50 protein-coding genes, 3 tRNA genes and 1 riboswitch (2 of these 54 only partly in view) are annotated in these 57,671 nt (G+C 63.0%); of the genes, 38 read left to right on the top strand and 15 right to left on the bottom strand.

The annotated features are described in order from the left end of the window. The 5 genes from M1D51_RS14840 to M1D51_RS14820 form a co-directional block, all read left to right on the top strand. Positions 1–361: the end of a CitMHS family transporter gene (locus M1D51_RS14840; protein ID WP_458107025.1), read on the top strand. It extends 1,142 nt beyond the left edge of the window; the window shows 361 of its 1,503 coding nt (coding positions 1,143–1,503); its start codon lies beyond the left edge, outside the window; it ends in the stop codon at positions 359–361. 228 nt (positions 362–589) lie between these two features. Beyond that, positions 590–886 carry an Asp-tRNA(Asn)/Glu-tRNA(Gln) amidotransferase subunit GatC gene (gene gatC, locus M1D51_RS14835; RefSeq protein WP_017199363.1) on the top strand — a complete coding sequence of 99 codons (297 nt, stop codon included), beginning with the start codon at positions 590–592 and terminating at the stop codon, positions 884–886. 5 nt (positions 887–891) lie between these two features. Beyond that, entirely contained in the window at positions 892–2,469 is a 1,578-nt protein-coding gene (gene gatA / locus M1D51_RS14830) for an Asp-tRNA(Asn)/Glu-tRNA(Gln) amidotransferase subunit GatA (protein WP_458107024.1), read from the top strand. After that, positions 2,469–3,977: an Asp-tRNA(Asn)/Glu-tRNA(Gln) amidotransferase subunit GatB gene (gene gatB / locus M1D51_RS14825; protein WP_089594286.1), complete on the top strand. Its 1,509-nt coding sequence runs from the start codon at positions 2,469–2,471 to the stop codon at positions 3,975–3,977. The genes gatA and gatB overlap by 1 nt, the downstream gene beginning before the upstream one ends. A 73-nt stretch (positions 3,978–4,050) precedes the next feature. Continuing rightward, entirely contained in the window at positions 4,051–4,608 is a 558-nt protein-coding gene (locus tag M1D51_RS14820) for a DUF5666 domain-containing protein (RefSeq protein ID WP_458107023.1), read from the top strand. A 21-nt stretch (positions 4,609–4,629) separates the two neighbouring features. Here the strand turns inward: M1D51_RS14820 and M1D51_RS14815 are convergent, their stop codons facing one another. Beyond that, entirely contained in the window at positions 4,630–5,637 is a 1,008-nt protein-coding gene (locus tag M1D51_RS14815) for a formylglycine-generating enzyme family protein (RefSeq protein WP_458107022.1), read from the bottom strand. Between the two features lie 1,098 nt (positions 5,638–6,735). On the opposite strand from M1D51_RS14815, the gene M1D51_RS14810 reads away from it, so the two are divergent. The 5 genes from M1D51_RS14810 (at position 6,736) to M1D51_RS14790 (ending at position 12,793) form a co-directional block, all read left to right on the top strand. Continuing rightward, positions 6,736–7,770, top strand: a complete 1,035-nt coding sequence (locus M1D51_RS14810) for an ABC transporter permease (protein WP_172324580.1) — start codon at positions 6,736–6,738, stop codon at positions 7,768–7,770. Positions 7,771–7,814: 44 nt separating this feature from the next. Next, on the top strand, positions 7,815–8,738 hold the full coding sequence (locus M1D51_RS14805) for a carbohydrate ABC transporter permease (RefSeq protein WP_172324581.1): 924 nt from the start codon (positions 7,815–7,817) through the stop codon (positions 8,736–8,738). A gap of 77 nt (positions 8,739–8,815) precedes the next feature. Then, on the top strand, positions 8,816–10,474 hold the full coding sequence (locus M1D51_RS14800) for a sugar ABC transporter substrate-binding protein (protein ID WP_458107021.1): 1,659 nt from the start codon (positions 8,816–8,818) through the stop codon (positions 10,472–10,474). Positions 10,475–10,529: 55 nt separating this feature from the next. Then, positions 10,530–11,582, top strand: coding sequence for a LacI family DNA-binding transcriptional regulator (locus tag M1D51_RS14795; protein WP_458107020.1), 1,053 nt, complete (start codon positions 10,530–10,532; stop codon positions 11,580–11,582). A 17-nt stretch (positions 11,583–11,599) separates the two neighbouring features. Continuing rightward, positions 11,600–12,793: a Gfo/Idh/MocA family protein gene (locus M1D51_RS14790; RefSeq protein WP_458109596.1), complete on the top strand. Its 1,194-nt coding sequence runs from the start codon at positions 11,600–11,602 to the stop codon at positions 12,791–12,793. Positions 12,794–12,803: 10 nt separating this feature from the next. Here M1D51_RS14790 and M1D51_RS14785 read toward each other — a convergent pair whose 3' ends face one another. After that, a complete protein-coding gene (locus M1D51_RS14785) occupies positions 12,804–13,742 on the bottom strand; it encodes a LysR family transcriptional regulator (protein ID WP_458107019.1) in 939 nt (312 codons plus the stop codon). Positions 13,743–13,849: 107 nt separating this feature from the next. Between M1D51_RS14785 and tdh the strand changes: the two genes are divergently transcribed. Together tdh and M1D51_RS14775 are read left to right on the top strand one after the other, a co-directional pair. Beyond that, positions 13,850–14,896: an L-threonine 3-dehydrogenase gene (gene tdh, locus M1D51_RS14780; RefSeq protein WP_458107018.1), complete on the top strand. Its 1,047-nt coding sequence runs from the start codon at positions 13,850–13,852 to the stop codon at positions 14,894–14,896. 63 nt (positions 14,897–14,959) lie between these two features. Further along, positions 14,960–16,153, top strand: coding sequence for a glycine C-acetyltransferase (locus tag M1D51_RS14775; RefSeq protein WP_458107017.1), 1,194 nt, complete (start codon positions 14,960–14,962; stop codon positions 16,151–16,153). Between the two features lie 86 nt (positions 16,154–16,239). Here the strand turns inward: M1D51_RS14775 and M1D51_RS14770 are convergent, their stop codons facing one another. Next, positions 16,240–16,956: an AAA family ATPase gene (locus M1D51_RS14770; RefSeq protein WP_458107016.1), complete on the bottom strand. Its 717-nt coding sequence runs from the start codon at positions 16,954–16,956 to the stop codon at positions 16,240–16,242. Positions 16,957–17,119: 163 nt separating this feature from the next. Here M1D51_RS14770 and M1D51_RS14765 point away from each other — a divergent pair, with 163 nt between their 5' ends. Both M1D51_RS14765 and hutI read left to right on the top strand, forming a co-directional pair. Then, positions 17,120–18,217: an NAD(P)/FAD-dependent oxidoreductase gene (locus M1D51_RS14765; RefSeq protein WP_458107015.1), complete on the top strand. Its 1,098-nt coding sequence runs from the start codon at positions 17,120–17,122 to the stop codon at positions 18,215–18,217. A gap of 11 nt (positions 18,218–18,228) precedes the next feature. After that, a complete protein-coding gene (hutI, locus tag M1D51_RS14760) occupies positions 18,229–19,467 on the top strand; it encodes an imidazolonepropionase (protein ID WP_458107014.1) in 1,239 nt (412 codons plus the stop codon). Positions 19,468–19,532: 65 nt separating this feature from the next. On the opposite strand, the gene M1D51_RS14755 is transcribed toward hutI, so the two are convergent. After that, positions 19,533–23,933 carry an endo-alpha-N-acetylgalactosaminidase family protein gene (locus M1D51_RS14755; protein WP_458107013.1) on the bottom strand — a complete coding sequence of 1,467 codons (4,401 nt, stop codon included), beginning with the start codon at positions 23,931–23,933 and terminating at the stop codon, positions 19,533–19,535. 275 nt (positions 23,934–24,208) lie between these two features. Here M1D51_RS14755 and M1D51_RS14750 point away from each other — a divergent pair, with 275 nt between their 5' ends. Genes M1D51_RS14750 through M1D51_RS14730 form a run of 5 tightly spaced genes read left to right on the top strand, consistent with a single transcriptional unit; the run spans position 24,209 to position 28,688 of the window. Then, entirely contained in the window at positions 24,209–25,126 is a 918-nt protein-coding gene (locus M1D51_RS14750) for an SIS domain-containing protein (protein WP_458107012.1), read from the top strand. 9 nt (positions 25,127–25,135) lie between these two features. Further along, positions 25,136–26,071 (top strand): ROK family protein, encoded by a 936-nt coding sequence (locus tag M1D51_RS14745; RefSeq protein ID WP_172325807.1) that lies wholly within the window; start codon positions 25,136–25,138, stop codon positions 26,069–26,071. After that, entirely contained in the window at positions 26,068–27,036 is a 969-nt protein-coding gene (locus M1D51_RS14740) for a 1-phosphofructokinase family hexose kinase (RefSeq protein ID WP_458107011.1), read from the top strand. Before M1D51_RS14745 ends, M1D51_RS14740 begins: the two co-directional genes overlap by 4 nt. Further along, positions 27,018–27,872 (top strand): class II fructose-bisphosphate aldolase, encoded by an 855-nt coding sequence (locus M1D51_RS14735; protein ID WP_172325809.1) that lies wholly within the window; start codon positions 27,018–27,020, stop codon positions 27,870–27,872. The genes M1D51_RS14740 and M1D51_RS14735 overlap by 19 nt, the downstream gene beginning before the upstream one ends. Before the next feature lie 24 nt (positions 27,873–27,896). After that, complete coding sequence (locus tag M1D51_RS14730; RefSeq protein WP_458107010.1) at positions 27,897–28,688, top strand: DeoR/GlpR family DNA-binding transcription regulator; 792 nt, start codon at positions 27,897–27,899, stop codon at positions 28,686–28,688. Between the two features lie 19 nt (positions 28,689–28,707). Here M1D51_RS14730 and M1D51_RS14725 read toward each other — a convergent pair whose 3' ends face one another. Then, positions 28,708–29,388, bottom strand: coding sequence for a histidine phosphatase family protein (locus M1D51_RS14725; RefSeq protein WP_458107009.1), 681 nt, complete (start codon positions 29,386–29,388; stop codon positions 28,708–28,710). A gap of 23 nt (positions 29,389–29,411) precedes the next feature. On the opposite strand from M1D51_RS14725, the gene M1D51_RS14720 reads away from it, so the two are divergent. After that, the gene (locus M1D51_RS14720) at positions 29,412–30,185 is read left to right on the top strand and encodes a CPBP family intramembrane glutamic endopeptidase (protein WP_458107008.1); all 774 of its coding nucleotides are present in this window, start codon (positions 29,412–29,414) and stop codon (positions 30,183–30,185) included. Between the two features lie 117 nt (positions 30,186–30,302). On the opposite strand, the gene M1D51_RS14715 is transcribed toward M1D51_RS14720, so the two are convergent. Continuing rightward, positions 30,303–30,941 (bottom strand): VOC family protein, encoded by a 639-nt coding sequence (locus M1D51_RS14715; protein ID WP_089594306.1) that lies wholly within the window; start codon positions 30,939–30,941, stop codon positions 30,303–30,305. 225 nt (positions 30,942–31,166) lie between these two features. Between M1D51_RS14715 and M1D51_RS14710 the strand changes: the two genes are divergently transcribed. Both M1D51_RS14710 and metX read left to right on the top strand, forming a co-directional pair. Then, the gene (locus M1D51_RS14710; RefSeq protein WP_172324120.1) at positions 31,167–32,483 is read left to right on the top strand and encodes a bifunctional o-acetylhomoserine/o-acetylserine sulfhydrylase; all 1,317 of its coding nucleotides are present in this window, start codon (positions 31,167–31,169) and stop codon (positions 32,481–32,483) included. Between the two features lie 152 nt (positions 32,484–32,635). Continuing rightward, a riboswitch (SAM riboswitch) is annotated at positions 32,636–32,752 on the top strand. Positions 32,753–32,767: 15 nt separating this feature from the next. After that, positions 32,768–33,889: a homoserine O-acetyltransferase MetX gene (metX, locus tag M1D51_RS14705; protein ID WP_458107007.1), complete on the top strand. Its 1,122-nt coding sequence runs from the start codon at positions 32,768–32,770 to the stop codon at positions 33,887–33,889. 29 nt (positions 33,890–33,918) lie between these two features. Here the strand turns inward: metX and M1D51_RS14700 are convergent, their stop codons facing one another. The 3 genes from M1D51_RS14700 to M1D51_RS14690 form a co-directional block, all read right to left on the bottom strand. Next, on the bottom strand, positions 33,919–34,353 hold the full coding sequence (locus M1D51_RS14700) for a hypothetical protein (RefSeq protein WP_458107006.1): 435 nt from the start codon (positions 34,351–34,353) through the stop codon (positions 33,919–33,921). Positions 34,354–34,443: 90 nt separating this feature from the next. Next, a complete protein-coding gene (locus M1D51_RS14695) occupies positions 34,444–35,586 on the bottom strand; it encodes a winged helix DNA-binding domain-containing protein (RefSeq protein ID WP_458109595.1) in 1,143 nt (380 codons plus the stop codon). 28 nt (positions 35,587–35,614) lie between these two features. Further along, on the bottom strand, positions 35,615–36,457 hold the full coding sequence (locus tag M1D51_RS14690; protein WP_458107005.1) for an SGNH/GDSL hydrolase family protein: 843 nt from the start codon (positions 36,455–36,457) through the stop codon (positions 35,615–35,617). A gap of 70 nt (positions 36,458–36,527) precedes the next feature. Here M1D51_RS14690 and M1D51_RS14685 point away from each other — a divergent pair, with 70 nt between their 5' ends. Next, positions 36,528–37,178 (top strand): alpha/beta hydrolase, encoded by a 651-nt coding sequence (locus tag M1D51_RS14685; protein WP_458107004.1) that lies wholly within the window; start codon positions 36,528–36,530, stop codon positions 37,176–37,178. A 70-nt stretch (positions 37,179–37,248) separates the two neighbouring features. Here M1D51_RS14685 and M1D51_RS14680 read toward each other — a convergent pair whose 3' ends face one another. After that, complete coding sequence (locus M1D51_RS14680) at positions 37,249–37,476, bottom strand: RNA-binding S4 domain-containing protein (RefSeq protein ID WP_458107003.1); 228 nt, start codon at positions 37,474–37,476, stop codon at positions 37,249–37,251. A 23-nt stretch (positions 37,477–37,499) separates the two neighbouring features. Here M1D51_RS14680 and M1D51_RS14675 point away from each other — a divergent pair, with 23 nt between their 5' ends. The 9 genes from M1D51_RS14675 (at position 37,500) to M1D51_RS14635 (ending at position 47,556) form a co-directional block, all read left to right on the top strand. Then, positions 37,500–38,504, top strand: a complete 1,005-nt coding sequence (locus M1D51_RS14675) for a DMT family transporter (RefSeq protein ID WP_458107002.1) — start codon at positions 37,500–37,502, stop codon at positions 38,502–38,504. A gap of 113 nt (positions 38,505–38,617) precedes the next feature. After that, positions 38,618–40,003: a glycine--tRNA ligase gene (locus tag M1D51_RS14670; RefSeq protein ID WP_458107001.1), complete on the top strand. Its 1,386-nt coding sequence runs from the start codon at positions 38,618–38,620 to the stop codon at positions 40,001–40,003. Between the two features lie 2 nt (positions 40,004–40,005). After that, a complete protein-coding gene (locus M1D51_RS14665) occupies positions 40,006–40,968 on the top strand; it encodes a GNAT family N-acetyltransferase (protein WP_172324117.1) in 963 nt (320 codons plus the stop codon). 148 nt (positions 40,969–41,116) lie between these two features. Further along, positions 41,117–42,619 (top strand): YibE/F family protein, encoded by a 1,503-nt coding sequence (locus M1D51_RS14660; RefSeq protein WP_458107000.1) that lies wholly within the window; start codon positions 41,117–41,119, stop codon positions 42,617–42,619. Between the two features lie 114 nt (positions 42,620–42,733). Further along, positions 42,734–43,915 carry a tRNA dihydrouridine synthase DusB gene (dusB, locus tag M1D51_RS14655; RefSeq protein WP_458106999.1) on the top strand — a complete coding sequence of 394 codons (1,182 nt, stop codon included), beginning with the start codon at positions 42,734–42,736 and terminating at the stop codon, positions 43,913–43,915. Between the two features lie 64 nt (positions 43,916–43,979). Further along, positions 43,980–45,296: a deoxyguanosinetriphosphate triphosphohydrolase gene (locus M1D51_RS14650; RefSeq protein ID WP_458106998.1), complete on the top strand. Its 1,317-nt coding sequence runs from the start codon at positions 43,980–43,982 to the stop codon at positions 45,294–45,296. Positions 45,297–45,355: 59 nt separating this feature from the next. Continuing rightward, a complete protein-coding gene (dnaG, locus tag M1D51_RS14645; RefSeq protein ID WP_458106997.1) occupies positions 45,356–47,242 on the top strand; it encodes a DNA primase in 1,887 nt (628 codons plus the stop codon). A gap of 53 nt (positions 47,243–47,295) precedes the next feature. Next, positions 47,296–47,368: transfer RNA gene (locus M1D51_RS14640), tRNA-Asn, on the top strand. 115 nt (positions 47,369–47,483) lie between these two features. Further along, a tRNA-Asn gene (locus tag M1D51_RS14635) sits at positions 47,484–47,556 on the top strand. A gap of 48 nt (positions 47,557–47,604) precedes the next feature. Here M1D51_RS14635 and M1D51_RS14630 read toward each other — a convergent pair. From M1D51_RS14630 to M1D51_RS14610, 5 genes are all read right to left on the bottom strand, one after another. Next, positions 47,605–48,012, bottom strand: coding sequence for a hypothetical protein (locus tag M1D51_RS14630; protein ID WP_172326086.1), 408 nt, complete (start codon positions 48,010–48,012; stop codon positions 47,605–47,607). A gap of 44 nt (positions 48,013–48,056) precedes the next feature. Continuing rightward, entirely contained in the window at positions 48,057–49,340 is a 1,284-nt protein-coding gene (locus tag M1D51_RS14625; RefSeq protein ID WP_458106996.1) for an alpha/beta hydrolase, read from the bottom strand. Positions 49,341–49,359: 19 nt separating this feature from the next. Continuing rightward, entirely contained in the window at positions 49,360–51,858 is a 2,499-nt protein-coding gene (locus M1D51_RS14620) for a bifunctional lysylphosphatidylglycerol flippase/synthetase MprF (RefSeq protein ID WP_458106995.1), read from the bottom strand. Between the two features lie 124 nt (positions 51,859–51,982). Next, complete coding sequence (locus M1D51_RS14615) at positions 51,983–52,162, bottom strand: glycine zipper domain-containing protein (RefSeq protein ID WP_172325779.1); 180 nt, start codon at positions 52,160–52,162, stop codon at positions 51,983–51,985. A gap of 23 nt (positions 52,163–52,185) precedes the next feature. After that, positions 52,186–53,415 carry a multidrug effflux MFS transporter gene (locus M1D51_RS14610; protein ID WP_172325778.1) on the bottom strand — a complete coding sequence of 410 codons (1,230 nt, stop codon included), beginning with the start codon at positions 53,413–53,415 and terminating at the stop codon, positions 52,186–52,188. A gap of 174 nt (positions 53,416–53,589) precedes the next feature. Here M1D51_RS14610 and M1D51_RS14605 point away from each other — a divergent pair, with 174 nt between their 5' ends. From M1D51_RS14605 to M1D51_RS14580, 6 genes are all read left to right on the top strand, one after another. Beyond that, on the top strand, positions 53,590–54,438 hold the full coding sequence (locus tag M1D51_RS14605; protein ID WP_172325777.1) for a phage holin family protein: 849 nt from the start codon (positions 53,590–53,592) through the stop codon (positions 54,436–54,438). 48 nt (positions 54,439–54,486) lie between these two features. Further along, positions 54,487–55,110, top strand: coding sequence for a CDP-alcohol phosphatidyltransferase family protein (locus M1D51_RS14600; protein ID WP_172325776.1), 624 nt, complete (start codon positions 54,487–54,489; stop codon positions 55,108–55,110). Beyond that, entirely contained in the window at positions 55,110–56,015 is a 906-nt protein-coding gene (locus M1D51_RS14595) for a DMT family transporter (protein ID WP_458106994.1), read from the top strand. The genes M1D51_RS14600 and M1D51_RS14595 overlap by 1 nt, the downstream gene beginning before the upstream one ends. Before the next feature lie 109 nt (positions 56,016–56,124). Beyond that, positions 56,125–57,321 carry a glycosyltransferase gene (locus M1D51_RS14590; RefSeq protein ID WP_458106993.1) on the top strand — a complete coding sequence of 399 codons (1,197 nt, stop codon included), beginning with the start codon at positions 56,125–56,127 and terminating at the stop codon, positions 57,319–57,321. 85 nt (positions 57,322–57,406) lie between these two features. Then, positions 57,407–57,480: transfer RNA gene (locus M1D51_RS14585), tRNA-Ile, on the top strand. Positions 57,481–57,613: 133 nt separating this feature from the next. Next, positions 57,614–57,671, top strand: the start of a protein-coding gene (locus M1D51_RS14580) for an acyl-CoA dehydrogenase family protein (protein WP_458106992.1). Its footprint extends 1,133 nt past the window's final position; 58 of the gene's 1,191 nt are visible here — the first part of the coding sequence; its start codon is at positions 57,614–57,616; the stop codon falls past the right edge of the window.

Here is a 57,671-nt window from a genome sequence, read left to right as displayed (position 1 = left end):
CGAGTGGCTGGTCCAGATCATCCCGGCAGACATGGGCCCGTTCATGGCCATCATCACCGGCCTGCTCAGCATCCCCATGACCTTCTTCATGAGCAACGACGCCTTCTACTTCGGTGTCCTTCCGGTCCTCTCCGAAACCGCCGCGCACTACGGCGTCGATGCAGTGGATATGGCCCGTGCCTCCATCACCGGGCAGCCATTCCACCTGCAGAGCCCCTTGGTTCCTGCCATCCTCCTGCTGGTCTCCCTGGCCAAGGTGGACCTGGGCGATCACCACAAGAAGGTCCTGTGGCGCACGGCAGTGATCTCGGTGGTCATGCTGGCAGTGGGTGTCCTGACGGGAGCCATCGGCATCGGCTGACCTGCCTAAACCCCCAACGAGACAGCAGAGCGTGAATGGCCCGCTCTGCTGTCTCGTTTGCGTTGATGGCGGGACAAGCTGCGAAAGCCTGGAGGCATCCGGAAGCGTGCGTCCAAGCGAGGAACGAGCGAGCACGCGGAGGATGGCTCCCGGGCGTAGCGTCTGACCGGCACACCCAAGCCAAGTAGACTGGTTCGGAAAACCATTTGAACTTTGCAGGGGAGATCCATGGCTGCGATCAACCGTGACGACGTCGCGCATCTTGCGCGTCTGGCTCACATTGAAATGAGTGCCGAAGAACTGGACAGGATGGCTGTTGAGCTTGCTGTCATTGTGGATTCGGTCAAGAGCGTGAGCGAAGCTGCGGGGGAGGACGTCCCGGCGACGTCACACCCGATTCCGTTGACCAATGTGTTCCGCGAGGACGTTGTGGGCCACACATTCACCGCTGAGCAGGCGTTGTCCGGCGCGCCGGATGCTTACGAGAACCGTTTCAAGGTCCCCGCAATCCTGGATGAGGACTAATCACTATGACTGAGCTGAAGAACGAACTCATCCGCCACTCCGCTGCCGATCTCGCTGAGAAGCTGGCCGCCCGCGAGGTGACCGCCGTCGAGGTGACGCAGGCGCACCTTGACCGTATCGCCCTTGTTGATGGCGGAGCCGATGGTATCCACGCCTTCCTGCACGTCAATACTGAAGAGGCTTTGGCTGTCGCGGCCGAGGTTGACGCTGCCCGTGCCGCCGGCGGCTCTGCTGCCGAGGAACTGCATGCCCTCGCTGGTGTGCCCATTGCTGTCAAGGACCTCATCGTCACGATCGGCCAGCCGACGACGGCCGGTTCGAAGATCCTTGAGGGCTGGCACAGCCCGTACGACGCCACTGTGGTGAAGAAGCTGCGCGCGGCCAAGATGCCCATCCTGGGTAAGACCAACCTGGACGAATTCGCCATGGGCTCTTCCACCGAGCACTCGGCCTATGGCCCTACGCGCAACCCGTGGGACCTGGACCGCATTCCCGGCGGTTCGGGCGGTGGCTCCGCTGCCGCCGTCGCCGCTTTCGAAGCGCCGTTGGCGCTCGGCACGGACACCGGTGGCTCCATCCGCCAGCCGGGTGCCGTCACCGGAACGGTTGGCGTGAAGCCGACCTACGGCGCTGTTTCACGTTATGGCGCCATTGCCATGGCGTCGTCGCTGGACCAGATCGGCCCTGTGTCCCGGACAGTACTGGACTCTGCGCTGCTGCAGGAAGTCATCGGCGGCCACGATCCCTTCGACTCCACGTCGCTGACTGATCCCTTCAATGATCTTGTTGCCGCCGCCCGCGTGGGCAACGTTGCCGGCATGAAGATCGGCATCGTCAAGGAGCTTCACGGCGAGGGTTACCAGGCCGGCGTCGAGAACCGTTTCAACGAGTCCCTTCAGCTGCTGAAGGACGCGGGCGCTGAAATTGTTGAGGTTTCCTGCCCCAACCTTAAGTACGCCCTGGGTGCCTACTACCTGATCATGCCCTCCGAGGTGTCCAGCAACCTGGCCAAGTTCGACGGCGTTCGCTTCGGCATGCGCGTGCTGCCCAAGGACGGTCCCATGACCATCGAGCGGGTCATGGGTGCTACCCGTGCGGCCGGTTTCGGCGACGAAGTCAAGCGCCGTATCATCCTCGGTACCTACGCACTGAGCGCTGGCTACTACGACGCTTACTACGGCTCGGCACAGAAGGTCCGTACGCTGATCCAACGTGACTTCGACGCCGCCTTCGCCAATGCTGATGTCCTGATTTCGCCCACTGCGCCCACCACGGCGTTCAAGCTGGGGGAGAAGCTGGATGATCCGCTGGCGATGTACCTGAACGACGTCGCCACCATCCCGGCTAACCTTGCCGGTATCCCGGGCCTGTCCCTGCCGGCCGGCCTGGCTGACGAAGACGGCCTGCCGGTTGGTATCCAGCTGTTGGCTCCTGCCCGCCAGGATGCCCGCCTGTACCGCGTGGGCGCCGTCCTTGAATCCATGCTCGAAGAGAAGTGGGGCGGCCCGATCCTTGCGCAGGCGCCCGATCTGAAAAATGCTGTCCTTGGCGCAGCATCCACCACCGCCGGAGGTTCCAACTAATGTCCGTCGATGCAACCCTGAGCTTCGAAGAGGCCATGGAGAAGTACGATCCTGTTCTGGGTTTCGAGGTCCACGTGGAGCTCAACACCAAGACCAAGATGTTCTCCTCCGCACCGAACGTTTTCGGTGATGAGCCGAACACCAACGTCAACGAGGTTGACCTGGGCATGCCCGGCGTCCTACCCGTTGTCAACAAGACAGCGGTGGAGTCTTCCATCAAGATCGGCCTTGCCCTGAACTGCAAGATCGCCGAATCGTGCCGTTTTGCCCGGAAGAACTACTTCTACCCGGACACTCCCAAGAACTTCCAGACCTCGCAGTACGACGAGCCGATCGCCTATGACGGTTACCTCGACATCGAGCTCGAGGACGGCACCGTCTTCCGCGTGGAGATCGAGCGCGCCCACATGGAGGAGGACGCCGGCAAGCTGACCCACATGGGTGGCGCTGCGGGCCGTATCCAAGGAGCCGACTACTCGCTGGTGGATTACAACCGTTCGGGTGTTCCGTTGGTGGAAATTGTCACCAAGCCCATTGAGGGCGCCGGCAGCCGTGCGCCTGAACTGGCCAAGGCCTACGTCGCGGCTGTCCGTGAAATCGTGAAGAACCTTGGCGTTTCCGATGCCAAGATGGAGCGCGGCAACGTCCGTTGCGACGCCAACGTTTCCCTCCGCCCGCACGGCCGTGAACGTTTCGGTATCCGTTCGGAGACCAAGAACGTGAACTCACTGCGCGCCGTCGAGCACGCCGTACGTTACGAAATCCAGCGCCACGCTGCCGTCCTTGACTCCGGCGAGCCGGTCATCCAGGAGACGCGCCACTGGCACGAGGACACGCGTTCGACGACGTCAGGCCGGCCCAAGTCCGACGCTGACGATTACCGCTACTTCCCGGAGCCGGACCTGGTTCCCGTCGTTGCCTCCCGTGAGTGGGTGGAGGAACTCCGCGCTACCCTTCCCGAGCCGCCGGCCGAGCGCCGTAAGCGTCTCAAGGAAGCTTGGGGATACTCGGATCTGGAATTCCGCGATGTAGTGAACGCCGGTGTCATGGACTCCATCGAGGAAACCATTGCAGCAGGTGCCTCGGCTGATGTTGCCCGCAAGTGGTGGATGGGTGAGATCGTGGGCCGCGCCAAGGTAGCTGACGTCGATCCTTCCGAGCTCGGTGTGACTCCGCAGGTGATTGTGGAGCTGAACAAGCTGGTTGAAGACGGCAAGATCAACAACAAGATGGCCACCCAGGTCCTGGACGGCGTGCTCGCCGGCGAAGGTACTCCGGCGGAAATCGTTGAGAAGCGCGGCCTTGCCGTTGTATCCGACGACGGTCCGCTCCTGGAAGCCATCGATGCAGCACTGGCAGCACAGCCGGACGTGGCGGAGAAGATCCGTGGCGGCAAGGTCCAAGCCATTGGCGCGATTGTCGGCGGCGTCATGAAGGCCACCCGTGGTCAGGCCGACGCAGGACGAGTCCGCGAACTCATCCTGGAGAAGCTGGGCGTCGAGGGCTAAGACCCGTTCTTCCCATCAAAGTAGGCCGCAGTTTTACTGCGGCCTACTTTGCTTTTGGGCGCACAATGGATGCATGGCCACACTTTCACCGGGCCTCGGGAAGGCCCTCATTGCCGGCGGGATCGCCGTCGCCCTGACCGGTGGCGGGGCCGCTGCTGTCTGGGCGGGCACCCAACCCGGCCCTTCGCCGTCGAGCCCTGCTGTTTCAGCCGGCCCGACCCCATCGGGGAACGCCAAGCCCGCTGACGGGCGCGGGCGGGCTATTCACGGCGAACACGTCGTGAAGCAGCAGGACGGGAGCTACCGTAGGGTCCTCACGCAGTCTGGAACCATCGAAGCGGTCAGCGATTCAGAGGTGACTGTGAAGAGCGAGGATGGCTTTACGCAGCGCTATTCCATCACTGAGGATACGCGGATCAGCAAAGTTCCTGCTGACCTGTCAGGGCTCAGGAACGGTAAAGGTAAGCCCACGCTGCCTTCGGCCTCCGCTTCTGATCTCGAGATCGGCGACGACGTTCGTGTCAGCGGCACCAAAGACGGCGATGCCGTGACAGCGACGAAGATCGTGTCCGGCGAACTGCCAGCCGGCGTCAAAGGCCATGGGCATAAGCGCGGGCATGGGCCCAAGTAGTTTCAGAACCAGAGCCAGGGGCTAAAGGGCCACGGTCCTGAATCCGAGGTTGCCGCTGGCCGAGTCCGGTGTATTCGAGCTTCTGGCTGCAAGGCGGTAGCGGTTGCAGTACGAGTCGTGGCAGAGGTACGAGCCGCCCCGCATCACCCTGCCGCGGCCGATGGTCGGCCCCTGCGGATCCTTCACCGTGCCTTGCGCCTGGCATGTCTTGTAGTACTTGTGCAGGAACCAATCACTGCACCATTCCCAGACGTTTCCACTGGTTTGGTAAAGCCCGAAGCCGTTGGGGCTAAATGCCTTGGCGGGTGCGGTGGTGAGGTAGCCGTCGTCGATCGTGTTGCGGGTAGGGAATTCCCCTTGCCAGATATTGCAGTTGTGGCCAGTTGTTGCTGTGTTGGAGTGCAGGTCATTTCCCCACGGGTAGCGCTGCCCGGACAACCCGCCCCGGGCCGCGAACTCCCACTCGGCTTCCGTCGGTAGCCGGCGTCCGGCCCATGCGCAGTATGCCAGGGCGTCGTTGTAGGACACATGGGTGACGGGATGATCAGGGATCTCCGTCCAGTGCGAAAGAGGTCCGGCCGGATGGGCCCAACTGGCACCACGGACATTGAGCCACCACGGGACGTTGTTGACCCGGTTCAGGATCTCATGCGGCTCCGCTTTCACCGCCAGATGGAACACGGCCGAAGTGCCGAAGGTTTCCGACTCCGTTTGATAGCCGGTGGCATCGACGAACCCGGCAAACTCTTCATTGGTCACGGTGGTCGCGCTGATCCGGAATTCGGAGATGGATACTTCGTGCAGGGGCACTTCACCGTCGGCTTCGTAGCCCTCGTTGAAGGGATCGCCCATGGTGAACGCCCCGCCGGGGATTTGGACGTCGTGGATTTGGCCGTCGTGGGTCTGGTTGGTGTGGGTGGTCCCGGCTGTACCGGTCGTCGGGTGTCCTCCCACCGAGCGCAGGGGAAGCGTCAGCCCCGGCGTCGAGTGTTCCCGGGCGCCGGCACCCGGGCTGCAACAATCTGCCATGTCCACCTTCTGTCTGAAATCCAACTGCTTGTACTTTAGCGGGGTCGGGTGGCCTGACAGAGGCTCCTTCCTTGCCCTCGCCTCCCACGCACCCGTTTCCGCCCCGCGCATCACTTGTGGCCCGGCGTCGCACCCGTTTCCGCCCTGCGCCAACCCCGACCGCAAGCCACCGCCACCGCAACTACGCACCCGTTTCCGCCCCCCGCCTCACTGGTGGCCCGGCGTCGCACCCGTTTCCGCCCCGCGCCACGGTTCTTACGGGGGTGATCAGCGTGAACGGGTGCGAGGGGCGCGGCGTCGAGCGCCGGGGCACATCCTGCACCACGGGCCAACCCCGGCAGCAAGCCACCGCCACCGCAACTACGCACCCGTTTCCGCCCCGCGCCACGGTTCTTACGGGGGCGATCGGCGTGAACGGGTGCGAGGGGCGCGGCGTCGAGCGCCGGGGCACATCCTGCACCACGGGCCAACCCCGGCAGCAAGCCACGGCCACCCAACTACGCACCCGTTTCCGCCCCGCGCAGCACTTGTGGCCCGGCGTCGCACCCGTTTCCGCCCCGCGCCACGGTTCTTACGGGGGCGATCGGCGTGAGCGGGTGCGAGGGGCGCGGCGTCGAGCGCCGGGGCACATCCTGCACCACGGGCCAACCCCGGCAGCAAGCCACGGCCACCCCAACTACGCACCCGTTTCCGCCCTGCGCATCACTTGTGGCCCGGCGTCGCACCCGTTTCCGCCCCGCGCATCACTTGTGGCCAGGCGTCGCACCCGTTTCCGCCCCGCGCCACGGTTCTTACGGGGGCGATCGGCGTGAACGGGTGCGGAGGGCCCCAATGAGGAGACCTGGGGCGCACCCGGCACCACAAACCACCCTCAGCGCAAGCCATCCCCCCACAACTCACCCACACCACAACCCCACACCACAACCCCACCCCCAAGCCAGTTCACCCCCCACCCGAAGTGATGAAAAGTGATTTTTGCGATCAGTTTTGATCACGATCTTGCAAAAAGAGATCCCAGCCACTTATGGTTTGTTAAACGGTTAACTAGCGTGGCCTGAATCACATTGATGGTTCAGGCTCAACACTTGAGGAGACAGCATGAACTCGACGACGGAACAGGCTCCGGCATTGTCCGAAGCCCGCCGGGTCGCGGAGCCGGCTCGGGGAAGTACCCCCGGCGCCGGTCCGAAGAAGCGGAAACGGAGCAAGCCCCCGCAGCAGAGTTTCCGGTCCCGCCTGCGTCGCGACAAGCAGATGCTGCTCATGATGGTCCCGGGCGTGGCGTTCCTGCTGCTGTTCTTCTACATCCCCATTCTGGGCAATGTCATCGCATTCCAGGACTACCAGCCGTACCTGGGTATCGGTGACAGCCTGTGGGTGGGCTGGCAGAACTTCGTGGACCTGTTCGGAAATCCCGACTTCGTCCACGCTTTTTGGAACACCTTGTACCTGGCCGCCTGGCAGTTGGTGTTCCTGTTCCCGGTGCCGCTGGTACTGGCGCTGATTGTGGATTCACTGATCAGCACCCGGGTCCGACGGATCTTTCAAAGCATCGCCTACCTGCCGCACTTCCTTTCCTGGGTGCTGGTGATCGCGTTCTTCCAGCAGATGCTGGGCGGCGCTGGTTTCGTCAATAACCTGCTGCGGGACTGGGGAATGGAGCCCATTCCGTTCATGACCAACCCGGAGACCTTCCCCGTGATGGTGGTCATCCAAATGATCTGGAAAGATGCCGGCTGGGCCATGATCATCTTCCTGGCAGCCCTTGCCAGCATCGATGCTTCCCTTTACGAAGCCGCTGCGGCGGATGGCGCGGGCCGGTGGCGGCGGATGTGGCACATCACCCTCCCCGGGTTGCGGCCGGTGATCGTACTCCTGCTGATCCTGCGCATCGGCGACATCCTCTCGGTCGGCTTCGAACAGTTCATCCTGCAGCGTGATGCTGTGGGTGCCGGAGCCGCTGAAGTGCTGGACACCTTCACTTACTACACCGGCGTAGTAGGAGGCGGCTGGAGCTCAGGTGCCGCAGCCGGCCTGGCGAAGGGCGTGGTCAGCGCCCTGCTGATCTACGGCGCCAACAAACTTGCCCACCGCTTCGGCGAAGACGGAATCTTCGCAAAACAAGTGCGCTGAAAGCCACGCTGAACCCGCGCGCCTGCCGCACAAGGAGAACCCCCATGGCATCAACACTCTTCACCAGGAAACCCCGCGAGCTGAGCTACAACCCCAAACGCCCGATTTGGAAGGAAAAGCCGTCCGCCCTGTACCAAACGATCAAGGCAGTGGTGCTGGTCGTCTTCAGCTTGTCCATCCTGACGCCCATTCTGCTGGTGGTTTCGACATCCCTGGCAGATACAGAACAACTGGTAAAAGCCGGTGGCTTCGTCCTTTGGCCCGAGCGTCCAACGTTGGAGGCGTACGCCACCATCTTCAAGGGCCCCATGGTGTTGCAATCACTCGGGGTCAGCATGCTGGTCACCGCGGTGGGCACCATCCTGGCGCTGTTCGTGACCATCACCATGGCCTACGCCACCAGCCGCACCGTGCTCTTTGGCCGGCCGGTGATCCTCGCGGTGTTGTTCACGCTCCTGTTTGCGCCCGGCTTGATTCCGTCGTTCCTCATGATCCGTCAGCTTGGCCTGCTGGACTCCCTTTGGTCGCTGATCCTGCCGGGCATCTTCGGGGCTTTCAACTTTGTGGTGATGCGATCGTTCTTCATGAACATCCCCGGCGAACTGATTGAAAGCGCAAGGATCGACGGCGCCAACGACTGGCAAATCCTGTGGCGGATCGTGATGCCGCTGTCCAAAGCCGTGATCGCCGTCGTCGGGCTGTTTTATGCAGTCGGTTTCTGGAACTCGTTCTTCAACGCCTTGCTGTACATCAACGATCACAGCAAGTGGCCTATCCAGTTGCTGCTCCGAAATTTCGTAGTCCAAGGCAGTGGAGCGGCTGACCAGCTGGGAATCACCACCACTCCGCCACCGCAATCCATCCAGATGGCCGTAGTCGTGGTGGCGTTGGTCCCCATCCTGATGGTCTACCCGTTCCTCCAGAAGCACTTCGCCAAGGGCGTCATCACCGGCGCCGTCAAGGGCTAGCCCCCTCTCCGAAATCTAGAAATACCCACAGCACTCAAACCTCAGAAAAAGAGCAAGTAACCAGAAAGGGTTATGCCATGACGAGCACTACCTCTCAGGCCGGATTCAGCCGCCGCGGTTTCCTTGGCCTCGCGGGCCTGGCCGTAACCGCTGCAGGATTATCCGCCTGCGGTGGTGGCGGCGCCGCGAGCAATGGAGGCGCCGCTGCCTCCGCTTCGGTCAAGTTGCCCACCTACAAGGAATTCACCGGCGTCACCCCGGACATCGCGGGCAATGCCAAGGGCCTCCAGGCCGGCTACTTCAAACTGCCCACTGCCGTGCAGTCCGTGAAGACACCGCCGCTCAAGGGCAAAGTGACCGGCCTGACCGAAACCTTCGACACCATGAGCCCCGGCCTGAAGGACAACCCTTTCTGGCAGCGCCTCAACGCCAAGCTCGGCGGCGACCTGGAGTTGCAAATCGCGGAGGACATCGGCGACGGCTATCCGGCCAAGTTCGCCACCGTCCTGGCCAGCAACGATCTTCCGGACATGATGTGGGTTCCGCCGAACCAGGGCATCCCCAACGTCGGGCCCATGCTGGAAGCCAAGTTCCAGGACCTGACGCCGTACCTGTCCGGTGACGCAGTCCTTGAGTACCCCAACCTGGCGGCGCTGAAGCCTGATTCCTGGAAGACCGCCGTCGTGAACGGCAAGATCTGGGGAGCTCCCATCCCCAGTACCCCGTTCGGCCAGGTGTACCTTGGCAACCACGATATGTGGGCGAAGGTGGGCGGCTTCGAAGCGGCAAGCGCCGATGAGTTCCTGGACAAAGCCAAGGAGCTGACCCGTCCCGGCGACCAGCAATATGCGTTGGAACCGGCCTACATCAATGCCCTCCATATGGTCACTGAATGGTTTGGCGCCCCGAACAGCTGGGCCGTGAACAAGGACCGCACCCTGACCCACCTTTATGAGACCGACGAATACCTGGCCGGTGTGGAATTCACTGCCAAAATGTTCGCCGCCGGTGTGTTCTACCCGGACTCCAAAGCCACCGATATCCGCTCACGCGTAGCCAACGGCAGCGTGGCCGCCCAGGTGGTGGTTGGCCCGCACGATATCCGCAGCTACCGTGCCCTGAACAAGACCACCAAGTTCGATGTCCTCATTCCGTTCAGTGCCGACGGCAAGGTCAAGCCGGTCTACGACATGGGTTACGGCACGGTGGGCTTCACGCCGTTCAAGAAGGCCGACGAGGGCAAGATCCGCGAGCTGTTGGCGCTCATCAACTACCTCTCGGCTCCGTTCGGCACTGTGGAGTACATGCAGAAGAACTTCGGCGAGCTCGGCCAGGACTACACGATCGATGCTTCCGGCAACCCGGCACGCACCGAAACGGGAACCACCAACGCCCCGGGGCTGGTATCGGCGCTGAACATCATGTCCAGCCCAGAAAACGTCATCTTCAACCCCGGGTTCGACGACGACACACGCTACGTCAGCCAGCAGGAAGAGAAGCTCCTGGAGTTCGCCTGGCGCAACCCCACCAATGGTTCCTACTCGGATACCAACGCCAAGGTAGGCGCCAAGATCACTAAGCAGCTGCGGGACAAGGTGGTGGACATCATCACGGGCCGCGCCAAGATCGACGAACTCAAGGACGCCGTCAAGCGCTGGAAGAGCGAGGGTGGGGACAAGATGCGCGACGAGTACCAGGCCGCGTTGGACCCTAACGTGCCGGTCTTCAGGAGCTAGCCTCAAACCAATAACGAACCAACGCGCATTTTCACAGAACACAGCAGGGGGAACCATGGCAAAAGCAAGCACCACCGGAGTCCGGCCCACCATCCGCATGGTGGCCGAGCTGGCGGGCGTGTCCACCGCCACGGTTTCCTATGTGTTGTCCGGCCGACGCGGCGATGCCGGACCCGGAGTCTCAGATCCGACGGCGGAAAAGGTCAAGGAGGCTGCGGAGCGGCTTGGCTACCGCCCCAACCAGGCCGCCCGGGCCATCCGGACGGGCCGCACCAACACGGTGATCCTGTCCCTGACAATGCTGTCCGATCCTTGGTCACTGTCAGTGATTGAGGCCGTTCAAAAGGCGTCCGCTCCGTTGGGAATCACGCCAATGATCCTTGGCGACGCGGACTGGGTCAAAGTACTCGGCACGCACAATGCCGATGCTGTGTTTGTGGATGCCGTCCGTCCCGACCAGCGGGAGGCCCTGCTCAAGCTGGCGAAACATGGAACAACGCTGGTGGTTTTTGACGAGAAGGTGTCCGCGGACGGCTTCGATGTGATCCGTTCCATCGCCGGGCCAGGCTGCCGCATGGCCGTGGAGCATCTGCTCCACGGCCACCGCAGGATCGCTTGCCTGACTCCTGCTACGGCGGCCGGCACGTCCGGCGGCAGCAGGTACCGGGCGTACGCCGAGGCGTTGAAGCATGCCGGTATTGCCGAACGCGAGGATTATGTGGGGTTGTTCGATGGCACCAGCGCAGGGGCGTACGCGGCAGCGACCCGGGTGCTGAGCCTTCCGGATCGGCCCACGGCCATCTATGCCACCACCGATTTCGCGGCAGTCAGCGCCATCAACGCAGCCCAGCGCCTGGGCCTGGCCGTTGGCACGGATGTGGACATCATCGGCGTCGGCAACACCGTGGAGGGCGAAAGGATGTCGCCGTCACTGAGCACGGTTGGCCCCGTCGATTTCTTCGACAAGCTTGCCCGGCTGCTCCTGCGGCGGGCAACCGGTCACGCCGACACCAGCGCAGCAGATGAACCCGGGGTCCTGGATTTCCCTTGGCACTTGTTCGTGCGTGAATCGGCGCCGCACCGCAGCGCCGCAACCAGACTTTACTAAGAAAAAGAAGAAGGAAACTGCACACCATGGAAAAGGATTTGAAGGTCGGCATCGTAGGTTTCGGCCTGCGTTCGGGGCTGTGGAAACATGCCCACAAGCCGGGCCAGGGCTCGGAGGTCACCATTGTTTGCGACCTCAGCGAGCGGGGACGGGCAGACGCCGCAGAACGGATCCCCGGCGCACGCGTCACCGGGGACCTTGAGGAACTCCTGGCCAGCGGGATTGACGCCGTCCTGGTCCTGACCCCCGATAACCAGCACGCCGCCGTCGCCGTCCGCACGCTTAAGGCGGGCATCCCCACCTTCTGCGAGAAGCCGCTGGACATCACAGTGGACTCCGCGGACTTGATCCTCACCACGGCCTATCAGACCGGCACCCGGCTGTACGTCGGCCACAACATGCGGCACATGCCGGTTGTAGTACAGATGCGCCAACTCATCGAAGACGGCCGGATCGGCGAGGTCAAAGCGGTCTGGTGCCGCCACTTCGTGGGCCACGGTGGCGACTACTACTTCAAGGACTGGCACGCCCAACGGGCAAACGTCACTTCGCTCCTGCTCCAGAAAGGTGCCCATGACATCGACGTGATCCATTGGCTGGCCGGGGGATACACCAAGCGGGTTGCCGCCGTCGGAGATCTGGCCGTATACGGCGATGTAGCCAACCGGAGCAACAACGCCGGCAAACGCATGGGGGACTGGTTCTCCATGGACAATTGGCCGCCCACGGAGCAGAAGGACCTGGCGGAGGTGATCGATGTCGAGGACATTTCCATGATGAACATGGTGTTGGACAACGGTGTTCTGGCTTCCTACCAGCAGTGCCACTTTACGCCTGACTACTGGCGCAACTACACCGTCATCGGTACCAAAGGCCGGATCGAGAACCTGGGCGACGGGCCGGGGGAGACCATCAATGTATGGACCAGCCGCACATCGGGCTACGCGGTGCCGGATGAGATCATCACCATCCAGGACGGCGAAGGCGGTCACGGCGGTGCGGATCCACGCTTGATCGAGGAGTTCCTGCGCTTTGCCTCCGAGGGCGGCCAGACTCAGACCAGCCCGGTTGCGGCGCGGCAGGCAGTGGTGGCCGGCATCCTGGCGGCGGAATCACTCCGCGGCGACGGCTCTGCGCGCGAGGTCCCGGAGCTCCCTGCCGAACTGGTGGAGTACTTCGACGCCGGCCAGCCCGCACTGGTCCGCGACTGACGGCCCGCGGTTAGCTGGAGCTGGAGAGCTCCACAAGCTCGGTCATGACGGTTTGAAGTGACTCGCAAACCGTCATGACCGATTTCCGTTTGAGGGTCTCCGGCCGTGCCAGGATGTCGATTTTGCGCACCGAATTCACGCCGGACAGCGGACGCAGCACCACTCCGGCATCCAACACGCGGCGCGCTGTGAACCGCGGCAGCAACCCGATTGCACCGCCCGCTGACACCAGCGCGGCAACGGTCGAATAGTCGTTGATGCGGTGCAGGACCTCGGCCGGCCTGCCGCTCACGGCAACGACGGCGGCCAACACGTCTGCGGGGGAGTAGCCGTCACGGCTGGTCACCCAGGATTCACCCACGACGTCGGACGGCTTAAGTTCCGGCCGGGCCGCCAGGGGGTGATCCGCGGGGAGGGCGATGTCCAGGGGCTCGTCCGCAAGTGGAATCACCGCGACCTTGTCCTCCGGCCACTGCGGGCTGTTGTCCATCCGGTGTGCCAAAACGAGGTCGTACCGTGCGGCCAACCCGGGGAAATCCTCCTGCGCCACATCCTCATCGGACAGTCGCAGCCGAGGCGACTTCCCGCCGTCGGACGCTGGTCCGGACGCCAGCAGCGCCGCCAACGGTGCGAACAACGCCTGTCCTGCGCTGTGAAACGCGCTGACGCTCACGGGCGCATCCGGAGCATCGTGATAGGCGCCGATTGCTGCCCGCGCATCTGCCATGGCGTTCACGACGGCGGCACCCGCCTCGGCGAGGACGCGGCCGGCATCGGTAAGCACCAGCGCCCGGCCCTCCTTGCGCGTCAGCGGCACGTCCACTGACTTTTGCAGCAGGGCGAGTTGTTGCGAAACGGCAGACGGGGTGACCATCAGCGTCTCTGCCACGGCCTTCACGCTGCCCAGGTCGCCGAGCTCACGGAGCATCTGCAACTGATGAATTTCCATTAGCAAATCCTAAATCGTTGATTGAGAAGAATCTAGTTGTGCTAAATCGTGCGCGGGGCTCTAATGGACTCAGCAGCAGCGAAGCAGCCCAGGCAGTGAGGAATCCCATGAAGGCTCTCTACAAATCCGGACCCCACGCGGGGTTCGAACTCGTCGAACGTCCTGAGCCCGAAGCGGGCCCCGGCGACGTCAAGATCCGTGTGATGACCACCGGTATCTGCGGCACCGACCTACACATCCAGAGCTGGGACGCCTGGGCCCAGGGCATCATCGAAACGCCGCTCATCGCCGGCCACGAGTTCTATGGCGAAGTCGTGGAAATCGGCGACGACGTCCGCGACGTCAAGGTAGGGGACCGGGTCTCCGGCGAGGGCCATGTGGTCTGCGGGATCTGCCGAAACTGCCGCGCCGGCCGCCGCCAGATGTGCATTCACACCGTGTCCGTCGGCGTGCAGCGCGATGGAGCTTTTGCCGAATACGTCGTGATCCCGGAAACCAACGTCTGGGTTCACCATGACGAGTCCGTCACTCCGGAACTGGGTGCGATCTTCGATCCCTTCGGCAACGCCGTCCACACCGCACTGAGCTTCCCGCTGGTCGGCGAAGACGTGCTGATCACCGGAGCCGGACCGATCGGACTCATGGCCATCGCTGTGGCCCGACACGCAGGCGCCCGCAAGATCGCCATTACGGATGTCTCCGCTCCGCGACTCGAGCTGGCCCGCCAGATGGGCGTTGACCTGGCCGTGGACGTCTCCAAGATGCGCGTTCGCGACGCCCAGCAGGAATTGGGGATGCGCGAAGGGTTCGATATCGGCCTGGAAATGTCGGGACACCCCACGGCACTGCCTGAGATGATCGACAACATGAACCACGGCGGCCGCATCGCCATGCTCGGCCTGCCCAGCCAATCCATTGACATCGACTGGGGCAAGGTCGTCACGCACATGCTCACGCTCAAGGGCATCTACGGGCGCGAAATGTTCGAGACCTGGTACGCCATGAGCGCCATGCTGTCCTCCAACCCCGTGCTGCACCGAAACATCTCCGCGGTAGTCACCGACAAGCTCTCTGCCAAGGACTGGGAGAAGGGCTTCGAGATCGCCCGGAACGGCACCGGCGGCAAAGTGGTCCTCGACTGGACTGAACTCTAACCCCACCGGACTGCCACCCCAGCCGGACGTGAGCCCGGCCCCACAACTTCAGGAGCACCCCTTATGTACTCAGCCATCAAAGACCAACTGCAGGGCGAACTGGAGGAGATCCGCAGCGCCGGACTCTTCAAGACCGAACGCCACATCGATTCCCCGCAGGCCAGCCACATCGCTGCGGGCCAGCTCGGCCAGCCCGCCAATAAAGTCTTGAATTTCTGTGCCAACAACTACCTGGGCCTGGCTGACCACCCGGACATCATTGCCGCCGCGAAGTCCGCCATGGACGAGCGCGGCTTCGGCATGGCGTCCGTGCGTTTCATTTGCGGCACCCAAGATCTGCACCTGGAACTCGAGACCCGTGTCTCCAAGTTCCTTGGTACTGAGGACACCATCCTTTTCTCCAGCTGCTTCGACGCCAACGGCGGCGTCTTCGAGTCACTCTTTGGCCCCGAAGACGCCATCATTTCCGACTCGCTGAACCACGCCTCCATCATTGACGGGATCCGCCTGAGCAAGGCCAAGCGCTTCCGTTACGCCAACCAAGACATGGCCGATCTCGAAGCCAAGCTTCTTGAGGCTTCGGGGTCGCGGCGCAAGATCATCGTTACCGACGGCGTATTTTCCATGGACGGGTACCTTGCACCGCTCGAAGCCATCTGCGACCTCGCCGAGAAGCACGACGCCTTGGTCATGGTGGACGACTCCCACGCCGTTGGCTTCATGGGCCCCACCGGCGCCGGCACTCCGGAGCACGCTGGTGTTTCCGACCGCGTGGACATCTACACCGGCACCTTTGGTAAGGCACTTGGCGGTGCCTCGGGCGGCTATGTGTCCGGCCGCGGCGAGATCGTTGCGATGCTCCGCCAGAAGGCCCGCCCGTACCTGTTCTCCAACTCGCTTGCCCCGGCCATCGTTGCTGCCACCATCAAGGCGATCGAGCTTGTCCAGGAATCCGGCGAACTCCGTACCCGACTGTTCGAGAACGCCGCCCTGTTCCGCCGCCGCATGAGCGAGGAAGGCTTCGAACTCCTCGACGGCGAACACGCCATCATCCCGGTCATGTTCGGTGACGCGGTGATGGCTGCCAAGGTGGCCGACGAGATGCTCAACAACGGCGTCTTCGTCACAGCGTTCAGCTTCCCCGTAGTGCCGAAGGGCGTGGCCCGGATCCGCGTGCAGCTCTCCGCTGCCCACAGCGCCGACGACGTCGAAGCGTGCGTTCAGGCGTTCGTCAAGAGTCGCGCCGCAGTCGCCTAAGACCGACGCTCTCGCATGTCCCGCGGGTTTGGGGCCGATCGCTCTCTCACTTCCTTCACGAGAGTGAGAGAGCATCGGCTTCCGCGCTAAAGGTGCCGGATGAATCTTTCCGGGGCCTCCAGAAATGATCGCCAATTGGTGACCAGATCCAGGTCGGACCATTGTCTTGGCCGCAAGCCCCACTGCCCGACTTCAAGTATCCGGGCACCCGGAAGTGCGGCAAGCAGCGGCGAATGGGTAGACATAATGACCTGTGACTTGCCTCCATCCAACAACTCTTTCAGAACCGACAGCAGGCTGAGGCAGCCGTTAAAGGAGAGGGCCGATTCCGGTTCATCCAATACCCATAGCCCAGGCCCGCGGAAACGGTCGAGAGCAAGCTCAAGGAACGATTCACCATGAGACATGTCGTGGAAGGGCAAATCGCCGTGTCTGCTGGGGTTGTTCTCCAGGTAAGTGAAAAAGCCGTGCATGGTCTCAGCCCGGAGGAAGTAACCACGCTTGCTGCTTCCTGCGTTACGGATGAGCTGCAGGTGGTTGCCCAATTCGGATTCCGTGGACCTTGTGGTGTGCCGGGCCCCAGTTGAGCCGCCCTCCGGGGACAAACCGTAGGCCAGGGCGATTGCCTCCACAACTGTCGACTTACCAGAACCGTTTTCGCCCACGAAGATGGTTGCAGGCGACAGATCGAGGCCTTCTTCCAGAAGCTGTGCCACCGGAGGAAGGCTGGCCGGCCATTGGCGGCGGTCCAGTGCTTTGGCGGGATCTTCCGCTACTCGCCGGAGGGGGTGGTTGAGGTGCATGCCGTCATTGTTGCAGCACTGGCCGACGTTGAAGCCCAGGGACCCGGCGCCCATTGAGTACGGGATGTGGGAGAAGGTTTCCCTGAAGGGCGCGGGATGTGGGACAGGGTTGGGTTGAAGGGCGCGGGATGTGGGAGAGCGTCGGGTCTGTCAGGATGGAGCCATGGCTTCGACTTATGACGTGGTAATCGTTGGCGGCGGCATCGGGGGACTGTCCTTGGCGGCGGCTCTCGCAGGCAAGTGCACAGTTGCCCTTGTCGAGGCTGAGCAAACATTGGCTTTCCACACCTCCTCGCGTTCTGCCCGGCAACTCATCCCCAGCTACGGCCCGGCGGTGGTGCAGGACCTGACCATTCGAACCTTGGAGATGCTGGCAGCACGCGATGCCGCGGCGGCCGAACCCATCCTGACTCCGCGCGGCTTCATGCTGGTGGGCGACGAAGAAACGGTTCGGGCCGAGGCCAGCGGGAACATGCACGCCATCACCCACGAAGAAGCGATGCGTCTTTGCCCGGCTCTTGATCCGGAGTCGTTCACATCGGCTGGACTGGATAACGGCTCCTTCGGCTGCAATGCCCCGCTCCTGCTGGAAGAACACCGCCGCACTGCAGAGGCTGCAGGCGTGGACATCATCACCGGAGCCAAGGTCCACTCGGCGCAGCGATTGGGGAGCGGCTGGCAGGTGGGCGCCGGCACTGAGGGTTTCCAGTCCGGCGTCGTGGTTAATGCCGCAGGTGCCTGGGCGGACGAGTTGGCCGTCATCAGCGGTGTGGAGAAGCTGGGACTGCAGCCCTACCGGCGGACGGCTGCGATCGTGAATGTCGAGAACCCCTTGAGCCCGCAAACGCCTATGGTGTGCGCCGCTGATGACTCGTTCTACTTCCGCGCCGAAGGCAACCAGGTGCTGATTTCGCCGTCGGAAAGCGTGCCTAGCGGAGCCGAAGACGCCAAGCCGTATCCCGGCGATGTGGATGCGTTGATCAGCAACCTCAACACCGTGACAACGCTGGGGATCCGCTCGGTGGACCGCGCGTGGACGGGCCTGCGGACCGAAGCCGCGGATGGCGTCCCGGTGGTTGGATTTGATGCTGAAGCGCCCGGCTTCTTCTGGCTGGCAGGGCAGGGCGGCTACGGTTTCCAGACGTCGTCGGCCATTGCGGAACTCGCCGCCGGATTGATCCTGGGCACAGTCAATGCGGACAGTCCGGAATCCCGGACAGCGGAGCAGCTCGCAGCCACACGCTGGTCCATCCGGCGCTGAACAATAGGGTCATGAGCGGAAACAGGAACGGGAACACCGGCAGCACACTCATCACCAACATCGGCGAACTGATGACGCAAGACCTGGAGCATCGGGTCCTGAAGGACGCTGGAATCGTGATTGAGGGCGAACGGATTTCCTGGATTGGTGCGGCCAAGGACGCCCCTGCCGCCGACCAGAGGATCGACGTCGAGGACCGTGCCGTCCTGCCGGGCTGGGTCGATTCGCATTCGCACCTGGTCTTTGCAGGGGACCGCACCGCTGAGTTCGAGGCCCGGATGGCCGGCGAAAGCTATAGCGCCGGAGGTATCGCCGTCACCACAGGTGCCACGCGCAGCGCCGGCGACGACGAACTTACCCGCCTGGTGCGGGACCGCGTGGCCGAGGCGGTCTCACAAGGAACAACATATTTGGAGAGCAAGACCGGGTATGGGCTCGACGTCGACAACGAGGCCCGCAGCGCCCGCATCGCGGCAGCCGAAGTTGATGAGGTTACTTACCTTGGGGCGCACCTTGTCCCGAAAGGCTCAGATCCCGAGGAATACACCGACCTGGTGTGCGGTCCGATGTTGGACGCCGTCCTGCCGTATGTTCGCTGGGCTGATGTGTTCTGCGAACGGGGGGCGTTCACGGAGGACCAGTCCCGGCGGGTCCTGACGGCAGCGAAAAAGGCAGGCTTGGGCTTGAGGGTTCACGGCAACCAGCTCGGGGAAGGCCCTGGCGTTGCCTTGGCCGTGGAGTTCGAGGCTGCCAGCGTGGACCACGTTAACTACCTCTCGGACATGGACATCCGGGACCTCGCGGGAACCTGGGCGGACTGGGATCCGGCAACAGGTCGAGGAAAAAGGGGCACTGTGGCAACCTGCCTTCCCGCCTGCGACCTCTCCACCCGCCAGCCCTTGGCGCCGGGCCGTGAATTGATTGACGCCGGGGTACAGATCGCCTTGGCAGCAAACTGCAATCCGGGAACTTCGTACACCAGCTCCATGGCCTTCTGCGTCACCACGGCAGTGCTTCAGATGCACCTCAGCGTCCACGAAGCCGTCCGGGCGGCGACGTACGGCGGCGCCCTGGCGCTGGGCCGGGAGTCAGGGAACGACGTCGACGGCGAACGGGCGGTGGGTTCGCTCGCCGTCGGACATCGCGCAGACCTGCACGTATTGAAGGCGCCCTCGGCCACGCACCTGGCCTACCGCCCCGGGATTCCGCTGACGCATGCGGTGTGGCGCGCCGGCGTCCGGGCTGTCTAGCAAAGCACGAAACAGGGGCGGTGTTCCGGTAGGAACACCGCCCCTGTTTGTGCGGGATGAAGGGATTAGGCGCAGGTGAACTTCGCGTCAGCCCAGTCGCCCCAGTCATCGCCGGCGTCGTCGCCGTTCTTGTCAGCGATCAGCTCGACGTTCCGGACACCGGTGATGTCCACGGTGAGGGGAAGTGCGGCGGAATCGGCGCTGAGGACAGGAGTCCGCAACAATTCCCGGCCATCGCCTTTCACAATGAACACCACCGAACCGTGCAGGCCCTTGTTCAACTTCGCGTCATCGACTCCCACTACGGCAGTGAACCCGCTGCACTTGGCCTCGGTGGCGATGCTGATCTTCGAGTCGGCATGGACGCCGATGCCCTTGGAGTACACGACGCCGTCAAGCCGTAACGCCGGCCCGTCACCGGCGTTTTGCTCACCGTTGGCGCGGTCCCGTTCTGCGGGGCCCCAACCGTTGGTACTGCCGATCCAGGGGAGGTCGGAGGCAAACACAGTGCCCGTCAGCACGGGAGCCGGGGGCTCCTGCGAGGTGGTGGAACACGTGAACTTTGCATCGGCCCAGTCGGCGTGGTCGTTGCCGTTGGAATCGCCGGCGTCATTGGCCACCAGTTCCACGTACTGGGCGCCGGTGACGTCCACAGTGAGTGGAAGGGGAGCGCTCGCAGCACCCAATACCGGGGTGGTCACCTTGGTGTTGCCGTCAGCTACCACGGAGAATTTCACGGTTCCCCGCGTCGCTTGGGCGTCATCGATGCCCACTGTGGCGGTGAAGGCGGTGCAGTAGCCGCCGAGGTAGTAGCGGACGTTGCCGTTGGCGTGTGCGCCCAGTCCCTTGGCGTAGACGGTGCCGTTCAGTGTGAGCGCAGTGCCGTCACCGGCCCCGGTTCCGCCATTGGACTGGTCCTTTTCCACAGGGCCCCAGCCGTTGGTGGCGCTGACCCACGGGTGGTCGCTGGCGAACACGGTGGCCTGGGGTGGCTTGGGCAGCGTGCGGACGTTGGTGGTGGTGCTGATGGTCCGAAGTCCTGCGGGTTCGGATGTGGTGTTGTAGGTGGCCGTCGCAGTGATGGGGTAGTCACCATCAGCCGAGGCAGGCGCGGTGACCTTCCACGTGGTGGTGAGTGTTCCTCCGGCTGGGATGGTGTCTGCCGAAGAGGGCGTGGATGCCGTTGCCGACCACCCTGCCGGAAGTGCCAGGGTGATGGCCAGGTCCTTGATGGCTGCCGGTTCGTCGGAAACAAAGCTCGTCACGAAGTCCTGGGCCTTGCCTTGCTGGACCACGTCCCCCTGGAGGGAGGCAGAGAGTTGCGCACACGCCGGAACGGATTCCGAGGCCCCTAGGTCCTCCACCAGGAAGTTGTCCAAAGTGAAGTCTGATCCATTGGCACTGCCTGTACGCTGCAGCCCCACAAAGTAGTCGCCGCAGAACCCGGTGTCCAGGATTTGCTCGAAACGTGTGGTGGAGGTTGCGGCATCGAGCGAATGGGTGCCAGTGACTGCCGGGCCCGCCTGCGAGTCGTAGCCGGAAACCCAGGCGTACTGCCCGGCCTTGGAGTTCTGGTAGTCGAAGGAGACCTTGTATTTGTGGCCGGCCTGGAACGGCACTGTTGCCTCCGTGGTGCGGTACACCATGCCCGGGCCGCCGTCGGGGGAGCGATTTTCATCGTGTGCGATCAGCGACCACGTACCGTCCAGGACTTCGTCGATCACGTTGGTGTGCCAGCCCTTTTGGGTGAAGGGTTCGTGGCGTTCGGTGAGGTGCGTGCGCGGGTCCGTGGAGCCTCCGGCGTTGCCCTTCACGAAAGGTCCCCAGCCTTGGTCAACGTTTTCGAAGTCTTCACTGAGCACACCCGTGGTGGGCACCCGGCTGGTTGTCACCGCACGGAAGTCGTCAACGCGTACTGTTGCGTCGCCGTCGGCCGCTGTGAGGGTGACCTTGGCCTTGGTGTTCTTGTGGGGGACGTCCACCAGTACACGCATGCGCTGGAATGCTGTGCCGTGTTTCTCGTCGCCGGCCACGTAGTTTTCGGCGTTGGAGGAGTCGATGGTGACGCTTTCGGTGGTGCCGTTGACGTCCACTGAGAGGGTGGTGGGCCGTGTTTTGCCGGGCTGGATTTCCACCCAGGCGCTGACTGATTGGGTTCCGGCGTCGAGCTTTACTTCCTGGCTGATCGACGACGCCGTTGCCGCCATCTCCGCATAGCGGCGGCCTTTGTCATCGCGGACGTGCGTGACGGTGCCGGTGGGGTTCCAAGGGGCGATATCGGCGCCGTTGAAGCCGGGATCGTTGAAGGCAGTCCCTTCGCCGAAGCCGGCCTCGCGGGGCAGTTCAGCCTTGTTGTTCTTCGGGGCAAGGACGTAGGGCTGCTTGGCATCTGCGGCGACAGTCACCTGGCCATTGACTACGGGGACGTCGGCAACTTTGACGCGGCCATTGTCTGTCAGTTTGAACAGCTCCAAGGTGTCGGCTTTGGCGAACTCCTTGGTAAGCGTCCACGTGCTGGGACCGCCGGCGGGGTTGTAGTGGTAGAGCTTGTCGGCCTTGCCGTTTTCCTTGGAAGACCACGGCAGCAAGTAGGTTCCGCCGCGCAAAACCGAGGTGTCCGCAACCGTGATGTTGCGTTCGGCTGCTGTGTTTCCGGTGACGGACACGCCATCGGCGAGGTCAATCCTGTCAGCTGTCCACTTGCTGATGGGGTGGTGTTGAAGGAACTTTGCGGGCACGTTGGCTGTCCAGACGTTCTCGCTGAAGGCGTTGAAGTCGTTCTGTCCGGTCCAGCCCTCGAATTCCACAATGTGGCTCACGCCCAGCTTGGGGTCCGGGTTCCAGACGTCCGACTGGGTGTTGTTGATGAAGCGCAGGATTTGGGAGTTGATGCCCTTGTTGGTGGAGCCTCCGTACTTCTCGTCGTTGGCCCAGTGTGACCAGGTGTTGTTCCGGGCCAGGTGGTCGGCCCATTCGGAACCCACCCGGAAGCCGTTCTTGACCAGCTCCTGTTGCAGGCGCTCGGCGAGCCAGCCGAACTCGTAATAGACGTCCACGTAGACAAAGTCCAGGTTCTTATCAGTGGCCTCGCGGAGTTCCTTGATGCGCTGCGCGAGCTTACCGGAGGTGATGTCTGCACGCTGGTTCATGTAGTACGACTGGTCCAGCCAGTTCCAGCCCAGGCCCTTGTCTGCCCGGAGGAGGTCTTCGCTGAATGACTTGGCTTCCGGGTAGATTTCCGTGGCGTTGATATGGACGCCGAAGCTGGCATTCCACTCCTTTCCTTCTTTGACGAGGGTATTGAGGTCTTCCAGGCCGCCTGCACGGGTGTTGAAGTTGTTGCCGTAATCGGTGTTGGCGGAGTCGTGGCCCTCGCTGGTGTAGCCCTTGAGCATGGCCACCTGCCCCAGCCCGTCGGTGGCCAAGGCGATGCGCTTGACGTCATCAAGGGTCCGGAGGAAGGGGTGGGTTGCCTGTGAGGCGAAGTTGAAGGGAATGTGGGTAATCACGTTGTCCGGCGTCTGTTCGCCCTTATGGGCGTTGACCTGGATGGATCGCATGGCGATTGCCGCATCCTGCCAGTCCACACCGCCGTCGGCATTTGCGTCGGCGGTGATGGCGACGCGGGTCCACGGTAGTTCCTCGGTGGTTGTGGATCCTTCTGCCCGGTACAGCCACTGGCCGCTGGCAAGACCCATGGAAACACCTCCGGCTCCGTCGCTGACTGCTTGCCGCCAGAAGCGCCCGCGGTCCTTGGCACCCGGACCTGAGGATGTGTCGTAGAGGGCATTGGATTCGACGGCGGCGCCCAGGGATGCGGTGTTGGCCAGGGCGTAGGCGGAACTCTTGGCGGCGGCGTCCAGGGGAGTGGACGCCGTGATGGGCGTGAATTCGTCGCCGGTAACGCTACGGTCCACGGACAGGTTGGCTGTGGAGACCTGGGCGCCGGGTTGGGTGGATCCCACGGTCACCAGGTTCATCCGGGGTAGCTGCAGGGTTTTGACCGGATGATCAGCCGATTCCTTGATCTCTGTGACATTGAAGGACACCACGTTCTTCTTGACCGAGAGCCGGGCCTTGATGACGGTGTTGCCGAATTCCGGAACGGTCAGTACATACTCCCGGGCGTCGTCTCCGGATTCGGTAGACGTCCCGGTCACTGCGTACTCCACACCGTTGAGGGTGATGGTACTGAGCCGGGTTACGGTGCCGTCCAGGCGTTCTTGGGTGGCGGTGTCTGTGTAGCCAATGACCTGGGGGAATGCGGTGGCAACGTCCACGGCAAGTTGGCTGGAGGTGATGGTTGCAGTGTCGTTGGCGCTGACGGTTTCTGCCTCGGGGGCGAACGGGTAAGACGGGACTGCCGCAGTTGCGGGTTGGAGGACCAGGAAGCCGAGCGAGGATGAGGCGACGACGCAGGCCAAACTGAGCGACACGAGGCGTCTGGGGGATGACAAGCGGGGCATGATGCTCCTTCTTGATTTTTCCGAACTGATTACGATCATGTTCTTGCGGACGTGTCTAAGACTGCTGCACAGAACAGAAGTTGACAAGAGTTAACAGGCAGTTAACTTAATTGCACACTTGGGCGCATGCTTTCCCGATGAATCCGGACATTTTGCCAGCGCGGGAAGTATGAGCAGTCTTCCCCTTGGATGATCCTTGTGAGATCGAAAATGATCGTTTAGTGTTTCTATAGATCAGAAAACGTCATTAAGCTGAGCTGGGAGCGGAACACACGATGAGCGAGAACACACTGGGTGCCTTCATGGAGGAAGAGCTGGTTTCCCAGCCCGAGGTTTGGCGGCGGGCGGTGGAGCAGGCTCGCGCAGAGGAGTTGCTTCCGGCCGACGGCCAGCGCATCGCAGTGATCGGTTGCGGGACATCCTGGTTCATGGCCCAGAGCTATGCGGCAGCCCGCGAATCCGCAGGGAAGGGCGTCACCGACGCCTTCGCCGCATCCGAGGCTTTCCTCAACAACAACAGTGCCGATCGCCAGTACGACGCCGTTGTGGCCATTACGCGGTCAGGGACCACCACGGAGGTACTGGAGATCCTCGCGGAGCTTCAGGGGATCGTCCCCACCGTGGCCATCATCGGCGACACCACGTCTCCGATCATCGGCCTCGCAGATGCCGTGATCGGCCTGCAGTACGCCGATGAACGCTCGGTGGTGCAGACCCGATTCGCCACCACTGCCTTGGTCTACCTCCTGACAAGCCTCGGCATTGACGTGCAGCAGGCCATCGAGGACGCTCGTGAGGCCGTCAGCGCCCCGGTCCCGCAAGAGCTGTTGGATGCCGAGCAGTTCACCTTCCTGGGCACCGGCTGGACCGTAGGGCTGGCCCACGAAGCCGGCCTGAAAATGCGCGAGGCAGTGCAGGGCTGGACCGAGTCCTACCCCGCCATGGAGTACCGCCACGGACCCATCTCCATCGCCGCCCCGGGCCGCGTTACCTGGCTGTTTGGTACCCAGCCCGAAGGCCTGGACAACGACATGGCCGTCACCGGCGCCCTCTACATCCACACGGACAAGCATCCGTTGGCTGAATTGGCGCGGGTCCACAAGGTCACCTTGGAGCGTGCGCGCGTCCGTGGCCTGAACCCGGATCTGCCCCGCAATCTGACGCGCTCCGTCATTCTCGACGCCTCCGCCTAGGTCCCGGTCATGGTTCTCGGAGCCGCAGAGTCACCGGTCCTCTCCTTCGACGTTGGCGGGACCGATATCAAGGCCGGCTTGGTGGATGCCCGCGGGACAGTCCTGGGCATGCGCCGTGTACCTACACCATTGGATCCTGCGCGCCCCGGGGAAGCTGTCTTGGACCGGCTGGCGGAGCTTAAAGCGGAATTGGCTGATGAGTTCCCGGACGCCCCCGCCCGGGCGGCCGGCATCATCGTCCCGGGCATCGTGGACTCCGTTGCCGGCATAGGCGTCTACTCGGCCAATCTTGGCTGGCGTAATTTCCCGTTCACTGCCGAGGCAGAAAAGCGACTTGGGATTCCAGTGGCCTTTGATCATGACGTCCGGTCCGCTGCGGCCGTTGAACACAGCTTCGGCGGATCCAAAGAGTTCAAGGACGTTGTGGTGATGGTGGTGGGGACCGGCATCGCAGCAGCCGTTTTCTCAGGGGGCAAGGCCGTGACCGCAGGCGGTTTCGCCGGTGAGCTTGGCCATGCCCAAGTCCCGGACCCCGACGCCGGCCCCGGCCCCGCCGGCTCCACCATCCTCGAGGCCGTGGGATCGGCCGGTGCCATCGCCAAACGCTACTACCGGGCCTCCGGGAACCGCGTGAACGGTGCCCGTGGTGTCCTGCTCCGGGCGCGGGACGGCGATGAAACAGCCGCCCGTATCTGGGCCGATGCCGTGGATGCCCTCGCCTTCACCATCTGCCAGTGCGTCAACATCATGGGAACCGAAGCGGTAGTGATCGGCGGCGGCCTGGCCGAAGCCGGGGACGAACTGCTGGAGCCCCTCCGGGTGGAAGTGGACCGGATCCTCGATTTCCAGCGACGCCCCCAGCTGATCAGGGCCCAACTGGGACAAAACGCGGGGTTGCTCGGTGCGGCCTTGAATGCACGGGCACTCCTGGGAGCAGCACAATGAAGCGAGCCAACGTCAACCGCATCATCACAGTTACCGCGAACCCCGCTATCGACATGACCTACACCGTGCAGGGAATCACCGAGGGCGCCAGCCACCGTGTACCCACACCCTTGAGCCGGGCCGGCGGCAAGGGCATCAACGTTGCCCGCGTGACGCACCAGCTTGGCTACCCTGTTCTGGCCATTGCCCCCACCGGCGGTGCAGCGGGGCAAACCCTTGCCGCTGAGCTCTGGACCAGCGGCGTTCCCCACACGCTGGTGGGAGTTGCAGCCGAGACCCGCCGCAGCATCGCGCTGGTGGATACGGTCGCCGGAGAAACGTCCATCTTCAACGAAGAGGGCCAGGCACTCCTGCCGGACGACTGGCGCTCACTCCGGATTGCCTTGGTTGACGCCGTCAGCGGAAACCGGAACCTGCCGGCCTCCGTCCTGGTGGGTTCGGGAAGCCTGCCACCGGGTGCTCCGGCTGATTTCTATCCGGAGCTGGTGCGCCTGGCCCACGACGCCGGTATCCCGGCAATCATTGACACCTCAGGTCCCGGTATCATCGCCGCAGCCAAGACCGGCGCCGACATCCTCAAACCAAATCATCATGAGCTTGCCGAAGCGACCGGAGAAACCAGCCTTGAAGCGGCAGCGCTCGCCTTGATCGACATGGGCGCCCGGACAGTTCTGGTCAGTGCCGGGGCTGAGGGCATGCTCGCCTTCGACCACGCAGCTCCAGGCGGTTACTGGAGCGCGCGCCTGCCCGAGGCACTGAGCGGCAACCCCACAGGGGCGGGCGACGCCGGTGTGGCGGCTGCCGCCGTCGCACTCGCCGAAGGCATCACCGAACCGCGCGAAATACTCCGCCGGGCCACCGCCTGGTCCGCAGCTGCCGTGCTCATGCCGGCCGCCGGTGAGATTTCACCGCGCTACCAGGAACTTCAAGACCAACTGATCGTGACATGGAAGGAGACCCGGTGACCCTGGTCAATACACGCGAACTCATGGACAGGGCCGCAGCCTCCGGCACGGGCCAGGGCGCGTTCAACATCATCCATATTGAAACCGCCGAAGGCCTGGTGGCCGGAGCCGAAGCGGCGGGTGTTCCGTTGATCCTGCAGATCTCCGAGAACTGCGCCAAGTACCACGGTGGACTCGAACCGATCGCTTCAGCGGCCCTTGCGATCGCCCGTTCCGCCGCAGTGCCCGTTGCACTTCACCTGGACCATGCAGAATCCGAAGACCTCGCCCTTGCAGCCGTGGACCTTGGCTTTGGTTCGGTCATGTACGACGGCGCGCACCTGCCCTATGACTGGAACGTCGAGGTTACCCAGCGTGTCGCCGCCTACGCCCACCAACGCGGTGTCTACGTCGAAGCCGAATTGGGCAAAGTGGGCGGTAAGGATGGTGCCCACGCACCGGGCGTCCGGACCGACCCCGCCGAAGCCCATGCATTTGTTGAAGCAACCGGTGTAGACGCGCTCGCCGTGGCCGTTGGTTCCTCCCATGCCATGACGGAGCGAAGCGCCGCGTTGGACCTGCATTTGATCACCCGGCTGAAGACCGCCGTGGGAAAACCACTGGTCCTGCACGGCTCCTCAGGTGTGGCGGACGAGATGCTCGTAGCCGCTATCGGCGCGGGTATGACTAAAATCAACGTATCCACACATTTGAACGGGTTCTTTACCCGCGCCGTCCGTGAGTACCTCGAAGTCAACCCTGCAGTGGTGGATTCCCGGAAGTACATCAAAGCCGGCCGTGATGCCCTTGTGCTGGAGTCCGCACGTATGCTGACGCTGTTCGCTAAAGCGAAATAGCTCCGAACCCGTGAAAGGCCCGTCATGACCCGCACCGATCGGCTGACCGCCATCCTCGATCTCCTGGCCGAGTCCGGCCATGTGGAAGTCGAGGACATCGTGACGCGTCTGGGCGTGTCACCAGCCACGGCCCGGCGTGACCTGGACAGCCTGGCCAAGCAACGGCTCCTCAGCCGCACCCGGGGCGGCGCCACCACGGGATCGGTGGCCTATGACCTCCCCGGCCGCTACAACCGTGACGACCACGCTGCGGCCAAGCAGGACATTGCCCAGGCTGCATCAGCCCTGATCCGGCCAGGTGCCGTGATCGGACTCAGCGGTGGCACCACCAACACTGCACTGGCCCAGTTGCTCTCCACCCGCGAAGACCTCAACGCGCCATCCAACAGGCCGACTTTGACGGTGGTGACCAATGCCATCAATATCGCCTCGCAGCTGGCGGTCCGGCCCAATATCAAGATCATGGTCACCGGCGGCATCCTCAACCCGCGTTCCTACGAGCTCGTGGGTCCCTACACGGACGTCATCATGCAAAAAGTGGCCTTGGACATTGCGTTCATCGGCGTCAACGGCGTGGACCCGGACCTCGGCCCAACCATTACCGACGAAGGTGAAGCCATGGTCAACACCGTGATGGCACGCCGCGCCACGGAGTCCTACGTCGTGGCAGACTCCTCCAAGGTGGGCCGCCGCTCCTTCGCCGCAATGGCGGGCTACGACTTCAGGCACCTCATCACCGATTCCGGGATCAGCGCGGAGGACAAGGCTGCCTTCGAGGCCAAGGGCACGGAAGTCATCGTCGCATCACCCAGCTAGCTGTACTGCCCAGGGAGTCCTAGAACCGCATCCTGGGCGCGTGCAGCACCGAATCGTCAACATCCCTGGGCACCCACTGGCTGAACGGTGAGTCCAGGCTGTACTGGCCGTCGTCGTTCTTGATCAGCGTGCGCACCTCGGCGTTGTCCGGGTTGTTGAGGGATTCGAAGTACTCAACCGTCCAATGGAACCAGCGCATGCAGAACAGGCGCATGGTCAGTCCGTGGGTCACCAAGAGGGTGTTGGGCGCATACGTAGGCTTTTGCCAGTGACGGTAGAGGGTCTCCATGAACGAGGACACGCGATCGTAGACATCAGAGCCTGACTCACCCTCACGGAACCGGTAGAAGAAGTGGCCGTAGAGGTTGCGGAGCTCCTTTTGATCCTCGATTTCCCCGGCGATCTGGAAGTTGGCCCAGTCCTGCTCACGAAGCCGGGGCTCCTCAATGACCCGCTCTATCAACGGACCAAGGTTCAACGCCTCCAGGGTCTGGTACGCCCTCAAATAGGGTGAAACGTAAACGCAGACCTGCTGCCCGTCCAGCTTCCGGCGAAGGTCCTCGCCGGCAACGCGGGCCTGCTCTACGCCGAGTTCCGTCAGGGGGATCCGGTAGTCCGGCACACGGTTGTAGATGGACGTGTCGGCGTTCGCGGCGGACTGGCCGTGCCGGATCATGAAAATTCTCGCTGGGGCACCCATCCCACCAAGCATAGGGTGGGTACATGTTCCTTGCTTCCCGCCGACGCCTGCGCGCCGAAGTACTTATTGTGCTGGGTCTGTCCCTGGGCCAGTCGGCCGTCTACTCCGTGGTGCAACTTTTGGACAAGATGACGCGGGCTCCCTTGGCCGACGCCACGTCAACCCTGAACCGGTCCCAAAACACCCGCGAATACTTTGACCTCACCTACCAGTTGCTGGACATCGTCTTTGCACTGGTACCCGTGGCCCTGGTGTTCTACTTCCTGTCCACTCATCTCCAGGGAAACCGCGACGTCGACACCGGCTCGGCATTCGCGCGACTCGGCTTCAATTTTGCCCGGCCAAGCCAGGACCTGCTGCACGGTGTGGGTCTGGCTGCCCTGATCGGCATTCCATCGTTGGGCCTTTATGCTGCCGGCCGGGCCCTGGGCATCACCACGGCGATCATCCCCAGCGGCCTGGACGCGTATTGGTGGACTGTGCCCGTGCTGATTCTCTCGGCCGTGCGGCACGCGATTGTTGAAGAAGTGATCGTGGTGGGATACCTCATGGACCGGTTCGGCAAGTTCGGCTGGAGCATGCCGGTGGCCATTGTGGTCAGCGCCGTCCTGCGGGGGAGTTACCACCTGTACCAGGGCTTCGGGCCGTTCATCGGCAACGTGGTCATGGGTTTGGTGTTCGCATGGATCTACACCAAGACCAAACGGGTCATGCCCTTGGTGATTGCCCACGCATTGCTGGACATTGTGGCGTTTGTCGGCTTCAGTTTGTTCGGCAAGGCGATAGGCCTCGGATAGGGCGGTTAAAAGTATCCGGCCGCCATCGGTGGGTGACGTCATTGGCACCCGCTGATGGCGGCCGAAGTTTTTCCGGGCAGGGTTGACCGGCCGGGACGCGCCCGGAGGGGTGGGGCGTTAGATGGTGACGGCTCCGGAGGCGGTTTCGAAAGTTACTGACATGATTCCCGGGGTGCCGTGCGGCGCCATCCACTGGACGGCAACGTCCTCGAGCGGCTTTTCCACCGGTTCTCCGAGCCATTCGGTGACGCGTTCCGCCGAGCCCGCAATAGTCAGGCTGGACATCTTGACGTCGCTTTCGTAGATCCTTGACGGGTGCAGTGAGGGGTCGCCCTCCCACTTGAGCAAGTACGGGACCTGGGGATCTGCGATCAAGCCCAGAATGCCGATCTGCTGCCACACCAGTTCGCGGCCGTCGGGGAACTTGCGGTTGCCCGGAACAGCGGAGCGGCCAAGGCGGTCCTCGAACGGTGCCAGGTCATCAACAGCGACGCACCAGCCCATCCAGCCACCGCCGGCAGCCGAGCGGGCTCGTACTGCCTGGCCAAAAGGTGCTTTGTCGGAAGCGGGGTGGTCCAGGACCTCCACCACTTCCAGGTACTTGTTATCCGCAAGGGGAATGATCATGTTCCGGGTGCCGAAGCGCGGGTGCACTCCGCCCCGGACAGCGTCCACTCCCAGTGCCGCGGAAATTCGTTCGGTAGTGGCCAAAAGGCCATCTCGTTCACAGGCGTAAGAGACGTGATCCATGCGCATGGCTTCATCTTGGCACTTTGTGATCGGGGTCTCAGCTAAGTCAAGCCTAACTAAGGTGGGATGTGTATAACCGGTGCCAACTGACGTCATGCAGGGACGCTGAAAGTCCGAAAGATTCCATCGGCGTCACAAAGCTGTCTTCGGCTCCGGACACTTCCTAGACTGGCCCCAGCTCACATGCAGCACGTTTCCACAGAACCAATGCGCCACGAACAGGAGAACTCCATGTCCCAAGGATGGTCTTTCGAAACCCGCCAGATCCACGCAGGTCAGGAGCCTGACTCCGCTACCGGAGCGCGGGCCCTGCCGATCTACCAGACCACGTCCTTCGTGTTCCCCAGTGCCGAGAGCGCAGCCAACCGCTTTGCCCTGGCCGAACTGGCGCCGATCTACACCAGGATCGGCAACCCGACCCAGGACGCTGTGGAGCAGCGCATCGCGAGCCTGGAAGGCGGCTTGGGCGCGCTCCTGCTGAGCTCGGGCCAGGCTGCGGAGACCTTTGCCATCCTCAACATCGCGGAGGCCGGCGACCACATCGTTGCCAGCCCCAGCCTGTACGGCGGCACCTACAATCTGCTGGCGCACACCTTGAAGAAGTTCGGCATCGAGGTGACGTTCGTCCAGGACCCGGACAACCTGGACCAGTGGCGCGATGCTGTCCAGCCCAATACCAAGCTCTTCTTCGGCGAGGTTGTGTCCAACCCGCGCCAGGACGTGCTGGACATCGAGGGTGTAGCGCGCACTGCCCACGAGGCCGGCGTGCCGCTCATCGTCGACAACACGCTGTCCACGCCCTACCTCATCCGTCCCATCGAGTGGGGCGCCGACATCGTGGTGCACTCCGCCACCAAGTACCTCGGCGGGCACGGCTCTGCGATTGCCGGAGTCATTGTGGATTCCGGCAACTTCGATTTCGGCAAGGACCCGGAGCGCTACCCGGGCTTCAACACCCCGGACCCGAGCTACAACGGACTGGTCTACGCCCGGGACCTCGGCAAGGACGGAGCGCTGGGCGCCAACTTGTCCTACATTTTGAAGGCCCGCGTCCAGTTGCTTCGCGATCTTGGCTCAGCCGTGGCACCGTTCAATGCCTTCCTGATTGCCCAGGGCCTGGAGACGCTGAGCCTGCGGGTGGAGCGCCATGTCGCCAACGCCACCAAGGTGGCCGAGTGGCTCGAAAGCCACGACGACGTCGAATCGGTCGCCTATGCCGGCCTTCCTTCCAGCCCTTGGTATGACCGGGGACGGAAGTACGGTCCCCAAGGCACCGGCGCCATTGTTGCTTTCAACATCAAGGGCGGTGTCGAAGCAGGCAAGCGGTTCGTGGATGGTCTGGAATTGCACTCGCATGTTGCCAACATCGGCGACGTCCGCTCGCTGGTCATCCACCCGGCCTCCACCACGCACAGCCAGCTGACAGTGGAGCAGCAGGTCGCTGCAGGCGTGAACCCGGGCTTGGTGCGCTTGTCCGTGGGCATCGAACACGTGGATGACATCATCGCGGACCTTGAAGCCGGGTTCCGGGCCGCCAAGGGGGCCTGACGCCGCACTCCTGTGGAGGGCCGTCCGGCCGTCAATTGTTCGCCGGGCGGCATTCCAGGGTGCTGTTCGGCGAACGATGCCGCCAAAAACCGTCACACTGTTGTCACATTCTTCGCCAGAACCGCCCTGTATTTCCTAGACTCTTCGTATTAGGTCATGAGTGCCAGCACATAGCCCCGGCTTGCTGGCCGGCAACCCTCCTCCGCGGTGGGGTGCCCCGGGTGAAGACCTGGCCTGTTCGCACGCAAGGCGACGGGCAAGCGCGAGGTTAAGGTGTCAAAGGAATGACCATTACTGCTACAGCCCTTCCTAAATCCGGAGAAGAAGACGGGACCGTCAAGTACGCCGGCATCGGGCCGTTGGAACTTGAAGCCGGCGGGTTCCTTCCTGACGTCGTCCTGGCGTACGAAACCTGGGGGCAGCTCAACGCGGACGCCTCGAACGCCGTGCTCATCCAGCATGCGCTCACAGGCAGTACCCACGTAGCCCGCGGAGCCACGGATGAGGAAGGCTGGTGGGAGCAGCTGGTGGGCCCTGGCGCCACGATCGACACCGACAAGTTCTTCGTGATCTCCATCAATATTGTGGGAGGGTGCTACGGAAGCACGGGGCCTTCTTCGGAAGCACCCGACGGCCGGCCGTGGGGCTCACGTTTCCCGCTGGTCACCCTGCGCGACAGCACCGTGGCAGAGGCACGCCTTGCCGATGCACTGGGAATCGAGGCCTGGCACGCCGTCCTGGGTGGCTCCATGGGCGGTGCCCGCGCCCTTGAATGGGCTGTGACGTTCCCCGAGCGCGTCAAACGCTGCGCCGTGATTTCAGTAGGCGCCTACAGCACCGCCGAGCAGATCGCTTTCGCTCAGGCCCAAACACTGGCCATCCGCCAGGACCCAAACTTCAACAACGGCGACTACTACGCAGGCAATGCCCCTGAACACGGGCTCGCCTTGGCGCGGCGGATCGCCCACATCACGTATCGATCGGCGCTGGAATTGGATTTCCGCTTCGGTCGGGAAGCCCAGCACCAGGAGACGCCGCTGGCTGCCCAGGTGCTCGGGGAGCGTGGCCGGTACCAGGTGGAGAGCTATCTGGATCACCAAGGGACAAAGCTCGTCCGCCGCTTTGACGCCAACAGCTACATCGCCATCACCGAAGCCCTGATGTCCCACGACGTCGCCCGTGGACGGGGATCGTTGGAGGCGGCATTGTCCAGGACCACCGCCGATTTCTTCGTGGCCGCAGTGGACAGCGACAGGCTGTACTTCCCGGCGCAATCCCGGGAATTGGCGGCAGCCCTGCCCGGTGATGTTCCGGTCCACGTCATTGAGGCTCCGATCGGCCACGACGGCTTCCTCACTGAAATCGGGCAGCTCTCTCCCCAGCTGCGCGAGGCCTTCTTCGCCTAGCCTGCAGGCTGCCTTGGCATCCCGGTGGGCTAGCCGTTCATGATCTCGCCGCGCTGCTTCATGTAATCCTCCATGGCGATCTCGCCGTTGCTGAATTTCTCATCCAGCTCTGCCAGTTTGCGGGCACGGTAGCCTTGCGGCGATCCGCTGGTAGACGGGAACGGTGCGGGGGATGAAGCCCCCGACGACGACCCCTCCTGCGGTGCCGGTTCCGCCGGGCGGATGACGGACGGCTCGGACGGATGGCCCGGGTAGTTCTGCTGCGGGTAACTTTCCGCGGGGTAGGGCTGGCCGGGGTAGTTCTGCTGTGGCGGGAAGCCCGGGCCGGGCAGGTTCTGCGGCGGGTAGCCGGGCTCGCGGAAGGTTCCTTGCTGGATCCGGCGTGCGCGGGAGCGGTTGTACATGCGGATCCCGAGCGGAATCAGCCACGAGCAGACGATGATCCAGAAGATCAGATTGTTCACAGTGCAGGCCTCCTAGGTCTTATCCCAGCTTAGTCCTGCCAGCTAGCCCGGATTCTGCCGGCAAGAGCTCCCTTCCCTGCGCCGAACGGCTCAGAGAAGCCGGGCCTCCATACCCAGGAACCGGCCGTAGCGTGCCACTTCCGCGTCCAGGGCCTCCTGCTCGGAAGGGCTTGGAGGACGGTTCATCCGGACGTCCAGCTGGCAGGTTCCGCCGGAAAAGCCATGGCGCCACCATCCGGCCAACCTGCCGTTCATCAGGACCACATGCATGGGCCCGTTGTCCTCGGGGAAGTATGGCGCTGTCCCGCCCAGGTAATGCCGGGACTGGGAATAGCCCATGACGTATTCGTCATAGCACTGGAGGAGGTCAATCCGGGGGAGTCCTGCGTCATCCGGAGGTGTCGTGCGCCTTCCAAGGGTGAGCTCGCCGACGTCTTCCGTGGCCAGGTAAAACTCGAAACCGTCCAGGGTTACCGAAGCCAGGGCGCCGGGCGAAAGTTCCTCAGTCACGTGGAGGCCCAGTTTTACGTCCTTCATGGTCAGTCCGGACCATGCGGAGCAGTCCTTGATGGTGGCCGGTCCCCGGCTGCCGAAGTAGCGGAGCACCAAGGTTCCCAGGGCCCGCTCCCGGTCCTCCACGGTCAACGGCGCAGGAAGGAAACCCGGCACACGCTCCTCGAAGAGGGCGTACGTCTGCTTCAGCGCGCCCCCGGCGGATCGGATGGGGCTGCCGCTCACCAGGATGCGGCTGATTTCGGCGTGCATGAGGTGGTAAATGAAACCCAGGCCCTTGCTGGGAAAGCCGGACTTTCCCAAGACTTCGGCCAATTCCTCGCGGGTCTTATGGGCTCCATCTGCAACGGCTGCAGCAAGGATAAGGCCGCTTCGGCCGGCGGAGTCCTCATCGATCCCTGTTTGGCGGTACATGCCTTTGTTTCCCTGATGGAGACGGTCCGCGGAGAGCCCCATCAGCCAGCCAAGATCGTCCCGGTGCACAAAGTGCCAGGTGGGCCGGAGGATGTGGGTTCGCAGGATGGTTCCCTCGGCGACGGCCTGTTCCACGTCCGGGGAAGTGGAAGCAGGTGTCCTTTGTGCAACGGTCCACCGGGCATAGGGAAATTCTTGTGACTGGACGGCAAGGAGATTCCGGACCACTTCCCCGGGGCTTTCGGCGCAGGGAGGCCGCAGTTGCTGCCGCCGTAGCCGAATGCTGCGAATGGTCTCGGCGGTCACGCCTGGGCCGTCAGCCAGGGCCGTCACGTCAGCGCCGCGGCAGCAAGGTACCGCTTGGCCCGAAGACGGGACCCGGCGTCGGGCGCTTTGCGGTAATACCGTCACCGGAGGACTGGTGCCGGAGTCGCCGGATGACCCACGGGACAAAGTACTCGCGGGCCCAGACGAGGTCCGATGAGCGGGCCTCGCGCCATGTCCGCGGGGGAAGGGACTTAGGCATCAGCGGCTCAAGGGTGTGCTGGACGTTGAGGGAGTCCAGGACCATCATGGCGATGGTGTGGTGGCCCAGCGGCGAGAAATGGAGGCGGTCCGCATCCCACATCTGAGGATCTGCCAACTGCCGCAAGGACCACATGTCCGCAATGACGGCGTCGTGCCGTGCCGCCACTGTCCTAAGGTTCTCGTTGTAAATGGCCACCTTGCCGCGGATCCGCCCCAGCACCGAAGCTGCGGTGTCCGGACCGTTGAACAGGACCACACTGGCGCCGCCGGAACTTAGCTCAGCGACGGCGGCATCGAGTTTTTCGGCCAGGAGGTCGGGATCGCCGCCTGGCCGGATGAGGTCGTTTCCGCCAGCGGAAATGGAGACAAGGTCAGGCTGCAATTCCAGGCAGGGGCCGACTTGTTCATCGATGATCTGTTGCAGCAGTCTGCCGCGGATGGCGAGGTTGGCGTATGCGAAGTCTTCCTGGCTGCGGCCCAGCTCCTCTGCAACCCGATCCGCCCACCCACGGTTCCCGCCGGGGTTCCGGGGTTCGGGGTCGCCGATGCCCTCGGTAAAGGAGTCACCCAGTGCTACGTAACGGGTCCAGGGGTGCTTTTGAACCGGCTCGCCGGGCTTCAGTAAAGGATTGTTCTCACTCACGCTCATATCCTGCCCCGTGACCTCGACCCTACGCCACCGTAGGTTGTTACTTGTGGGTAACTGCAAGAATGGACCCATGACTGAAGCTCCCGCATTTCCCGCCCCTGTTGTCCTGTGGTCCCATGACGAAGCCGAGCGCGCAGGCAAGCCCCTCCTGGTGCTTCTGCACGGCTATGGCTCCAAAGAGGACGATCTCTTCAGCCTCGCAGGACTGTTGCCGGACGGGTTTGTGGTGGCAGCCCTCCGTGCGCCGATGCCCATGGGGCCGGGCTTCACCTGGTTCCCGCTGACAGCTTCCATCGATTACTCGCTGGAAGCTGTGAAGCAGGCTGCCGAGTATGCCCTTGAATGGCTGGACACGGTCAAGGCAAACCACTCCTCGGTGACGTTGCTGGGCTTCTCCATGGGCATGGCGATGGCCACCACCATGCTCCGCTACCGTCCCGCGGACTTCGCCGCCGTCGTCGGGCTGTCAGGCTTCGTGATCGACGCCGGCGCTGACGCCGCCTTCCGGGACCACGAGCTGGACGGCTCGCTGCCCATGTTCTGGGGACGGGACCAGCAGGATCCCGTCATCACCCAGGACAAGATCGAATACACCATGGGCTGGGTGCGCAAGCACGTTGACCTGACCAAAGTGCTCTACACAGGAATGTGGCACGGCATCAACCAGCAGGAGATCGGCCACGTGGGCGAATTCCTGACCCACAAAGTCCTGACTGACTGACGCAGTTTTTGGACAGATAACGCCCCTAAAAGTCATTCAAAAGGGCGTTATCTGTACAAAAACCAGGGGGTCAGGCGGCAGTGATCCGGACTGTCTGGCCGTTGACCGTTACGGTGTCGCCAACATGGAGTTGGCGGCCCCTGCGGTCATCGATCCCGCCATTGACCTTGACCAGGCCGTTCTTGATGAGCTCCGCGGCCTCCACTCCGTCCTCCACGAGGTTGGCAAGCTTCAGGAGCTGGCCAAGGCGGATCATGTCGTCGCGGATGGGGATTTCTTCAATTTCCGGAGTGCTCATACTGCAATGATGCCTGAAGTAGTGTGGTGACGGTGCCGCAGCCTTCTCCCCGTCCCACCCTTCCGCTGGCCGTTGGCCTCCCCATTGCAGTAGCAACAGGCTTGGTGATCCCGCTTCAGGGAAGGATCAATGGAGCCCTCGGTGCCCGGTTGGAGGACGGCATCGCAGCTGCCGTGGTGAGCTTCACCACAGGACTGCTGCTGATTACCGCCATCTCATTCGCGACGCCCAGGGGCAGATCGGGCCTTCAGCGCATCATCCCCGCTGTCCGGAACCGCAGCTTTCCGCGTTTCTACGTCATGGCCGGTGCCATCGGGGCACTGTTCGTTTTCGCGCAATCGTTCACGGTGGCACTGCTTGGTGTCGCCCTGTTCACGGTGGCTGCGGTGACGGGGCAGACGTTGAGCGGACTGCTGGTGGACCGGATGGGCATTGGTCCCGGCGGCAAACGCGCCATCACGGGAGTCCGGGTCATCGGCAGCGTCCTGACTGTGGCAGCCGTGGCGTGGGCTGTGTCTCCCCGGTTCAGCGGCGACGCGGACATTGCCTCGCTACTGCTGCCGGTCCTCCTGCCGCTGGCCGCCGGTTTCTTCATGAGTTTCCAACAGGCCATGAACGGGACCGCCACAGTCCATTACGGCACGCCCATCGCAGCTACCTTGGTCAATTTCATTGCCGGTTCAGCCATCCTGTGGATCGCATGGCTCATCAAGCTGGCCGTCGCCGGACCCGGCAACCCGCTGCCTGCCGAGTGGTGGTACTACCTCGGCGGGCCTATGGGCTGTCTCTTCATCGGGCTCGCTGCCCTCCTGGTCAGGAGCCTGGGCGTACTGATTACCGGCCTGGGCATGATTGCCGGGCAGCTGGTGGGATCGTTGGTGCTCGACGTCGTGATCCCCAGTCCCGGTGCGGTGGTCGCCTTGCCCACGGTGTTGGGTACGGTCCTGACACTCGCCGCGATCATCGTGGCTACGTTGCCGTGGCCCAAGGGAGCATTCGCACCAAGAGGCCCTGCCAAAGGCCGGTAGGGTAGGAACCAACACACTTTCCCCCAGCACCCCGCCGGACAACCTCGTCCGGATTCCGGGGCACACCACCGCGGACCGCACCCAGCGGCCCTGTAGAACAAATGGAGTTACCCATGGCAGCAAAATCCGTCCTTGACCAGGTCATTTCCCTCTCCAAGCGGAGGGGCTTTGTCTTTCAGGCCGGTGAAATCTATGGTGGCTCCCGTTCGGCGTGGGACTACGGTCCCCTCGGCGCCGAACTGAAGGAAAACATCAAGCGCCAGTGGTGGCAGAGCATGGTCCGCGGCCGTGAGGACGTTGTAGGCCTGGACTCCTCCGTAATCCTTCCCCGCCAGGTATGGGAAGCCTCCGGCCACGTTGAGGTCTTCTCCGACCCGTTGGTCGAATGCCTGTCCTGCCACAAGCGCTACCGCGCAGACCACCTCGAAGAAGAGTACGAGGAAAAGAAGGGCCGCCCGGCGGAAAATGGCTTGGCGGACATCGTTTGTGCAAACTGCGGCACCCGTGGGCAGTGGACCGAGCCCCAGGAATTCTCCGGCCTGCTCAAGACCTTCCTCGGCCCGGTGGCCAGCGAAGAGGGCATGCACTACCTCCGCCCGGAAACTGCCCAGGGCATCTTTGTGAACTTCAACAACGTGCTCACCACGTCCCGTAAGAAGCCGCCGTTCGGCATCGGCCAGATCGGCAAGTCGTTCCGTAACGAGATCACGCCGGGCAACTTCATCTTCCGTACCCGCGAATTCGAGCAGATGGAGATGGAATTCTTCGTCGAGCCCGGCACCGATGAAGAATGGCACCAGTACTGGATGAAGGAACGCATGTCCTGGTACACGGACCTGGGCATCCGTGAGGACAACCTCCGCTTCTTCGAACACCCGCTGGAGAAGCTCAGCCACTACTCCAAGGGCACCACGGACATCGAGTACCGCTTCGGTTTCCAGGGCTCCGAGTGGGGCGAGCTCGAAGGCATCGCCAACCGCACCGACTTCGACCTCTCCACCCATGCCAAGGCTTCCGGCACGGACCTGAGCTACTTCAACCAGGCCACCAACGAGCGCTACACGCCGTACGTGATCGAGCCGGCCGCCGGCTTGACCCGCTCCTTCATGGCCTTCCTGATCGATGCGTACACCGAGGACGAGGCACCCAACGCCAAGGGCGGCGTCGATGTCCGCACAGTGCTGAAGCTGGATCCGCGCCTGGCCCCGGTCAAGGCCGCCGTCCTGCCGCTGAGCCGCAACGAGGACCTGTCTCCAAAGGCCAAGGCCCTGGGAGCCCAGCTGCGCAAGAACTGGAACATCGACTTCGACGACGCCGGCGCAATCGGCCGCCGCTACCGCCGGCAGGACGAAATCGGTACCCCGTTCTGCATCACTGTGGACTTCGACACCTTGGAAGACCAGGCCGTCACCATCCGCGAGCGCGACACCATGAGCCAGGAACGTGTGTCCTTGGACAAGGTTGAGGGCTACCTGGCAGTACGCCTGATCGGCGCCTAGCCGTGGCACTGGAATACCGCGAATGGAAGGAGGGCGACGACCTCGCCCTCCTGGAAATCTGGGGTGGCCCGGAGACCCTTCCCGCTGAGCAGTTCCGTGCAGCCCTGGCGCCGTCCGGCAATCAGCCCTGGCGCCGCTGCATCGTGGCTGAGGACGTGGTGGACGGTGTGCGTATTCCCGTCGCTGCCGGCGTGGTCCACGAGGCCTCCCTGCACCCGGAGCGACTCTGGGCGTACATTGAGGTTGCCAAGGATCACCGCCGTGAGGGCGTCGGTGCCACCCTCCTGACCATGCTGCGCCGGGAAGCCGGGAACTCGCCGTCGGGCGTCTCGAAGCTGCGCAGCAAGGTGGAGCCGGATACTGCCGGTGCTGCCTTTGCCGCAGCGGCGGGGTTGACACCCATTCAGCGTTCCCAGCTGGTGGTAGTGAAGCCGGAACCGCTGTCCTTGCCGCGATTCGGTGACGGTTCGGAGGAAGCCGCTTCGGAGCGCGTGGAGGACCTGGCCACCGGTTCGGTGGAGCTGAGCGAGGTGGTCGGCGCGTACTACTCCCACGTGCATCACTGGGACAGCCCCGGAGAACTCAGCATTGCCACTGTGCAGCGTTTGTTCCTGCATGACCTGACCGGCGCCCACGGGGCAATCGTCCTGCGCGCCCCCAAGGCCAGCGCTTTCGGCCAGGGCATACCGGCGAGCCGCAAGGGAAAGATCCAGGCTTTTGCCATCAGCTACGCCCAGGGCAACTCCGAGGAGCCTTCGGACGTGTTCCTTGGACACGATCCCCGGTTGTCGCCCGAGGATGCAGCTGCTGCGGTGCGGGACCTTTTGGCACTCATCGCTTACCAGCACCCTGTGTTGCTGGAAGTGGACGAGTCCATGACCGCCCTGCGCACAGTTCTGGAGCCGTTGCTGGAGTCCGGCAAGGCCCATGTCAGGGGCGCGGACACTCTGATCGTCAGCGACTGATCGTTGCTATAGCGTCTGGCTGCTTCTGCTCTGGGAGATCCCGTGCTGCCCGCGTCCTGCGGGCGGCACGGGATCTTCGCTTTTAATGGCCGAAGCCTGTGGTGGGCAAGGTCCCGCGTAGGGTTAAGGGCATGAGGTTTTGCAGCTGATGGGCCACGGTCACTCCCACGGACAATCTGAAAGTTCCGAGCCAACGCCGCAGGCCCTTGCCTCGCGGAAGAGGGCCAACTGGATTCTGGCGGCCATCCTGGTTCCGCTGGGGGTCCTGACGCTCGTGGCCATGATGGTCATGTGGCCCTCGGGCAGCCGGGAAGGAATCACCTTCTCCAGCCCCTACCAGGCTGCTCCCGGGGTGACGTTCGATACCGGCCGGATCCAGAGCGTGGTGGTGGAAAGCTGCACGCAAACGGGGCAGGCGGGCACAGGCCAGAGCAACACCGGACAGTCCACCGACCAGTCCGGTTCCGGCCAAACCGATCCCAACCAAGGCGGGTCGCAGTGCACTTTCGCCTTTACGGAGCCGGACAAGGGCGGCGACGTCGTCAAGGTGGTCATCAACCCTGATGTCGCCATGTCCCACGGCGTGGACGTGGGGGACTCCATCCGGTACCTCAACCTCTCCGCGGTTCAGGGCACGGCTGCCGGCAGCGGCGCTCCGGCCTACGTCTTCGTTGACTTCGTCCGCAGCATCCCCATCGCCATCCTGGCCGTCTTGTACGCGGCGGTGGTCATTGCGGTGGCACGCTGGCGGGGCTTCAGGGCCTTGCTTGGTTTGGTGGGCGCCTACTTCGTCCTGGTGAGCTTCATCCTCCCGGGATTGGTGGAAGGCAAACCGCCGCTGCTGCTGGCTTTGGTGGGTTCCACGGTGATCATGATCGGGGTCCTGTACTTTGCCCACGGATTCTCGGCGCGAACATCCACGGCGCTGCTGGGCACTATCTTTGGGCTCAGTATTACCGCGCTGCTGGCGGCCTGGGCTACCGACGCCGCCAACCTGGCCGGTGTGGGAAACCACGACGCCTCCACGCTGGTGAACATGTCACCCCAGATCTCGATTTCCGGGATCATCCTCTGCGGCCTCATCATCTCCGGGCTTGGCGTGCTGAACGACGTCACCATCACACAGTCCTCCGCGGTGTGGGAACTCTACGAACTCGCCCCCAACACCACTGCGCGCAAGCTGTTCACCTCAGCCATGCGGATTGGTCGGGACCACATCGCCTCCACCGTGTACACCATCGCTTTTGCCTATGCCGGTGCCGCGCTTCCCATCCTCATCATCGTGATGCTCTATGACCGCCCGCTGGCCGAGGCGCTGACCAGCGCCGAACTGTCCGAGGAAGTCATCCGGACCCTGGTGGGCTCCATTGGCCTGGTTCTCGCCATCCCGGTCACCACACTGATCGCCGTCCTGGTGGTCAAGGCCACGGGCATGAAGCGACTCACTGCAGCTGGCGGCCCCGCCGTCACTGCAGATGAGCTTAAGGACACCGGTTCGCTGGCGGCCGCTGCCGCCGTCGTGGGTTCCGGTCCGCAAGCAGACCACGACGCCGGTGAGCACCTTGACGCTTCCGGCAAGCCGGCGCAGCCGGGGAGCCGCCGCGCCCAACGGGAAGCGGAGCGGCGCGGAGACACGAACGACGCCACCTAAGCCCGGGCCCTGCTCTTGTTCGCCACTCCCGCCGTACTACGCACGCGTGGTCGAACAGGGCAGGGTTCGGGGCAGGCTGTCCGCCGATTTGCCCATCTTTGCAACAATGGATAGGTGACTGTTGTAGCAACGCCCCCCGCACCAAAGCTCGAGCTCCCTCCGTTGAAGCTCGGTGGGATCACCGTGGACACCCCGGTAATCCTTGCCCCGATGGCCGGCATCACCAACTCCGCCTTCCGCAGGCTCTGCCGTGAATACGGTGGCGGCATGTATGTGGCCGAGATGGTGACTTCGCGCGCCCTGGTGGAGCGCACGCCGGAGTCCCTGCGCATCATCTCGCACGACGAGGACGAGAAAGTCCGTTCCGTGCAGCTCTACGGCGTGGACCCGGTGACCGTAGGCGCCGCAGTCCGGATGCTGGTGGAAGAGGACCGCGCGGATCACATCGACCTCAACTTCGGCTGCCCCGTGCCCAAGGTCACCCGGCGTGGCGGCGGCTCGGCCCTGCCGTGGAAGATCGACCTCTTCACCTCCATCGTGAACACAGCGGTCAAGGAAGCCTCCAAGGGTGATATTCCCCTGACCATCAAGATGCGCAAGGGCATCGACGAGGACCACCTGACCTACCTCGACGCCGGTCGCATTGCCCGCGACGCCGGTGTGGCCGCCGTCGCGCTTCACGGCCGGACAGCAGCCCAGTTCTATTCCGGCCAGGCCGACTGGTCCGCCATCGCCCGCCTCCGTGAAGCCCTGCCGGATATCCCGGTGCTGGGCAATGGCGATATTTGGTCCGCTGAGGACGCAGTCCGCATGGTCCGGGAAACCGGCGTGGACGGCGTAGTAGTGGGCCGTGGTTGCCAAGGCAGGCCTTGGCTGTTCGGTGACCTGCAGGCTGCCTTCGAGGGCAGCGACCAGCGGCACCGCCCAGGACTGCGTGAAGTGGCAGAAGGCGTATACCGCCACGCTGAGCTGATGGTGGAGACGTTCGGAAACGACGAATACAAGGCGCTCCGCGAAATCCGCAAGCACATGGCCTGGTACTTCAAAGGCTACGTAGTGGGCGGCGAGCTTCGCGCCAAGCTGGCCACCGTCCCCACTCTTGAGGTGCTGCGCGAATACCTGGACGAGCTGGACATGGATTCGCCGTACCCCGGAGTGGATTCCGAGGGTCCCCGCGGCCGTGCCGGTTCGCCCAAGAAGCCTGCCTTGCCCAAAGACTGGCTGGTCAGCCGTCAGCTGAACGCTGAACAGAGCGCGGATATCTCGGCCGCAGAGCTGGACGTTTCGGGCGGCTAGCCTCACACGTGTAAGACTGACTCAAGAAGCTCCACACCCCGGCGCTTGAAGGAGGCAGATACCCATGGGAACCGAAGCGATACTTGGCCACGACGGGACGGCCCACGATTTTGTGCTGGCCATTCCCGGTTACGCCGAGGCAGATTCCGCGCGGTGGGTCGAAGAGCCGCGCAAGAGCAACTATCGCTCGGATTTTGAACGGGACCGTGCCAGGGTCCTGCACTCCTCGGCCCTGCGCAGGCTCGGTGCGAAAACACAGGTAGTTGCACCGGACACGGACGACTTTGTCCGCACCCGGCTCACGCACAGCCTCGAGGTGGCCCAGGTGGGCCGCGAACTGGGCCGCTCGCTGGGTTGCGATCCCGACGTCGTGGACACTGCCTGCCTGAGCCACGATCTTGGACATCCGCCCTTCGGGCACAACGGCGAGTCCGCACTGAATGAAGTTGCGCACACCATCGGCGGATTCGAAGGCAATGCACAAACACTGCGCCTGCTGACCCGGCTCGAACCCAAAGTCCTCAGCGAGGACGGCAGGCCGGCAGGCCTCAACCTGACCCGTGCCAGCCTGGACGCCGCCTCCAAATACCCATGGTCCGCCGTCGACGCCCCTGTCATCCACGGCCACCGCACCAGCAAGTTCGGGGCGTACGAAGACGATCTTCCGGTGTTCGAATGGCTCCGGGAAGGCGCTCCGGGCAACCGATCCTGCATTGAGGCCCAGGTGATGGACCTCGCCGACGATATCTCCTACTCCGTCCATGACGTTGAAGATGCGATTGTTGCCGGCCATTTCCAGCTCAAATGGATGGAAAATCCGGACCACCGGGCGCGTGTGGTGGGCTACACCAAGCAGTGGTACTTGCCCCACAACGACCCCGCTGAAATTGACGCCGCCCTGGCCCGGCTGGAGGCCACCAAGGTTTGGGTCTGCGAAGCTGACGGCAGCCGAAAATCCATGGCTGCGTTGAAGGACATGACCAGCCAGTTGATCGGCCGGTTCTGCCAGAGCGCCATGGAAACAACACGTGCTCACTTCGGCCCGGCCAACCTGACCCGTTACGACGCTGAGCTCATGGTCCCCGCGGACACCGTCGCCGAAATCGCCGTCCTCAAGGGTTTGGCCACCACCTTCGTGATTTCCACGGACCACCGCCAGCCGGTGTACGAGCGCCAGCGCGAAGTGCTGCACGCGCTGGTGGGTGTTCTGAATGCCACCGGCGACCGTCACCTGGAGCCGATGTTCGCCGCTGACTGGCGTGACGCCGTCGACGACGGTGCCCGGCTTCGAGTGGTGATCGACCAGGTTGCCTCGCTGACGGACGTCTCCGCGTTGGCAATGTACGAGCGGCTTGTGGGCAGTCTTCCCTCGCTCTGGTAACTGCTGGGCCGTTTCCGTCAACGGCGGGGACCCTTGGGGCAAGCGACTAGGATGGTCACGTGGCTGGCCTGATCAAACGTGAAGATATCGATGAAGTACGCCAGCGCACGGATATCAAGGAAGTCGTTGACGGTTACGTCACGCTCAAGGGTGCCGGGCTGGGCAGTTTCAAGGGCCTTTGCCCCTTCCATGACGAACGCTCGCCCTCCTTCACCGTCCGCCCGCAAGTAGGCCGGTACCACTGCTTCGGCTGCGGCGAGGACGGCGACGCCATCTCCTTCGTCCAGAAGATGGACCACAGTTCCTTCCACGAGGCCGTGGAGAAACTGGCGGCCAGGATCGGCTACGAGCTTCGTTACGAGGACGGCGGCACCGGTCCCAGCCGTGAAGAAGTGGGTAAACGCCAACGCCTGCTGGACGCCCACAAAATAGCCGACGAGTTCTTCCGCGCCCAGCTCCTGACCCCCGGCGCCGCCGAGGGGCGGAACTTCCTCGATGGCCGTGGTTTCGACCGCGCCGCCGCCGAACACTTTGGCGTGGGATACGCACCCCAAGGATGGGACGCGTTGCTCAAGCACCTCCGTGGGCGCGGATTCACCGATGCCGAGTTGAAACTCACCGGGATGTTCTCGGAAGGAAACCGGGGCATCTATGATCGCTTCCGCGGCAGGCTGATCTGGCCCATCAGGGACATCGCGGGGGACACCATCGGGTTCGGCGCCCGCAAGCTCTACGAGGACGATCAAGGACCCAAATACCTCAACACCCCGGAGACCACGCTCTACAAGAAATCGCAGGTCCTCTACGGGATCGACATCGCCAAGCGGAATATCGCCAAGGAGCGGCAACTGGTGGTGGTGGAGGGGTACACGGACGTCATGGCCTGCCACCTTGCAGGAGTCGCGACGGCGGTAGCCACCTGCGGTACTGCCTTCGGGACCGAACACATCAAGGTGGCCCGGCGGCTGTTGTCGGACGATGGCAGCGGCGGCGAGGTCATCTTCACCTTCGACGGTGACGCCGCAGGCCAGAAGGCTGCCCTGAGGGCTTTTGAAGAAGACCAGCGCTTTCAGGCCCAGACCTACGTTGCCGTGGAGCCCACGGGTGCTGATCCCTGTGATCTTCGCCAACTCAAGGGCGACGCCGCGGTGCGCGATCTCATCAGCACGCGGAAACCACTCTTTGAGTTCGCTATCCGGGCCTCGCTGCGCAGGCACAACCTGGACACCGTGGAAGGCCGCGTTGCGGCACTGCGTGAAGCCGCTCCCGTGGTGGCCCAGATCAGGGATTCCGCTGCCAGGCCCGGTTATACCCGGGAACTTGCAGGATGGCTGGGCATGCCCATAGAAGAAGTCAGCCGGTTTGTTGGCGCCGCCGCCAAGCGTGTCTCTTCCGGAGCCGGTGCGCCAGCACCGGCAGGTGCAGCTGAGCAGTCCGCGGCAGCACCGCCGTCGGGCGGTCCTGTCTTTCAACGGCCCGATCCCCGGGATCCCATCGCAGGGATGGAACGCCAGGCGCTGGAGGTTGTGCTCCAGGAGCCAGGCGTGCTGGGTGGGGGAGCATGGGAGCGTTTCGAGGCCTCGCACTTTGCCACCCCTGCCTACGCCGCCGTCCACACGGCCGTGCGGGCTGCGGGACTCGCCCACGCGGCTGATCCGGTGGCTTGGGTGGAGCAGGTCCGCCAGGAGGTTCCCGAACCCCTGCGTGCCTTGGTCTCCGAGCTTGCAGTGACCCCCCTGCCCGCCAGTACCCCGGAGGCCATGCAGAGGTATTGCCGAGACATCCTGGCCCGCCTGTTTGAACTGCAGATCACCCGTATCAAAGCAGACAAGATGGGCCAATTGCAGCGCCTGGACGCAGGAGCCAATCCGGAGGAATTCCAGCGGCTGAACCGCGAGCTGATGCAACTGGAAATGGAGCGCCGGGCGCTGCGTTCGGACGGCTGAGAACCCCGATTTCGTTTTCCGGCGGGGCCCTGTTAAGCTAGTAACCGCTTCATTCCTCCGTAGCTCAATTGGCAGAGCATTCGACTGTTAATCGAAGGGTTACTGGTTCAAGTCCAGTCGGAGGAGCGCACAATACCCCCGTTCCGGTCTCCGGGACGGGGGTATTTTTATACCCCCACGGGGTATGGGGAGCCGATTTCGCATTCGGGTAGAACCTTTGCTAAAGTCATAACCGCTTCATTCCTCCGTAGCTCAATTGGCAGAGCATTCGACTGTTAATCGAAGGGTTACTGGTTCAAGTCCAGTCGGAGGAGCACCGGAACCCCGCATCGGCATCATGCCGGTGCGGGGTTCGTCTTTTCCTAGACGAAATCCATTTCCACCTGCAGGAAACGGGCGGCCTCGGCAACAGCGGCAAGAAATGAATCCTGCTCAGTGGGCGGGGTCCTCGGTTCGCGCGGATGCCATTCATGCGGGGCCGAGTAGACGCGGCTGAAACCGCCACCCGGCGGCGCATAGAAGATTCCGAACCGCTGTACCGGCCACTCAGGGGACGTCTCCGGCGCAACCAGCAGGGCTGCGTCGGCTTCGGGGTTGTACCACTGGGCAATGGGCCTGCGGCGATCATCCGTGAAGAGCCCTGCGGCGTAGAGGGCGGCCGACTGGGGGCTGGTCACTGAGCACAGACGGTCCCACCACAACGGCAGGATGCGTTCATCCCGACGCTGCCACGGTGCCGGAAACGGCTGCAGCTCTTGCCAATGGGGCACATCTCAACTTTATCGCCGGCATGACTCGCGCAACAGGGGAAGCGCTAGCGGGAGAGCCCCAAGCGGGGGTACAGCACCTCGAAACCTTTGGTCAGGCCCGCGTTCAGGGCCAGACCCACGTGTCCGCCGTTGGGGACCTCGTAGTAGGTCACCGTCATCCCTGCAGCCTGTGCCGCCGCAGAGACAGCTTTCGCGGCGGCCACGTACGTCACATCGTCAGAGCCAACGGTGAAAACGGCTGTCGTATCCGGAAATTGCTTGCCTTTCATGATGTTGATGGGCTTCTGGGCATCGTAGTCCGCTTGCTTGCCGCCGAAGATGCTTGCAAGGTTGCCGGCGGGGTCTTCGGCGCCCGGGAACTCCTCACCGGAAATGTCCACCACGTTGCCCCACATTTTGGGGTACTTGACGGCGAAGGAGATGGCACATTGGCCGCCGTTGGAGTAACCGGCGATGGTCCAATGCTCCCTGTCGGGAAGGATGTTCAGGTTGGCTTGGGCCCAGTTCACCACGTCTTCGTTGATGTACTTCTCAACGTTGCCGTACTTGGCGGTGTCCAAGCAGAGGGTGTCGTTCTCATCCGGACCGATCTGGTCCGCGACGATCGCAATGGGGGCCAGGCCGTTGTTCCTGGCTGCAAAGTCATCCAAGGCCGCCGAGACATACTGGGGGTCCGGGAGGCCGGGCTGGCCCATCATCAGGACGAACAAGGGCAACCTGGGCGGATTGTCCGTCAGAGCCGCCGGAGGCAAGTAGATGCCGGCCGGCCGGGCGTCAAAGCCTGAGGCCGTGGCCGGAATCACCTGGGTTCCTACCTCGCCCTTGGCTGGCATTCCGGCAGGGGCTTTCCAGCTCTGCCACAGCGGACCTGCAGGAATGGACGCATCAGGGTTGGGCTTGTTCAACGCAATGGCACCCTCAGTGGAAATCCCCAGGGCCGAGCCCAGCGTCTTGTTCAGCCCGAACTCGGTGTTGATGCCCAGCGCCGCGACCAGAAGAAACACAGGGATGGAGAACGCAGCCACCACTTTCCGCCAAGCACGGCTATGGCGGAAGCTGACTACGGCCAGTCCCAGCGCTGCGAAGCAGGAGATGGCCCAGAACCATACCCGGGGAGTCAGGCCCACGTGGAAGACGTCCAAGACGTCCTCAATGATCCACACCGTCAACCATCCCAGCAATGCAGCGGACACAATGGCAATGATTGCGGTCAGCGCCCAACGGGCCGAGGGCCTGAGGAACAGCACCAGGAAGAACACGACGCCGATCGCCCCGGCAATGGTCATGACCACCGGCCCGCTGATTTCAAGCTTCAGGAGATCGTCCATGGCTAGCAGCTCTTGGTCCTCATGCCGCGGGCTCCCTGGCTACCATCTGGCGCAGGAGGCCTGCACTTTGCGCGGGGGAGAGGCCCGGAAGATAGGCCGAACCTACTGCGATGCCGATGGAAGGCAGGGCCAAGGGGTCCTGGTAGTACATGTACAAGGTCCGGTGTTCCGGCTGGAAGCGCGACTTGAAGGCGGCCAGGGACTTGAACCCATACATGGGCTCCAAGGCATTGCCGAGCAGTGCCAGGACCCTGTCCAGGGCAGAACGGTCACCCTCGGCGGCATCGGCCCCGGCGTTGGCGAGCGGCGAACCGGACAAAGAAATTTGGGGGACTTCTTCTTTGAAATGGGTCACGGCGGAGGCGATCAGGAACTCCATGACGCCTTTGAAGCCAGTGGTACGGCGCCGCATGAAGTCCAGTGTCCAGCCGGCGATGACACCGTTGCGGAACACCGGCAACCAACTGGTCACTCCGTGGACCAGGCCCTCGTCATCCACTGCCACGCAGCACAGGACTTCAGGATCCTTGAGTTCTTCCAAACCCCCCAAGGTAAAGCCCATCTCAGGGAGGGCCTTGTCCGCCACCCATTCCTCGGAGATCTCTGCAAGTTGCGCCCTGATCCCCGGTGGCATCCCTTGATATGGGTACCAATGGTCCTTGATGGACAGCTTCTCTGCGCGGTTCAGTGCGGTGCGTACGTTTTGCCATTCCTTGCCCTTGAAGGTCATGGCCTGGACGTTGAGAAGGGTCTCTTCCGCGACTTCCAGCTTGCGGAATCCCCGGGGGAGGAGCGGACCGTCCAAGGCTGCGGTGGCTGAATAGAAACATGGAGTAAGTCCCAGGCCGGTGCAGTGCTGCAGGAATCCCGTGGCTGCATCCGCGTGGTGTTCCTCGGCGCCGAACGGGCCAGCGACGGTTAGCGCCACACCGTTGTGGACTTGGTAGGCAACCCCGGCTTTCCTGTCCGGGGTGAACCAGTACTGATTGTTGTCCCATAAGGCCATCCAGGACAGCGTGCCGCCGCCGTCATGGAGCAGTTCGCGGGTGTGGCCCAGGTCTGCTGCCGGATCGCTGGCAAGCTGCCTGAACCGCCGGAAGTTGTTCAGGACCAGCACCAGGATGCACAGCCAGATGATGTCCCCGCCGAGCCCGTACACCACGGTGCTGAGCAGGCCTTGCGGGAGGGCCACCACAAAGGGAACAGGGAAAGGAACCAGGATATGTGTCAGTTGGCCGGCGAGGTCCCACAGCGTGGAGCGGCCCGGATTTCCTTCCACGAACCAAAACACGACGTAAAGGACGATTGCGGCCACAGCGAGGATCAGTGAGGTCCTGCCCAGGAGGCGGTAGCCGGCGTCGCTGGACTCAACCTGGAACTTGTGGCGGTTGGCCAACAGCAACGCCACGATGATCACAGGGGCGAGGAATGCCGGAACGGCGTAGAGCAGGAGATAACCGAAGTCGTCATCTCCCAGGCTCACGTCGGGGTCGGTGACGTATTGGATGATTGACAGCACTGTCACTGCTGCAAGGTAGGCCTGGATCACCAGTGTCAGTCGGTACGCCAGCCGGCGGCCGCGACGCAGTCCCTCTGCGCAGACCAGCAGCAAAAGGACCGGTATCAGGGTCAGGATTGCTGCCCCGAAGCTCTGCACGCCCACGATGCCCTGCAAGGTGACGCAGTTGGTGTCGTTATTGCAGGCTTCTTTGACTTCATCGGCGTCGGGACTGGCTTGCAGCATGACTTCCGAGACCACGGACAGGGGACCTATTTCCCACGTGCCGGTGAGTTGCGTAAGCAAAGGCCCCACCGCGAAGACACCCACCACGGTACCCACCAGGAACCGCGTTTCACGGAGGCTTGAGGAGTGCAGCGAACCCGCCCGGCGGCGCAGCACCATTGATTGGATACCCCAACCCGCCAGGATTCCTATCACCGCTCCGGCCAATGCCTGCAGGGTCTGGGCAACGCCCACAAAAAGGGCAAACATCAACGTGGCGGCCAGTAACCACGTCCTCAGGCGACGACGCCAGAGCGCCTCAAGTGCCGCCGTCGCGCATCCCAGTGCTGCAGCAGCACCGCCATAGGCGCCTACAACGTATTCGCCACCGAGGAAGCTGAGCCATTGATCGCTGGCGTCGGTTCCGAACGTCACCAGTGCCTCAAGGACCAAGGCGCTCATGGCAGAGCCTGCAAGGAAGGCAGCCAAGGCGGGCCAAGGCCCCATGATGCGCTCGGCAATTCCCACGCCTACCAGGATCGCGGCGGTGCATGCCAGGTAGTCCAGCAAGGAAGAGGCGAAGAACGCAGAGGTGACAATGGACCACCACGGGCCCGGATCCACGGCCAGTCCCAAGCCCACCTGGTCCAGCAGGTCTTCAGCGGGACCGGTAAGCAGGCTCCCGGTCAAGGCACCCAAAATCCACAGCAATGCCGCCAGGCCCAAGGTCAGGGGCAGCCGGCGCACTGTCGCCAAGCCGCGGACACCGCCCCTTAATGCCATAGCCGTGCTCATGTGATGTCCCCTTCACCGGTCCGGCACCGGTAACCCCGGCTGGCCCCCATTCTGCCTTGCGGGGCGCCGTAAAGGGAGAGGCAGGGAGGTCCCGACGGCGGCGGGTCGGGTTGGAGCGGTGCGCTTAGTCCCGTTTCCAGGGGCCGGGATTGACCCTGTACAGCACAGCTGCGCCGACGACGGCACCCAGAATCGCGCCAAACAGGGCACTTCCTGCCGCGCGGCCTATGAGGGCGCCGGCCATGGCACCCAGCAGGGCGCCGAGGAAGAGTCCCCGGCCGTTACGGTGCGGTTTCTTGGTCATGGTCTCAGCCTACGGGTGCGTGCCTAATGGATGGAGGGCACGGTACGCGGCCGGACCACCAACCAGAGGGCAAGGATCGCCCCTGCTATGCAGACAGCCATGACCGAGCCCATGGGAACTGCGGAACCAACACCCAACCAGCCCACCACAGGCGGAACGATTCCGGCCATCATGAACTGGGACGCCCCCAGGAGGGACGCTGCGGTGCCGGCCTGGGCACCGTGGTTGGCCAGTGAGAGGACCTGGACGCAGGGGAACATGAACCCGGTGGCGCAGATATAGAACCACAGCGGAATGAGGATGCCCAATAGCCCGACGTGCAGGAGGTCAAGCACCACGATCAGGAGGGCAGTGAAGAGCATGAACAGCGTTGCTCCGGCAACGATCCATTGTGGTGCCACCCGCCGGATCAGGCGCGAACTGATCTGGACGCCTGCGACGATTCCGAGCGAGTTGATACCGAACAGGATTCCGTATTCCTGCGGTGAGAAGCCGTAAATGTCCTGGAACAGGAAGGTCGAGGCGGACAGATAGGCGAACAAGCCACCGAAATTCAGGCTTCCCACCATCACCATGCCTACGAAGATCCGGTCCGTCAGCACCGATTTGTAGCGCTGTCCTACCGTGATGGTGGACTTTCCACGTTGATCAGCGGGCAGCGTCTCCTTGATGAAGAAGATGGAAGCAATGATCACCAACAAGCCGTAGGCGGCCAGGAAGTAGAAAATACCGGGCCACGGAAAGGCCAGGAGCAGCTGGGATCCGATCACAGGGGCAAGGATCGGGGCCAAACCGTTGACCAATGACATCCGCGAAAACATGCGGACCATGGAATAGCCGTGGAAGAGGTCCCGGACCATTGCCATGGCCACCACGCCACCACCGGCCGCGCCGATTCCCATCAGGACGCGGAACAGGGAAAGCATCCCGATGTCTGTTGCCAGCGCGGCACCGAAGGACGAACCGATGTGGACTGCGGTGGCGAGGATCAGAGGAAGGCGACGCCCCACTTTGTCGCTGAACGGACCCACCACCAACTGGCCGAGCCCGAAGCCTACGGTGGTCCCTGTCAAAGTGAGCTGGATAGCTGCAGCAGAGACGTCGAAGCTTTCCTCCAGCGCCGGGAAGGCCGGGAGATAGAGGTCGATCGTAAAGGGACCCAGCGCAGTCAGCGCACCCAGCAAGAGAATATAGACAAGTTTTTCGCGTCGGCTCAGGGAATCGCCCGGAGCAATGGGAGAGGTCACGATCATCTATCCTATGGCCCGGATCATATTTATTCAGCGTATGACGGGCGCGCCGCAGTGTGGTCCCGAAAGTTCAGCAGGAACCTGAATGATAGCTTTGAGGACAGGTGTCCGCGGTGAAAGATTTCCCTCCGCGGTCGCCCCATACGATGCCCAGAGGAAAGCAGTTAGGCGGAACCCATGAGTGGACGTCACACCGGCCGGACCAGTCAAGGACCAGCCATTCGTACTTTGCCGAAGACCCTCAAGCTCGTTGCACGGTTGGCGCCGCGGCAAATCAACGACGAAATCGCCTTGGCCAAGGTCGAACTCAAGCGCAAGGCCACCCAGGTGGGCATTGCCGGTGCCTTCTTTGGCGTGGCCCTTGTCTTCCTTTCGCTTTTGGTGATCGCCCTTGTGGTTGCCGCCATTTTGGGCCTGGCAACCATCATGCCGGGCTGGCTCGCGGCGCTGATTGTTGCCGCGTTCTTCCTGATCATCGTGGCCATTGCCTCCCTGATCGGAATCGCCAAATTCAAGAAGGCCATGCCCTTGGTACCCGAGGACACCATTCGGGGCATCAAGCATGATCTTGGAATTGCCAAGGAAGGTTCTGACTTCGACGAATCCATCCTCGATCCCAATTCGCCCGCAGCCAAGGCCGCCAAGGCTGAAAAGGAAGCAGCTGCCCGGAAGGCCAAGGCCGAGAAGGCTGAGAAGGAAGCTGCCAAGGAAGCCGACGCTGTTAAGGCGCCCACTGAAGCTGAGCTTCGCTCCCGCCTGAAGAGGCGTCGTGAGCACCTGACCGGCGTCCGCGATGAGCTCGGCGAGCAGTTGGACGTCAAGAAGCAGGGCCAGGCGTTGCTGGAGAGCGCCAACGGAAAATTCACTGAGGGCAAGGAGTTCGCTGCGGCAAAGTTTGCCGCCCTCGAAGATTCCGTCCCCGAAGGCCTTACTGAGCGGCTCGCCGCCAGGTGGAAGGATCTCGCCGCGTTTGCCACTGCTGCGGTGGTCTTTGTGGTTGCCCTGCGGAAGCTGCTGAAAAAGTAGGCAGATTTTCCGGGCTACACACACTGACATTGAGGAAGGGGGACATAGGTGAGATTGATCGGTGCTGGTTCACATCCTGATCGGCCGCAGGTTGACCATGACCTCATCTTCACTGTCCCCAACATCCTCACGGTCCTCCGCTTCATGGGGGTCCCGTTGTTCGTGTGGCTCGTTTTGTCCGAGCAGGAGTACGGATTCGCGGTGCTGGTGCTCGTCATCATGGGAAGCACCGACTGGGTGGATGGCTACATTGCCCGGCGCTTCGACCAGACCTCCAAGCTGGGACGCATCCTTGATCCCATGGCTGACCGCGCCGCGCTCCTGGCCGTAGCGTTCACGTTGGCGATCGCCGGCGTCGTGCAGTGGTGGTATCTGGCCGCGCTGTTGGTGCCCGACGCCATCCTGGCCATCGCTTCACTGATCTACTTCCGAAGCCACCCGGACCTCCCGGTGAGCATCATTGGGAAAATCCGTACGGCACTGTTGCTGCTCGGCACTCCTCTGCTGGTCCTCTCCAAATTGCCCATTCCGTTCACTGAGGTCTACTTTGTAGCAGCCTGGACATTCCTGGGGCTCGGGCTTCTGGGACACTGGATTGCGGCCTACAACTATTTCTGGGCCATATTGCGTAAGGGTAAAGAACTGAAAAACGACGACGGCGGACGCGGCTGATGGTCTGGCTGGCGGTTTTTCTGGCGGTACTTGGTGCCTTCTTCCTGGCGATCGGCGCCCAACGGCAGGGCAGCGCAGTCAAGGCCGATACCGGTGGCCTGGCGCTGAGCTCCAACGGTTTCCTCCGGCTCCTGCGCAATCCCCGCTGGATGCTTGGGCTGTTGTTCCTTGCGCTCGGCATGGTGATGAATGCCATCGCCCTGGTCTCTGCCCCGCTGACGGTGGTGCAACCCATCGGCGCCATTGCCTTGGTGATCACCACGGTGGTCAATGCCAAGGACCAGGGACTGAGCATCAACCGTGCAACCGTGGTGGCCATCAGCGCCTGCGTCACGGGGTCTGCCTTGTTCGTGTTGCTGGCAGTATTCGTCACCCAGGAGAACCACCACGTCAACGCCGAGGACGAGCTGACCATCGTCCTGCTGCTGGCGTTGGCCGTAGGGATCTTCGGAACTTTGGCCGTCCTGTTCAAACACCGGATGAGTGCTTTCGTCTACATCCTCGGGGCTGGTGTGCTGTTCGGTTTTGTTGCCGTGCTGACCCGGATCATCGGCAAGCACCTGCTCGATCCCAACGGCCTGTTCCTGCTCAACGTCCAGTGGTACACCCTCATCGCCATCGTTGCTGCCGGGGGACTGGGCTCCTGGTTCGTGCAGAGCGCCTACTCAGGGGGCCCACCGGACCTGGTCATCGCCGGACTGACCGTTATTGACCCCATGGTGGGCATTGCCATCGGCATTGTGATCCTTGGTGAGCTTCGTCCCGATGTCCACGCCGTCATGGCCATCGCCATGGCTGTGGCCGCTACGCTTGCTATCGTGGGGGTTATTGCCCTGAGCCGGCATCATCCGGAAGTCACCAAACGCAAGAAGGACGCGAAGGCGGCTTCCAGCAAGAAGGCCTAGGGCAGAGCTTTACCTTGCGCCGCCGCTGTAAGCGGCCCGGCAACCCGGCGACACCGCAGTAGTGCCACAAGCAGTACTGTCCGCACCGTGACCATCAGGAGTTCTCCACGTGACCATTCCCGACACCACCAAGCCCCTTACCCTTCTGATAGCCGCGGATACCTATCCGCCGCACGTCAACGGTGCCGCACAGTTCGGCTATCGCCTGGCCAAGGGGATGACGGCACGCGGGCACAACGTCCATGTGTTGGCCTGCCGACCGGACACGGGCAAGAGCTACACGGAGTTCCGCGACGAAGCCACAGTCCACCGGCTGCGTTCCCACGGTGTTTTTACCCATGAGTACTTCCGTATTTGCTTCCCTTGGGAAATCAAGAAGGAAATCAGCCTGCTGTTCGACAAAGTCCAGCCGGACGTTGTCCACATCCAGAGCCACTACATGATTGGCGAACACGTCCTGTACGAGGCCGTGAAGCGCGGCATCCGGGTGGTTGCCACCAACCACTTCATGCCGGAAAACCTGAACCCGTTCCTGCCGTTCCCGCAATGGTTCAAGGATATTGTTGGCCGTATTTCCTGGAAGGACATGGGCAAGGTCATGGGCCAGGCGGACGTAGTCACCACGCCCACGCCACTTGCTGCCAAGGCCATGCATCAGCATGCGTTCCTGCGCAAGGTCCTGCCGCTCTCCAACGGCATTGACTCCTCCGCCTACGAGCTCCAGCCCGGTGAGACCATTGAGCCCCACGCCAACCCTACGGTGCTCTTTGCCGGACGTTTGGCGGAAGAAAAGCACGTCAACGTCCTCATTGACGCCGTGGCCAAGACCCCACGCGAATTGAACGTGCACCTTGAAATTGTGGGCGGTGGCGAAGTCCGTCCTGCCCTTGAGGCGCAGGTGGCGAAGCTGGGCCTGGGGGACCGGGTGAGGTTCCTCGGGCTGGCGAGCGACGACGATTTGCGCGAGGCCTACATCAAGGCGGATATCTTCTGCATGCCCGGCACCGCGGAGCTCCAGTCCCTGGTGACCCTGGAAGCCATGTCTGCCTCCACTCCCGTGCTGTTGGCCAACGCCATGGCACTGCCGCACCTGGTCCGCGACGGGGAGAACGGCTACCTCTTCACGCCGAACAACAGTGATGAACTCGCAGCCAAGATCACCAAGCTTGTGGAACTTCCCAAGCATGAGCTGGAAGCCATGGGCAAGCTGAGCCGGGAGATGGTGGAGCCGCACAGCATCAACGGCACCCTCCAGACGTTCGAGGACCTCTACCGCGGGGCCTCCTACGAGGACAAGGTGGTGTGACAAAAGCACTCCCCGGCAGCTATTAGAATTGCTGGAGTGCTTTGCCCGGTTCTGCTGTTTCCGCAGCGGCCGGACCGGGTATCACGGGGCTATAGCTCAGCTGGTTAGAGCGCGGGACTCATAATCCTAAGGTCCTCGGTTCAAGTCCGAGTAGCCCTACATCTCACGCAGGAGCCGCAGCCGGCAATCAATGATTGCCGGCTGCGGCTCTTTTGCGTTCCCCCTTATATACGGTAAGTTACTCATCAGTAACTTAGTCTTGGTCGCAGGTGACCACCGTGAAGGAGCGAAAATGTCCAACGCTGCATTCGACGCCGCCAATCTTCCGTACGCCGACGGCGACTTCTACG

This window comes from Arthrobacter sp. R3-55 (assembly GCF_054161505.1).
Note: the sequence above shows the minus strand (reverse complement) of the source record. Positions and strands in the feature narration are given on the sequence as shown.

Bases quoted from the DNA above. Each gene is read 5' to 3' on its own strand.
- M1D51_RS14650 (WP_458106998.1), top strand. From the start codon at position 43,980: ATGGGAACCGAAGCGATACTTGGCCACGACGGGACGGCCCACGATTTT.
- M1D51_RS14740 (WP_458107011.1), top strand. From the start codon at position 26,068: ATGAAGCGAGCCAACGTCAACCGCATCATCACAGTTACCGCGAACCCC.
- hutI (WP_458107014.1), top strand. From the start codon at position 18,229: ATGAGCGGAAACAGGAACGGGAACACCGGCAGCACACTCATCACCAAC.
- M1D51_RS14670 (WP_458107001.1), top strand. From the start codon at position 38,618: ATGGCAGCAAAATCCGTCCTTGACCAGGTCATTTCCCTCTCCAAGCGG.
- M1D51_RS14715 (WP_089594306.1), bottom strand. From the start codon at position 30,941: ATGCGCATGGATCACGTCTCTTACGCCTGTGAACGAGATGGCCTTTTG.
- M1D51_RS14785 (WP_458107019.1), bottom strand. From the start codon at position 13,742: ATGGAAATTCATCAGTTGCAGATGCTCCGTGAGCTCGGCGACCTGGGC.
- M1D51_RS14770 (WP_458107016.1), bottom strand. From the start codon at position 16,956: ATGCACCTCAACCACCCCCTCCGGCGAGTAGCGGAAGATCCCGCCAAA.
- M1D51_RS14725 (WP_458107009.1), bottom strand. From the start codon at position 29,388: ATGGGTGCCCCAGCGAGAATTTTCATGATCCGGCACGGCCAGTCCGCC.
- M1D51_RS14745 (WP_172325807.1), top strand. From the start codon at position 25,136: ATGGTTCTCGGAGCCGCAGAGTCACCGGTCCTCTCCTTCGACGTTGGC.
- M1D51_RS14755 (WP_458107013.1), bottom strand. From the start codon at position 23,933: ATGCCCCGCTTGTCATCCCCCAGACGCCTCGTGTCGCTCAGTTTGGCC.
- M1D51_RS14660 (WP_458107000.1), top strand. From the start codon at position 41,117: ATGGGCCACGGTCACTCCCACGGACAATCTGAAAGTTCCGAGCCAACG.
- M1D51_RS14820 (WP_458107023.1), top strand. From the start codon at position 4,051: ATGGCCACACTTTCACCGGGCCTCGGGAAGGCCCTCATTGCCGGCGGG.
- M1D51_RS14720 (WP_458107008.1), top strand. From the start codon at position 29,412: ATGTTCCTTGCTTCCCGCCGACGCCTGCGCGCCGAAGTACTTATTGTG.
- M1D51_RS14680 (WP_458107003.1), bottom strand. From the start codon at position 37,476: ATGAGCACTCCGGAAATTGAAGAAATCCCCATCCGCGACGACATGATC.
- M1D51_RS14690 (WP_458107005.1), bottom strand. From the start codon at position 36,457: ATGAGCGTGAGTGAGAACAATCCTTTACTGAAGCCCGGCGAGCCGGTT.
- M1D51_RS14815 (WP_458107022.1), bottom strand. From the start codon at position 5,637: ATGGCAGATTGTTGCAGCCCGGGTGCCGGCGCCCGGGAACACTCGACG.
- M1D51_RS14795 (WP_458107020.1), top strand. From the start codon at position 10,530: ATGGCAAAAGCAAGCACCACCGGAGTCCGGCCCACCATCCGCATGGTG.
- M1D51_RS14615 (WP_172325779.1), bottom strand. From the start codon at position 52,162: ATGACCAAGAAACCGCACCGTAACGGCCGGGGACTCTTCCTCGGCGCC.
- M1D51_RS14810 (WP_172324580.1), top strand. From the start codon at position 6,736: ATGAACTCGACGACGGAACAGGCTCCGGCATTGTCCGAAGCCCGCCGG.
- M1D51_RS14805 (WP_172324581.1), top strand. From the start codon at position 7,815: ATGGCATCAACACTCTTCACCAGGAAACCCCGCGAGCTGAGCTACAAC.
- metX (WP_458107007.1), top strand. From the start codon at position 32,768: ATGACCATTACTGCTACAGCCCTTCCTAAATCCGGAGAAGAAGACGGG.
- M1D51_RS14765 (WP_458107015.1), top strand. From the start codon at position 17,120: ATGGCTTCGACTTATGACGTGGTAATCGTTGGCGGCGGCATCGGGGGA.
- M1D51_RS14750 (WP_458107012.1), top strand. From the start codon at position 24,209: ATGAGCGAGAACACACTGGGTGCCTTCATGGAGGAAGAGCTGGTTTCC.
- gatC (WP_017199363.1), top strand. From the start codon at position 590: ATGGCTGCGATCAACCGTGACGACGTCGCGCATCTTGCGCGTCTGGCT.
- gatB (WP_089594286.1), top strand. From the start codon at position 2,469: ATGTCCGTCGATGCAACCCTGAGCTTCGAAGAGGCCATGGAGAAGTAC.
- M1D51_RS14605 (WP_172325777.1), top strand. From the start codon at position 53,590: ATGAGTGGACGTCACACCGGCCGGACCAGTCAAGGACCAGCCATTCGT.
- M1D51_RS14620 (WP_458106995.1), bottom strand. From the start codon at position 51,858: ATGAGCACGGCTATGGCATTAAGGGGCGGTGTCCGCGGCTTGGCGACA.
- M1D51_RS14710 (WP_172324120.1), top strand. From the start codon at position 31,167: ATGTCCCAAGGATGGTCTTTCGAAACCCGCCAGATCCACGCAGGTCAG.
- M1D51_RS14610 (WP_172325778.1), bottom strand. From the start codon at position 53,415: ATGATCGTGACCTCTCCCATTGCTCCGGGCGATTCCCTGAGCCGACGC.
- M1D51_RS14730 (WP_458107010.1), top strand. From the start codon at position 27,897: ATGACCCGCACCGATCGGCTGACCGCCATCCTCGATCTCCTGGCCGAG.
- M1D51_RS14595 (WP_458106994.1), top strand. From the start codon at position 55,110: ATGGTCTGGCTGGCGGTTTTTCTGGCGGTACTTGGTGCCTTCTTCCTG.
- gatA (WP_458107024.1), top strand. From the start codon at position 892: ATGACTGAGCTGAAGAACGAACTCATCCGCCACTCCGCTGCCGATCTC.
- M1D51_RS14735 (WP_172325809.1), top strand. From the start codon at position 27,018: ATGGAAGGAGACCCGGTGACCCTGGTCAATACACGCGAACTCATGGAC.
- M1D51_RS14625 (WP_458106996.1), bottom strand. From the start codon at position 49,340: ATGGACGATCTCCTGAAGCTTGAAATCAGCGGGCCGGTGGTCATGACC.
- M1D51_RS14685 (WP_458107004.1), top strand. From the start codon at position 36,528: ATGACTGAAGCTCCCGCATTTCCCGCCCCTGTTGTCCTGTGGTCCCAT.
- tdh (WP_458107018.1), top strand. From the start codon at position 13,850: ATGAAGGCTCTCTACAAATCCGGACCCCACGCGGGGTTCGAACTCGTC.
- M1D51_RS14800 (WP_458107021.1), top strand. From the start codon at position 8,816: ATGACGAGCACTACCTCTCAGGCCGGATTCAGCCGCCGCGGTTTCCTT.
- M1D51_RS14775 (WP_458107017.1), top strand. From the start codon at position 14,960: ATGTACTCAGCCATCAAAGACCAACTGCAGGGCGAACTGGAGGAGATC.